The 54894-nt window shown below is 62.5% G+C and carries 56 protein-coding genes and 1 pseudogene (1 of these 57 cut by a window edge); 31 read left to right on the top strand and 26 right to left on the bottom strand.

The window, feature by feature from the left end; genetic code table 11:
- The first annotated feature begins 77 nt into the window (after window positions 1-77).
- From SSARUM_RS06520 to SSARUM_RS06535, 4 genes are read left to right on the top strand one after another with little or no spacing between them, the layout of a single operon-like run.
- Window positions 78-602: a MarR family winged helix-turn-helix transcriptional regulator gene (locus SSARUM_RS06520; RefSeq protein ID WP_049212833.1), complete on the top strand. Its 525-nt coding sequence runs from the start codon at window positions 78-80 to the stop codon at window positions 600-602.
- Window positions 599-1930, top strand: coding sequence for a c-type cytochrome (locus SSARUM_RS06525; protein ID WP_060429719.1), 1332 nt, complete (start codon window positions 599-601; stop codon window positions 1928-1930). Before SSARUM_RS06520 ends, SSARUM_RS06525 begins: the two co-directional genes overlap by 4 nt.
- A 16-nt stretch (window positions 1931-1946) precedes the next feature.
- Complete coding sequence (locus SSARUM_RS06530) at window positions 1947-2399, top strand: (2Fe-2S)-binding protein (RefSeq protein ID WP_041034004.1); 453 nt, start codon at window positions 1947-1949, stop codon at window positions 2397-2399.
- Between the two features lie 2 nt (window positions 2400-2401).
- The gene (locus SSARUM_RS06535) at window positions 2402-4645 is read left to right on the top strand and encodes a xanthine dehydrogenase family protein molybdopterin-binding subunit (RefSeq protein ID WP_060429720.1); all 2244 of its coding nucleotides are present in this window, start codon (window positions 2402-2404) and stop codon (window positions 4643-4645) included.
- Between the two features lie 22 nt (window positions 4646-4667).
- Here the strand turns inward: SSARUM_RS06535 and SSARUM_RS06540 are convergent, their stop codons facing one another.
- From SSARUM_RS06540 to lsrK, 6 genes are all read right to left on the bottom strand, one after another.
- Window positions 4668-4970 (bottom strand): hypothetical protein, encoded by a 303-nt coding sequence (locus SSARUM_RS06540; protein WP_033637563.1) that lies wholly within the window; start codon window positions 4968-4970, stop codon window positions 4668-4670.
- Window positions 4967-5602, bottom strand: coding sequence for an AAA family ATPase (locus SSARUM_RS06545; RefSeq protein ID WP_033637564.1), 636 nt, complete (start codon window positions 5600-5602; stop codon window positions 4967-4969). Before SSARUM_RS06545 ends, SSARUM_RS06540 begins: the two co-directional genes overlap by 4 nt.
- A gap of 271 nt (window positions 5603-5873) precedes the next feature.
- Window positions 5874-6215 (bottom strand): HNH nuclease YajD, encoded by a 342-nt coding sequence (gene yajD, locus SSARUM_RS06550; protein WP_060429722.1) that lies wholly within the window; start codon window positions 6213-6215, stop codon window positions 5874-5876.
- A 79-nt stretch (window positions 6216-6294) separates the two neighbouring features.
- Window positions 6295-7188 (bottom strand): LysR family transcriptional regulator, encoded by an 894-nt coding sequence (locus tag SSARUM_RS06555; RefSeq protein ID WP_033637565.1) that lies wholly within the window; start codon window positions 7186-7188, stop codon window positions 6295-6297.
- A gap of 59 nt (window positions 7189-7247) precedes the next feature.
- Window positions 7248-8432: an MFS transporter gene (locus tag SSARUM_RS06560; protein WP_033637566.1), complete on the bottom strand. Its 1185-nt coding sequence runs from the start codon at window positions 8430-8432 to the stop codon at window positions 7248-7250.
- Between the two features lie 220 nt (window positions 8433-8652).
- On the bottom strand, window positions 8653-10218 hold the full coding sequence (gene lsrK, locus SSARUM_RS06565; RefSeq protein WP_033637567.1) for an autoinducer-2 kinase: 1566 nt from the start codon (window positions 10216-10218) through the stop codon (window positions 8653-8655).
- Between the two features lie 193 nt (window positions 10219-10411).
- Between lsrK and lsrG the strand changes: the two genes are divergently transcribed.
- The 3 genes from lsrG (at window position 10412) to SSARUM_RS06580 (ending at window position 12371) form a co-directional block, all read left to right on the top strand.
- Window positions 10412-10705, top strand: a complete 294-nt coding sequence (gene lsrG / locus SSARUM_RS06570) for a (4S)-4-hydroxy-5-phosphonooxypentane-2,3-dione isomerase (protein ID WP_004939559.1) — start codon at window positions 10412-10414, stop codon at window positions 10703-10705.
- 86 nt (window positions 10706-10791) lie between these two features.
- Complete coding sequence (locus SSARUM_RS06575) at window positions 10792-11697, top strand: EamA family transporter (protein ID WP_033647025.1); 906 nt, start codon at window positions 10792-10794, stop codon at window positions 11695-11697.
- An 83-nt stretch (window positions 11698-11780) separates the two neighbouring features.
- Window positions 11781-12371, top strand: a complete 591-nt coding sequence (locus tag SSARUM_RS06580; RefSeq protein WP_033647484.1) for a LysE family translocator — start codon at window positions 11781-11783, stop codon at window positions 12369-12371.
- Here the strand turns inward: SSARUM_RS06580 and SSARUM_RS06585 are convergent.
- On the bottom strand, window positions 12347-13174 hold the full coding sequence (locus SSARUM_RS06585; protein ID WP_033647023.1) for an AraC family transcriptional regulator: 828 nt from the start codon (window positions 13172-13174) through the stop codon (window positions 12347-12349). The genes SSARUM_RS06580 and SSARUM_RS06585 overlap by 25 nt on opposite strands.
- A gap of 69 nt (window positions 13175-13243) precedes the next feature.
- On the opposite strand from SSARUM_RS06585, the gene SSARUM_RS06590 reads away from it, so the two are divergent.
- Window positions 13244-13462, top strand: a complete 219-nt coding sequence (locus SSARUM_RS06590; protein WP_033647021.1) for a DUF7661 family protein — start codon at window positions 13244-13246, stop codon at window positions 13460-13462.
- 9 nt (window positions 13463-13471) lie between these two features.
- On the opposite strand, the gene SSARUM_RS06595 is transcribed toward SSARUM_RS06590, so the two are convergent.
- The 5 genes from SSARUM_RS06595 to SSARUM_RS06615 form a co-directional block, all read right to left on the bottom strand.
- On the bottom strand, window positions 13472-14320 hold the full coding sequence (locus SSARUM_RS06595; RefSeq protein ID WP_060425522.1) for a PA4780 family RIO1-like protein kinase: 849 nt from the start codon (window positions 14318-14320) through the stop codon (window positions 13472-13474).
- A 120-nt stretch (window positions 14321-14440) separates the two neighbouring features.
- Complete coding sequence (amyA, locus tag SSARUM_RS06600) at window positions 14441-15931, bottom strand: alpha-amylase (RefSeq protein WP_060429725.1); 1491 nt, start codon at window positions 15929-15931, stop codon at window positions 14441-14443.
- 118 nt (window positions 15932-16049) lie between these two features.
- Complete coding sequence (locus SSARUM_RS06605; RefSeq protein WP_033647017.1) at window positions 16050-16706, bottom strand: DUF799 domain-containing protein; 657 nt, start codon at window positions 16704-16706, stop codon at window positions 16050-16052.
- Entirely contained in the window at window positions 16703-17059 is a 357-nt protein-coding gene (locus SSARUM_RS06610) for a DUF4810 domain-containing protein (protein WP_033637573.1), read from the bottom strand. The genes SSARUM_RS06605 and SSARUM_RS06610 overlap by 4 nt, the downstream gene beginning before the upstream one ends.
- A gap of 18 nt (window positions 17060-17077) precedes the next feature.
- Window positions 17078-17749, bottom strand: coding sequence for a CsgG/HfaB family protein (locus tag SSARUM_RS06615; RefSeq protein WP_033647014.1), 672 nt, complete (start codon window positions 17747-17749; stop codon window positions 17078-17080).
- A gap of 481 nt (window positions 17750-18230) precedes the next feature.
- On the opposite strand from SSARUM_RS06615, the gene SSARUM_RS06620 reads away from it, so the two are divergent.
- Entirely contained in the window at window positions 18231-19136 is a 906-nt protein-coding gene (locus tag SSARUM_RS06620) for a bifunctional helix-turn-helix transcriptional regulator/GNAT family N-acetyltransferase (RefSeq protein WP_080430342.1), read from the top strand.
- A gap of 84 nt (window positions 19137-19220) precedes the next feature.
- Window positions 19221-20519: an SLC13 family permease gene (locus tag SSARUM_RS06625; protein WP_060429728.1), complete on the top strand. Its 1299-nt coding sequence runs from the start codon at window positions 19221-19223 to the stop codon at window positions 20517-20519.
- On the opposite strand, the gene dapF is transcribed toward SSARUM_RS06625, so the two are convergent.
- The 3 genes from dapF to bhsA (SSARUM_RS06640) form a co-directional block, all read right to left on the bottom strand.
- Complete coding sequence (dapF, locus tag SSARUM_RS06630; protein WP_033647009.1) at window positions 20494-21369, bottom strand: diaminopimelate epimerase; 876 nt, start codon at window positions 21367-21369, stop codon at window positions 20494-20496. The genes SSARUM_RS06625 and dapF overlap by 26 nt on opposite strands.
- Before the next feature lie 113 nt (window positions 21370-21482).
- A complete protein-coding gene (gene bhsA / locus SSARUM_RS06635; protein WP_033637577.1) occupies window positions 21483-21740 on the bottom strand; it encodes a multiple stress resistance protein BhsA in 258 nt (85 codons plus the stop codon).
- 192 nt (window positions 21741-21932) lie between these two features.
- Window positions 21933-22190 carry a multiple stress resistance protein BhsA gene (gene bhsA / locus SSARUM_RS06640; RefSeq protein WP_033637578.1) on the bottom strand — a complete coding sequence of 86 codons (258 nt, stop codon included), beginning with the start codon at window positions 22188-22190 and terminating at the stop codon, window positions 21933-21935.
- A gap of 176 nt (window positions 22191-22366) precedes the next feature.
- On the opposite strand from bhsA (SSARUM_RS06640), the gene SSARUM_RS06645 reads away from it, so the two are divergent.
- Entirely contained in the window at window positions 22367-23011 is a 645-nt protein-coding gene (locus tag SSARUM_RS06645; RefSeq protein WP_033637579.1) for a TetR/AcrR family transcriptional regulator, read from the top strand.
- A gap of 35 nt (window positions 23012-23046) precedes the next feature.
- Here SSARUM_RS06645 and SSARUM_RS06650 read toward each other — a convergent pair whose 3' ends face one another.
- From SSARUM_RS06650 to SSARUM_RS06665, 4 genes are all read right to left on the bottom strand, one after another.
- Complete coding sequence (locus SSARUM_RS06650) at window positions 23047-23865, bottom strand: MetQ/NlpA family ABC transporter substrate-binding protein (RefSeq protein ID WP_060429730.1); 819 nt, start codon at window positions 23863-23865, stop codon at window positions 23047-23049.
- 19 nt (window positions 23866-23884) lie between these two features.
- Complete coding sequence (locus tag SSARUM_RS06655; RefSeq protein WP_033637581.1) at window positions 23885-24553, bottom strand: methionine ABC transporter permease; 669 nt, start codon at window positions 24551-24553, stop codon at window positions 23885-23887.
- Entirely contained in the window at window positions 24546-25571 is a 1026-nt protein-coding gene (locus SSARUM_RS06660) for a methionine ABC transporter ATP-binding protein (protein ID WP_049233819.1), read from the bottom strand. The genes SSARUM_RS06655 and SSARUM_RS06660 overlap by 8 nt, the downstream gene beginning before the upstream one ends.
- A gap of 264 nt (window positions 25572-25835) precedes the next feature.
- The gene (locus tag SSARUM_RS06665) at window positions 25836-26279 is read right to left on the bottom strand and encodes an acetyltransferase (RefSeq protein WP_015377088.1); all 444 of its coding nucleotides are present in this window, start codon (window positions 26277-26279) and stop codon (window positions 25836-25838) included.
- Between the two features lie 241 nt (window positions 26280-26520).
- Between SSARUM_RS06665 and SSARUM_RS06670 the strand changes: the two genes are divergently transcribed.
- The 3 genes from SSARUM_RS06670 to SSARUM_RS06680 all read left to right on the top strand — a co-directional run bounded on the left by SSARUM_RS06670 (window position 26521) and on the right by SSARUM_RS06680 (window position 29217).
- Window positions 26521-27393 (top strand): oxygenase MpaB family protein, encoded by an 873-nt coding sequence (locus SSARUM_RS06670; RefSeq protein ID WP_060429732.1) that lies wholly within the window; start codon window positions 26521-26523, stop codon window positions 27391-27393.
- Window positions 27394-27556: 163 nt separating this feature from the next.
- Complete coding sequence (locus tag SSARUM_RS06675; RefSeq protein WP_060428977.1) at window positions 27557-28660, top strand: suppressor of fused domain protein; 1104 nt, start codon at window positions 27557-27559, stop codon at window positions 28658-28660.
- A gap of 29 nt (window positions 28661-28689) precedes the next feature.
- Entirely contained in the window at window positions 28690-29217 is a 528-nt protein-coding gene (locus SSARUM_RS06680) for a cysteine hydrolase family protein (protein WP_033653449.1), read from the top strand.
- A 33-nt stretch (window positions 29218-29250) separates the two neighbouring features.
- Here SSARUM_RS06680 and SSARUM_RS06685 read toward each other — a convergent pair whose 3' ends face one another.
- Window positions 29251-30126, bottom strand: a complete 876-nt coding sequence (locus SSARUM_RS06685) for an NAD(P)-dependent oxidoreductase (protein ID WP_060429735.1) — start codon at window positions 30124-30126, stop codon at window positions 29251-29253.
- A gap of 278 nt (window positions 30127-30404) precedes the next feature.
- On the opposite strand from SSARUM_RS06685, the gene trpS reads away from it, so the two are divergent.
- From trpS to urtE, 15 genes are all read left to right on the top strand, one after another.
- Window positions 30405-31412 carry a tryptophan--tRNA ligase gene (trpS, locus tag SSARUM_RS06690; RefSeq protein WP_046686640.1) on the top strand — a complete coding sequence of 336 codons (1008 nt, stop codon included), beginning with the start codon at window positions 30405-30407 and terminating at the stop codon, window positions 31410-31412.
- Between the two features lie 117 nt (window positions 31413-31529).
- A complete protein-coding gene (gene phnC / locus SSARUM_RS06695) occupies window positions 31530-32363 on the top strand; it encodes a phosphonate ABC transporter ATP-binding protein (protein WP_060426471.1) in 834 nt (277 codons plus the stop codon).
- Between the two features lie 41 nt (window positions 32364-32404).
- Window positions 32405-33337 carry a phosphonate ABC transporter substrate-binding protein gene (gene phnD / locus SSARUM_RS06700; protein WP_019454696.1) on the top strand — a complete coding sequence of 311 codons (933 nt, stop codon included), beginning with the start codon at window positions 32405-32407 and terminating at the stop codon, window positions 33335-33337.
- A gap of 78 nt (window positions 33338-33415) precedes the next feature.
- Entirely contained in the window at window positions 33416-34279 is an 864-nt protein-coding gene (gene phnE, locus SSARUM_RS06705) for a phosphonate ABC transporter, permease protein PhnE (protein WP_019454695.1), read from the top strand.
- A complete protein-coding gene (gene phnE / locus SSARUM_RS06710; RefSeq protein ID WP_033637591.1) occupies window positions 34276-35175 on the top strand; it encodes a phosphonate ABC transporter, permease protein PhnE in 900 nt (299 codons plus the stop codon). The genes phnE (SSARUM_RS06705) and phnE (SSARUM_RS06710) overlap by 4 nt, the downstream gene beginning before the upstream one ends.
- A 109-nt stretch (window positions 35176-35284) precedes the next feature.
- Window positions 35285-35749 carry a YehS family protein gene (locus SSARUM_RS06715; RefSeq protein ID WP_004939471.1) on the top strand — a complete coding sequence of 155 codons (465 nt, stop codon included), beginning with the start codon at window positions 35285-35287 and terminating at the stop codon, window positions 35747-35749.
- A gap of 176 nt (window positions 35750-35925) precedes the next feature.
- Complete coding sequence (locus SSARUM_RS06720; RefSeq protein WP_060429737.1) at window positions 35926-38493, top strand: putative mucin/carbohydrate-binding domain-containing protein; 2568 nt, start codon at window positions 35926-35928, stop codon at window positions 38491-38493.
- A 223-nt stretch (window positions 38494-38716) separates the two neighbouring features.
- Entirely contained in the window at window positions 38717-40546 is a 1830-nt protein-coding gene (gene atzF / locus SSARUM_RS06725) for an allophanate hydrolase (RefSeq protein ID WP_060429739.1), read from the top strand.
- Window positions 40547-40548: 2 nt separating this feature from the next.
- Window positions 40549-44169 carry an urea carboxylase gene (gene uca / locus SSARUM_RS06730; protein WP_060430586.1) on the top strand — a complete coding sequence of 1207 codons (3621 nt, stop codon included), beginning with the start codon at window positions 40549-40551 and terminating at the stop codon, window positions 44167-44169.
- Window positions 44170-44183: 14 nt separating this feature from the next.
- Window positions 44184-44894: a GntR family transcriptional regulator gene (locus tag SSARUM_RS06735; RefSeq protein WP_033646979.1), complete on the top strand. Its 711-nt coding sequence runs from the start codon at window positions 44184-44186 to the stop codon at window positions 44892-44894.
- Between the two features lie 35 nt (window positions 44895-44929).
- Complete coding sequence (urtA, locus tag SSARUM_RS06740) at window positions 44930-46198, top strand: urea ABC transporter substrate-binding protein (RefSeq protein ID WP_033653442.1); 1269 nt, start codon at window positions 44930-44932, stop codon at window positions 46196-46198.
- 56 nt (window positions 46199-46254) lie between these two features.
- Window positions 46255-47835 carry an urea ABC transporter permease subunit UrtB gene (urtB, locus tag SSARUM_RS06745; protein WP_282494456.1) on the top strand — a complete coding sequence of 527 codons (1581 nt, stop codon included), beginning with the start codon at window positions 46255-46257 and terminating at the stop codon, window positions 47833-47835.
- A complete protein-coding gene (gene urtC / locus SSARUM_RS06750; RefSeq protein WP_016928582.1) occupies window positions 47835-48911 on the top strand; it encodes an urea ABC transporter permease subunit UrtC in 1077 nt (358 codons plus the stop codon). The genes urtB and urtC overlap by 1 nt, the downstream gene beginning before the upstream one ends.
- Window positions 48908-49714, top strand: coding sequence for an urea ABC transporter ATP-binding protein UrtD (gene urtD, locus SSARUM_RS06755; RefSeq protein WP_015377102.1), 807 nt, complete (start codon window positions 48908-48910; stop codon window positions 49712-49714). The genes urtC and urtD overlap by 4 nt, the downstream gene beginning before the upstream one ends.
- 12 nt (window positions 49715-49726) lie before the next feature.
- The gene (gene urtE / locus SSARUM_RS06760) at window positions 49727-50425 is read left to right on the top strand and encodes an urea ABC transporter ATP-binding subunit UrtE (RefSeq protein WP_060387435.1); all 699 of its coding nucleotides are present in this window, start codon (window positions 49727-49729) and stop codon (window positions 50423-50425) included.
- Between the two features lie 7 nt (window positions 50426-50432).
- Here urtE and SSARUM_RS06765 read toward each other — a convergent pair whose 3' ends face one another.
- Together SSARUM_RS06765 and SSARUM_RS06770 are read right to left on the bottom strand one after the other, a co-directional pair.
- Window positions 50433-50690, bottom strand: coding sequence for a type II toxin-antitoxin system RelE/ParE family toxin (locus SSARUM_RS06765; protein ID WP_060387436.1), 258 nt, complete (start codon window positions 50688-50690; stop codon window positions 50433-50435).
- Window positions 50691-50714: 24 nt separating this feature from the next.
- Window positions 50715-50978, bottom strand: a complete 264-nt coding sequence (locus SSARUM_RS06770; protein ID WP_033646967.1) for a type II toxin-antitoxin system ParD family antitoxin — start codon at window positions 50976-50978, stop codon at window positions 50715-50717.
- A gap of 135 nt (window positions 50979-51113) precedes the next feature.
- Between SSARUM_RS06770 and SSARUM_RS06775 the strand changes: the two genes are divergently transcribed.
- On the top strand, window positions 51114-51626 hold the full coding sequence (locus SSARUM_RS06775; RefSeq protein WP_043146937.1) for a DUF2165 family protein: 513 nt from the start codon (window positions 51114-51116) through the stop codon (window positions 51624-51626).
- 22 nt (window positions 51627-51648) lie between these two features.
- Here SSARUM_RS06775 and SSARUM_RS06780 read toward each other — a convergent pair whose 3' ends face one another.
- From SSARUM_RS06780 to SSARUM_RS24580, 3 genes and pseudogenes are all read right to left on the bottom strand, one after another.
- Complete coding sequence (locus SSARUM_RS06780) at window positions 51649-52161, bottom strand: GNAT family N-acetyltransferase (RefSeq protein ID WP_043146939.1); 513 nt, start codon at window positions 52159-52161, stop codon at window positions 51649-51651.
- 41 nt (window positions 52162-52202) lie between these two features.
- Window positions 52203-53420, bottom strand: coding sequence for an FAD-dependent oxidoreductase (locus SSARUM_RS06785; protein ID WP_060387437.1), 1218 nt, complete (start codon window positions 53418-53420; stop codon window positions 52203-52205).
- A gap of 77 nt (window positions 53421-53497) precedes the next feature.
- A pseudogene (locus SSARUM_RS24580) lies at window positions 53498-53638 on the bottom strand (DUF4865 family protein); the annotation flags it as partial.
- A 124-nt stretch (window positions 53639-53762) separates the two neighbouring features.
- On the opposite strand from SSARUM_RS24580, the gene SSARUM_RS06790 reads away from it, so the two are divergent.
- On the top strand, window positions 53763-54632 hold the full coding sequence (locus SSARUM_RS06790; protein WP_060387438.1) for a LysR substrate-binding domain-containing protein: 870 nt from the start codon (window positions 53763-53765) through the stop codon (window positions 54630-54632).
- Here the strand turns inward: SSARUM_RS06790 and sseA are convergent.
- Window positions 54629-54894, bottom strand: the 3' end of a protein-coding gene (gene sseA, locus SSARUM_RS06795; protein WP_033646953.1) for a 3-mercaptopyruvate sulfurtransferase. 580 nt of this gene lie beyond the right edge of the window; 266 of the gene's 846 nt are visible here — the last part of the coding sequence; its start codon lies beyond the right edge, outside the window — the gene reads right to left on this strand; it ends in the stop codon at window positions 54629-54631. The two genes, SSARUM_RS06790 and sseA, sit on opposite strands and share 4 nt — an antisense overlap.

Here is a 54894-nt window from a genome sequence, read left to right on the forward strand (position 1 = left end):
CATCTGCTTGATCCTGTCATAACGTCCGATCTATTATTTGTTTGCACAAGCAAATAAATAATCGAGAGCAATCCGGTATGTCACAACCACGCAAACTTCCTGCTGCGCTGGGCATCCATCTGGATGTGACCAATCGCCTGTGGCGCACGGCGATGGACCAGTCGGTAAAAATGACCAATCTGACGCGCCCGCACTGGCTGGCGCTGAGTGCGATTGCCGATTTGGGGGATGGCTGCACCCTGAAAGACGTTTCGCAGCATTTGAACGCCGAAGTCTCGACGATGTCGCGTGCGTTGCTGTTTTTGGAAAAAAATCGGCTGATCGCTCGCGATGCCCTGTCTGAGGATAAGCGCGCTAAAGGCGTGAGAATGACCGCGGCCGGGCAGGAGATGCTGGCGCAGTTGGATCACTCCAGCCAACAGGCACGGCAAAAGCTGCTCAACGGCATTTCGGCCGGCGATCTGGAGGCTTTTTACCGCGTATTGTTTGGCATCAAACATAACGCGATAGCGATGCTCGAACAGGAAAATCTATTGCCGGACGAGTTTGCGCTGTTGGCGGAGGAGCGAGCAGGTGCGATGAAGCCGGAAGGTGAAGCGTGAACGGCCGCTGGCGGAGAGCACAACAGCTGTGCGTTATCGCGTTGGGGATCTTCTCCTGCCCGGTCTTCGCCAGCCAGAATGACCAACAGGTCATCGCACGCGGAAAATACCTGGCGATCGCCGCAGATTGCGCGGCTTGTCACCGCGGCAGCGCCCAACAGGACGCCCCCTACGTCGGCGGTTATGCCATCGCTTCGCCGATGGGCGATATCATCGCCAGCAATATCACGCCCGCCAAAGGAACCGGCATTGGCGACTACAGTGAGCCAGAGTTTCGCCGCGCGTTAACGCAGGGCATCCGGCGAGACGGCCAACCCTTGTATCCCGCCATGCCCTATACCGCTTATCGGGGGCTGAGCGATGACGATCTGCACGCGCTGTATCGTTATTTCATGGCCGGCGTCGCCCCGGTCGATCGCGCGGTGCCTGAGACCCAACTGGCGTTCCCTTTTTCCTGGCGTTATGCGATCCACGGCTGGAACTGGCTGTTTCTGAAAAAAACGCCCGTCGATGAAGACGTGAAAAAAGCGCGTGGTCGCTATCTGGTGGATGTTTTGGGGCATTGCTCGGCGTGTCACAGCCCGCGCAACGCGATGATGGCCGAACGCGACGATCGCTATCTGGCGGGCGGGGAGGCCGGCGGTTGGATCGCGCCGAATATCACCTCGGATCCTGTCAGCGGCATCGGCGGCTGGAGCAGGGAAGAGTTGGTGCAGTATTTGCGTACCGGGCGCAATGATAAAGCCCAGGCGGCCGGCGGCATGGCGGAGGCGGTGGAGCACAGCCTGCGTTTCCTGAGCGACGACGATCTTGACGCCATCGCCGACTGGCTTAAACAGACGCCGCCGATCGCCACCGCGCAAGGAACGAAAGCGGCCTATGCCTATCAGGGAGGCGGTGAAGGCCGTGCCGCCGGGCAGGCGCTGTATGCCGCTGCCTGCGCCAGTTGCCACCGCCTGGGCGGCGAAGGCGCCTACGACGGCCATTTCCCTTCTTTGACACACAATTCCACCGTAGGCAGCGAGCAGGCCAATAACCTGATCATGGTGATGCTGCATGGCGTGCAGCGCCAGGGAGAGACGCTGCAAACCTGGATGCCGGGATTCGCCGACAGCCTGGATGACCGGCAACTGGCCGAGCTGGGCAATTACGTATTGCAGCAATTCGGCAATCCGGCGGTCAGGATAACGCCGGAGCAAGTGGCTCAGCTGCGGGCTGGCGGTGAGAAACCGTGGTTGATCGCGTCACTGCCTTATGTGTTTTGGGGCGGGGTATTGCTGGCATTGATCGTCATCGGGGCGTGGGTGAAACGTCGGGTGAAGCGTTGAGCGAGGAGAGAGTGGCATGAAGTTCAATCTGAACGGCCAGGCGGTCGAATTTAACGGCGAGCAGGATACGCCGCTGCTGTGGGTGATCCGGGAACATTTTAAGTTAACCGGCACCAAGTTCGGCTGCGGTATCGGCGCCTGCGGCGCCTGTACGGTGCATGTCGACGGTAAGGCAGTGCGTTCATGTTGCTATCCGCTGCAATTGGTACGCGATCGGCAGGTGACCACTATCGAAGGATTGTCCACCGATCGCAGTCATCCGGTGCAGCAGGCCTGGATAGCGGAGGATGTGCCGCAGTGCGGCTACTGCCAATCGGGCATGATCATGGCGGTCAGCGCGTTGCTGGCGGAGCACCCGAAGCCGGACGACCGGCAGATAGATACCGGCCTGACCAATCTGTGCCGCTGCGCCACTTATCACCGTATCCGCGCGGCGGTGCACCGCGCCGCCGACAAGGGAGAACCCTAAGCATGGCGATCACCCGCAGAACCTTGCTAAAAGGCAGCGCGTTGGCGGTGGCCGCCATGCTGCTGCCGATATCGACGCGCAGCCTGGCGGCCGTGGTTTCGCAGGATGCGGCGCCGCCCGACGGTCAGTATGAATTGAACGATTGGATCTGGATCGATAGCGGCGGCCGCATCGTCATCGGCGTGTCGCAATGTGAGGTCGGGCAGGGGATTTACACCGGCCTGGCCGAAGTGGTGGCGGCGGAAATGGATGCCGATTGGGCGCAGGTGACGGTGAAGTTCGTCACCGGCCGCGATGCCTACCGTCAGGTTGCCGGGGGCGAGGCTTTCGCGCAGTTTGTCGCCGCCTCAACCTCAATGACCAAATTTTATCAGCGTACCCGGCTGGCCGGCGCGCAGGCGAGAGACTTTTTTCTGCGGGCCGGTGCGCGACATCTTGCACTTTCACCGCGGCAGTGCCGTACGGAGAAAGGTTGGGTGATTGAGGAGGACGGGCAGCGTAAGGTCGCCTATGGCGATTTGGTGCGCTATGCCGCCGAGCTGCCGTTGGATCCGCAGCCTGCTTTAAAGAGCGAAGCGCAAGAGCAAGAGAGTTTCATCGGCAAGCCGCTGTTGCGGGTCGATACGCCGGAGAAAGTGGACGGCAGCGCGATTTACGGTATCGATATTGACCTGCCGGAGATGCTGATCGGCGTCCCCTGGATGGTGCCCGATCTCAGCGGAAAGCTGGTCGCCGTGCGTAATGAACGGCAGATCCGGGCCATGCCGGGCGTAGTGGATCTGGTGCTGACCCGGCAGTGGTCGATGAACAACATGGTCGGATTGGATCACGATATGTCGCTCAATACGGTGATCGTGGTGGCGGCGAGCTACTGGCAGGCCAAAAAGGCGGCGGATTTGCTGGAGGTTGACTGGCTGCCGGGCGCTGGACAAGCGCTGTCCGGTAGCGCGATTGCGGCGGAGAATCTGGCGATGCTGGATGGCGATACCTTGGTGTCGGCGGTCGATCGCGGCGAGGCGCCGGCGTTGATTCGTGGCGCTGAACAAGATTCGCGCTTGCATGAGGCGCGTTACGGCGCGCCTTATGTGGCGCATGCCACCCTGGAGCCATGCAACGCCACCAGCCATTATGAAGAGGGCCGTATCGAAACCTGGGGCCCCTTCCAGGGGCAGGACATGGTGCGCAACGTTCTGGCGAAAATGTTCGGGCTGAAGCCGACGGATGTGGTGGTGAATACGACCTACCTGGGGGGCAGCTTTGGGCGCAAATATCTGCCGGATGCCGTAATGCATGCTACCGCCGCCTCCCGGGCGGTGGGGAAACCGGTCAAGGTGATCTATCCGCGTGAGATCGACATTCGGCATGAATATTATCGTCCGGGCTGCATCAGCCATTATCGGGCGTTGCTGGATGAAAACGGCTACCCGCAGGCGCTGTGGGCGCGCTATGCCGGGCAGTCGCTATTCTGGCAAATGCGGCGCGAAACGGTACACGAGGCCGGGGGATGGGATGAAAGTATGGTGGAGTGCGTTTACAGCACGCCGTATCGCATCCCTCATCTGAAGGTGGAGGCCGGCATCGTCGAACAGCCGATTTCCCTGAGCTATCTGCGTGGCGTCGGCAGCGTCGCCAGCCTGTTCTTTTTGGAAAGCTTTATCAGCGAACTCAGCCATAAGGCCAAGCGGGACGAGTATCAGTATCGGCGGTATCTGCTGCAGGGCAACCCAGAGGCGTTGCGCGTACTGGAGGCTACCGCGGCGGCGGCGGGTTGGCAGCGCGAACCGCCGCCGGGCGTTTATCGCGGGATGTCGTGCAATATTTGGCTCGGCCGCAATAACGCTTTCACCACTTACGTCGGTTTGGTGGTTGAAATCGCCATTCAGGAAGGGCGGCTGCGGGTGCTCCGCGCGGTATGTGCGATTGACTGCGGCAAGGTGATAAACCCGAACCTGGTGCGCGCCAACGTAGAGGGCGGCATCGGCTTTGCGCTGACCACCTGTCTGCACAGCGAACTGCACTTTGAACGGGGCGGCGTGGTGGAAGGGAATTTCGATCGTTATCCGCTGCTGGTGATCGCCGAAATGCCCAAAGTGGAAGTGGTGGTGCTCGACAGCGCGCGTGCGCCGCAGGGATGCGGAGAAGTGTCGACTGCGGTGGTCGCTCCGGCGATAGCCAGCGCGCTGCATAAGGCCACCGGCAAAACCTATCGTACGATGCCGTTCCCACGCGAGTTCTCCTCGGTGTAACGGCCCGCCGGCTGCCGCGCGCTCAGAGCTTCTTCAGCAGCGCCAGCAGCTGCGCTTCGCTTTTCTCCGCCAAACCGTCGATGGCCAGCTTGATGATGTCGGAGCGGGTAATGCGCACGATGCCGCTGCGCGCCGCCTGCACGATCACTTCATCGATGGCTTCAATGTGGCTGTCCGTCAGGCTGACGGAAATCGCCTTATAGGTGCGCTTGCGGCCGGCCGGTTTGGCTTCCGGCGCGGGCGCCGCGACCGGCAGCGTGTGCGAGGTGGCGCTGTTGATGAATTCGTCTTCCGACATGCGGTGGGTGGGGGTGCGCTTCTTCACAGGATCACCTCTTTCACCAGGCATTCAATTTCGCTCTGCGCCTTTTCGTTGTTCGCCTCATGCACGGTGATAGCTTCGCCCCAGGCGTCGCGGTAAATCTTGCGGTCGCACAGGCGGTGGCTCACCAGGGTGAACTCCGGGTATTCGCTCAGCACCTGCGCCGCTTCGTTGGCTTCATTGATGAAGATGTTGGTCGGGCACATGTTCAGCACGATGTAGCCTTTGACCTTCTCGTTGTATTCCTGCGCGGTGGAGAACATCTCCGACAGATAGCCGATGGTGTCGAGATCCATCTGCGAAGGGCGCAGTGGCGAGAGGAACAGATCGGCGGCCAGCAGCCCGGAGCGCAGTTCGGCGCTGTCGCGGCCGGCGGTGTCGACGATCACGTAGTCGTAATGGCGATCCAGTTCCAGCAGCGTTTCCTTGATTTTGCCCGACGCGGCCACCACCGGAATGTGCGGCAGCCCCTCGACGTTCTGACGGTCGTTGTACCAGGTCATGATCGATTTCTGGTCGTCGGCATCGACGATGATCGCCGTCTTGCCTTGCTTAAGAATCAGATACCCGGCGATATTCACCGCTTTCGTCGATTTGCCGACGCCGCCTTTTTGCGAGCCAATCAGAACAATCATGCTGCCATCTCTCAAGTTATTAAGCTGATAACTTATTAAGTTAATGTGCTTATTAGGTTGATAATCAAACAGGTTAACAAGAACAACTCGCGAACAATATGCACCAACTGCGGCGGCTTGCCAAGCCAGTATGTCGTTAACTGCGCAGCTTATTTTGCGCTGGATGGCCCGGATGGGTAAGTAGGAATTCTCTGGGAAGTGGCGGAACGGAAGAGGGAGTTGTTAATTTAACAGCTTAATAAGTTAGTGGCTCATTAAGCTGTCGGTGGCGTTACTTCTTCATCATCACCTTCAGGTTGGCGAACGGGTTATGGGTGGCGACGCCGACATCTTTCTGCGCGTCTTCACCGGCCACCACCGTCGAACCGTATTGATCGGCCTCGGTGTATTTCGAGTGCTCGTGGTCGTGGCAGTACAGGCACAGCATTTCCCAATTGCTGCCGTCTTCGGGGTTGTTGCTGTGATCGTGATCGATGTGGTGCACCGTCAGTTCGCGCAGGTTGGAATAAACGAACTCGCGCGAGCAGCGCCCGCATACCCAGGGGAACAGTTTCAGCGCTTTTTCGCGATAGCCGGTTTCCAGCTTCGCATAGTTTTTGGGGATATAGGCCATGGTGGTCGTCCGTCGTGAATCACTATGCGGCAAATAATACCACACTGCGTACGGCGACAACGTGCGGCTCATCCTGTTGCTAGCGAAATGTCTCCACTGCCCAGTCGATAAACGCCCGCAGCTTGCCGCTGAGGTGGCGATTGGACGGGTACACCACGTACATCTGCTCCGGCGGCGGCTGCCAGTCGTGCAGCAGGCTGACCAGCTCGCCGCGCTCGAGGTGCGGCTGCGCCATAAACCGATAGATCTGGATGATGCCCAATCCGGCCAGGCTCGCCGCCAGCAGCGCGTTGCCTTCGTTAATGCTGACCGGGTAGCGCTGTTGAATGGCGATCTCTTTGCCGCGTTCGACATAGCGTTGCGGATGGATGCGGTCGTTGACCGGATGGCGGTAGTGCACCATCGGAAAACCCTGTTCCAGATCGCACGGGTGGCGTGGGGCGCCGTGGCGCGCCAGATAAGCCGGGGTGGCGCAGCTGACCCAGTCCAGATCGAACAGACGCCGGGCGATCAGGCTGGAGTCGGCCAACGGGCCGCTGCGAATCACGCAGTCCGCGCTGTCGCTGATCAGATCGATAACGCGATCGCCGATGCTGAGATCGATCTGGATTTGCGGGTAGCGTTCCAAAAAGCCTGGCAGTGCCGGCAACAGCAGCTGGCGGGCGGTGCCGCTGCCGGTATCGATGCGCAGCACGCCCTGCGGAGAATTCTGTGACTCGGTCAGACAGCCCTCCATCTGCTCCAAATCCGCCAGCCATTTCACCGTATTCTGGTAATAGCATTCGCCTTCGCGGGTGACCGACACGCTGCGGGTGGTGCGCTGGAACAGCTTGGTCTGCAGGTGATCCTCCAGATTCTGGATCAGCTTGGTGACCGTCGCTTTCGGCATGCCCAGCGAATCGGCGGCGCGGGTAAAACCGCCGGTTTCCACCACGCGGTTAAATACCCGGATAGCGAGCAAATGATGGTCCATAGGTTCCCAACGTCATGCCCCGGCAGTGGCCGGGGCATGTTTCTGCAGATAGATAATGATTAACACTGTTTAGCGCCAATTGCGCCGGAGCGCAAGCTGAGGCCGAACACCAGCGTGGCGGAGAGGATCAGCGCGCCGCCGAACAGCATGGCGCTGCTGACGCCCTGCCAGTCCACCACCTCGCCGCCCAGCAGTGCGCCGGAGGCCAGTGCGATCTGGATGACGCACACCAGCAGCGCCTGGCCGGCTTCCGGCGCCTGCGGCACCGCGGCGAACATCCAGTTGGTGGCGCATACCGGCACGGCGCCGAACGCCAACCCCCAGACCAACACCATCAGCGTGGCGCCGGCGAGGCCGCTGAGCAGCGGCGAAACGATCAGAATACCCGCCAGCATGGCGGCGATCAGGATAAAGGTGGCGCGCAGGCTGTGTTCCGCCAGGCGCTCGCCGAGGAAGGTGCCCAGCAGGCCGATGGCGCCATAGGCCAGCAGCTGCAGCGAGATCGCCGATGGGCTGAGCACGAACACCTGTTGCAGCAGAGGGCGCAGATAGGTATAGGCGGCGAAGTGGCCGATGAACAGCAGCACGATGGCGATCAGGCCGATGCGCGCCATCGGCAGGCGCAGCGGCAGCACCAGATCGCGCGGCGTAACCGGCCGGGAAGGCGGTACCGACGTGAGTAAACGCAGCTGCGCCAACAGTACGCCGACCGCCAGCGCCGCACCGCCGAAGAAGGCGGCGCGCCAACCGAACAGATCGCCGATCAGCGCCCCCGCCGGCACGCCGCACACCGCGCCGACCGAGATGCCGCTGAGGATCAGCGCGGTGGCGCGGCCCTGGCTGGCTTCCGGCACCAGATGGCGGCCGTAGTTGGCGGCGAACGACCAGAAGCCGCCGACGCAGACGCCCAGCAGCACGCGGCCCAGCAGCATCATCGGGAAGTTGACGGCCAGCGCCGCCACCAGGTTGGACACCATCAGCAGCAACGACAGTCCCAGCATCAGCAGGCGTCTGTCCAGCCGGCCGGAAGCCAGGCTCAACACCGGTGCGGCCACCGCCGCCACGATGCCGGGCATGGTGACCATCAGCCCGGCGGTGCCGGTGCTGACGCCGAGCGAAGGGGCGATGTTGGTCAGCAGGCCGATCGGCAGAAACTCGGTGGTGACCATGACAAAACAGGCGACCGTCAGCGAGAAGATCGCCGGCCACGGGGATGATGCAGGTTTATCTTTATTATTCAGCATAATGCCGCTCGTCTTGGGTGAATGCGCAGGCCGCGCTCGGGGCGCGGTGTGACCGAAGTCACAATCTACGGCAGGCCGAAGCCGCGGATAAATCCGTTTGCGGTGGTTACACTGTTTCTGAGGGGAAACAATCGCCGGCGGCGAGTGAAAACGCGGCTTGCGCCGCGCTGCGGGGTAAGGAATAAAACGGCATAAGGTTATGACCGAATGCCGCTTGCGTTTAAAGCCCCGGCGCTTTCCACAGCGAGGTGGTCAGGCCGTTATCCACCAGCGTCAGCTGATCGGCGTAAACCTGCCGCCAGGTTTCTTTCTGTTCCTGATACAGCGCATGGTGGGTCATGTCGGGTTGATGCTCGCGCTCCCAGCGCACCAGGCGTTCGCCGGTTTCGGCCAGCGACTCGAACAGCCCGGCGCCGACGCCGGCGGCGATCGCGCAGCCCAGCGCGGTGGCTTCTTTCACCACCGGCACCCGCACCGTCAACCCGGTGACGTCGCTGAGGATCTGGCTCCACAGCTTGCCCTTGGCGCCGCCGCCGGCGAACACCAGCGAGCGCGCCTGCACGCCGGAGAAGGCGGCGATCTGCTCCAGGTTGCAGGCGGAGACGATGGCGGCGTTCTCCTCCAGCGCGCGGAACAGCGTCTGTTTATTGCAGCGCTCCGGGTCGATCGACATATTGATGAACGACGGCGCCGCGTGATACCAGGTTTTGAAATGCATGGCGTCGGAGAAAATCGGCATCACGCCGTAGGCGCCCGGCGGTACCCTGGCCGCCATCTCTTCCAGCAGGCTGTAGGCATCGACCCCCAGCCGCTCCGCCAGCAATTTTTCCTCCGCGCAGAAGGCGTCGCGGAACCAGCGCATGGTCAGGCCGGTAAAGAAGCTGATGGATTCCGCCTGCGCCATGCCGGGAATGACGTGGGGATTGATGCGGATGTTCATCTCCGGATCGATGGCCGGCTCCGGCAGGTTGACGATCTGCTGCCAGAAGGTGCCGCCGAGCACCGCCGTCTGCCCGGCGCGCACGATGCCAAGCCCCAGGCTGCCGAGCTGCACGTCGCCGCCGCCCATCACCACCGGGGTGCCGCGCAGCAGCCCGCTCTCCTGCGCCGCCTGTTCGGTGACGCGCCCCAGCACGCTGCCGGTCTCTTTCACCGGCGACAGAATATCGGCGCGCAGCCCGGCCATGTCGAGCAGCGCCGGCCGCCAGTCGCGGCTGGTCAGATCCAGCATGCCGGTGGTGCCGGCGTTGGAAGGATCGACCGCCAGCTCGCCGCTGAGCATGTTGGCCAGCCAGTCGCTGATCATGGTCAGCGTCGCCGCCTGGCGGTAGATGTCCGGCCGATGGTGCGCCAGCCACAGCAGACGCGGCATGGCACTCAGCGCCAGCGTCTGGCCGGAGTATTGATACACCTCGCGTTCGAAGCCGTGGTTATGCAACTCTTTCAGCTCGCTGACTTCGTGGCTGGCGCGCGCGTCGACGTTGGCGCAGGCCCAGATCGGCACGCCGTTGCGGTCGTACAGAACGATGCCTTCACGCATCGAGCAGCAGGCCACCGCGCGTATCGCCTGCGCCGTCAGCCCGGCGCGCTGCAAGGCCTGGCGAATGCACTGGCAGGCCAGCTGCCAGTTGCGGCTGAGGTCAAACTCCATCGAGCCGGGCACGCCCGGCACCGCCAGGTGTTGCCACTCCGCCTGGCCGTGCGCGATCTGATTGCCCGCCAGATCGAAGATCACCGCGCGAATACTGCCCGTTCCTGCGTCCAGCGCCATCAAGTAGTTATCCATAGCCTATGCTCTCAGGGGGAGGAGTGTTAACTATAGATGCCGCCGCCATACCCCGCCGGGGGAGGAGTGGGCGTCGCCGGTGCGATTTGTGAGCCAGGCGGCAAAATTGCCGTTGCGGCAGGGCAATCGACGGGAATAAACCTATGGTTGGAAAGCGCCATGCTACGGCGCGCCGTTCAAACAAGGAGCTGTCATGCACGTCACATTGGTTGAGATCAACGTTAAACAAGACAAAATAGACGAATTTATCGATGTTTTCCGCGCCAATCACCTGGGTGCAATCGAAGAGCCGGGCAACCTGCGCTTCGACGTGCTGCAGGACGAACAGATTCCGACGCGGTTTTACATCTACGAAGCCTATCGCGACGAGCAGGCGGTGGCGGCGCACAAGCAGACCCCGCACTACCTGCAGTGCGTGGAGAAGCTGGAAGCGCTGATGACCGGCCCGCGCAAGAAGACCACCTTTATCGGCCTGATGCCGGAATAATCGCCGGCGTTTGCCGGTGTCCATACGCCCGGTTTGGTTGTAACCTGCAAGCTAAAGCGATTTTCAATGGGATAAGCGGGGCGAGGATGACATTGCGCGATCGGCTGTTGGCGCTGTTGGTGGTGGTGATCTGGGGCGTGAATTTCGTCGTGATCAAGTTCGGTTTACAGGGCATGCCGCCGTTTCTGCTGGCCGGGATGCGTTTTTTGCTGGTGGCGTTGCCGGCGATCTTCTTTATCCCGCGCCCGACGATCCCGTGGAAATGGCTGCTGCTGTACGGCATGACCATGAGCTTCGCGCAGTTTGCCTTCCTGTTTGTCGCCATCAAGGTGGGCATGCCGGCGGGGCTGGCTTCGCTGGTGCTGCAGGCGCAGGTGTTCTTCACCCTGCTGTTGGGTGTCGTGCTGATGGGCGAAAAGCTGCGCGTCAACCATTTCGTCGGCATCGCTATCGCCAGCGGTGGCATGCTGGTGCTGGCGCAGGCCAGCCTGCATAAGCCGGGCAGCGGCGCGGTCCCCCTGGCGGGCCTGCTGCTGACGCTGGCGGCGGCGTTTTCCTGGGCGCTGGGCAACCTGACCAACAAGAAGATCCTGGCCGGTTTCCCGCAGCGCAACATTTTGTCGCTGGTGGTGTGGAGCGCGCCGATCCCGGTCGTGCCGTTCCTGGCCTGCAGCTGGCTGTTCGACGGCCCGCAGGCGGTGCTGAGCAGCCTGGGCCATGTGCAGGTCGGCACCTGGCTGGCGGTTGCCTACCTGGCGTTTGCCGCCACGCTGTTCGGTTATTCGGTGTGGGGCAGCCTGCTGGGGCGCTATGAAACCTGGCGCGTTGCGCCGCTGACGCTGCTGGTGCCGCTGGTCGGGCTGTTCGCCGCCTGGCTGCTGCTGGACGAAGCGCTGTCGCCGGCGCAGTTCGGCGGCGCATTGCTGGTGCTGGGCGGCATGGCGGTCAACACCTTCGGCCTGCCGCGCCGCCGGGCGGCGATCGCGCGTTAAACCGAACAGGGCAATTCTGTTCAATACCTTGTCGACGGCGGTCGGCATTCTGGCGCCTGTGAATACTTTCTCAGGTGACCATCATGAATATCTACCTTTCCATGGCCGCGTTTGCGCTGGCGGCCTCCATCACCCCCGGCCCGGTCAACATCGTCGCATTGAGCGCCGGGGCGCAATTCGGCTTTGGCGCGGCCCAGCGCCACGTGTTCGGCGCCACGCTGGGGTTTACCCTGTTGCTGGTGCTGTTGGGATTGGGCATGCACCAGCTGCTGATCCTGTGGCCGGCGCTGACCCGCTTGATTCAGTGGGCCGGCGTGGCTTTCCTGCTGTTTATGGCCTATCGGTTGGCGTTTGACGACGGCAGGTTGGGCAGCGGCGCGGCGCGGGCGCCTTCCTGCCGCTACGGCGCGCTGATGCAATGGCTGAACCCCAAGGCGTGGCTGGCGTCGGTGGCCAGCCTCGGCGCCTTTGTCGGCGACGGCGACATCCGGCTGCTGTGGCAGTTCGCCGGGCTCTACTTCGTGATTTGCTATGCCTCGGTGGCCTGCTGGGCCTATGTCGGCGCGATGCTGCGCGGCCTGCTCAGGCAGGCGCGCAACGTGCGGCGTTTCAACCGCGTAATGGCGCTGCTGTTGGCGGCCAGCGCCTGCTATCTGCTGGCGGAGGGTTTTTGATACTGCCCCGGCGTGGCGGCCAGCAGCTGCTTGAAGGTGCGCTGGAAGTGCGCCTGATCGGCAAAGCCGCTTTCGCTGGCGGCTGCGGCGATCGGCAGGCCGCTTTTCAACAGCCGATGGCCGTGCTGCACGCGGCGGTTAACCAGATAGGCGTGCGGCGTCATGCCGTAACGCTGGCGGAAGGCGCGGATCAGGTAAGAAGGGGACAGCGCGGCGGCGCGGCAAATGTCGTCCAGCGTCAGCGGCCGGGTGCAGTGCGCGTCAATAAACGCCGCCGCCGCTTCCAGTCGGGTATGCGGCGGTGTCTCCGGTTGGCGGGCATCGCCCAGCCCGAGCTGCAGGGCGCTGAAATACTCCACCATGGCGATCTGTTTTTCCAGCGCGCTGCACAGCGGATCCGTCAGCAGCGCATAAAGCCGGTTCAGGCCGTGGAACAGCACCGGATCGCGGCTCAGCGGCTGGCTGAACGGAACAAAACGGTCGCCGTCGCCGCCGAGCAGCTCCTGCTGCAGCGCGCCGAGCCAGGCGAGATCGAGATAGAACATGATGTACGACCAACGCCGATCGGCGATGGGGTTGCAGGCATGCGCCTGCTGCGGGTTGATGACAACCAAATCGCCGGCGCTGACCTGCATGCGCCGCTCGCCGTTGACATAGGTGCTGACGCCGCCGGTGATGGCGCCGATGGAAAAGAATTCGTGGCTGTGCAGGCTGTAGCACACCTGGCGGCCATCCGCGATGGCGCGGGCTTCGACGAACGGCAACTGCGGATCGCGCCAGAACTGCGGCGTTTTTTCACTCATACGCTTTCCTTTTCACTGCGGCGGCATCACAGTGTTATAGCCTGAAAGCGACGAGCGGGGGAATGGCGGATGATGATTTTTAACGTATTCGGCCGTCTGCTGGGCGTGAAGCGCATCGGGGACGAATGGCGGCTGTTCCGCGTGACGCTGCCGGAGCGCAAGTATGCCCCCAGCTACGATATCGTGCTGCCGGCCGACCTGCGCGAAGAGGAGATCGCCGGCTATCTGGGGGATATTTATCACGAGGCGGCGACGCTGCAGCGGCCGGAGGTGTTTCGCGTCGAATAGCGCGGCGCGTTACTCTTCCGCGTTGCGCGCCATCATGCGGCGTTGATGCTCCTCGCCGGCGGCCTGGATCTCTTCCAGCACCGAGCCGACGTCGGCGCGTTTCAGGGTTTCGCTGAACCGGCCGCTGAGGACGCTGTCCGGCGTCAGGTTGCCTTCCTGATACAGCGCCCAAATCTCTTTGGCGTATTGGCTATCGCGCAGCTCCGGCGCGAACTGGCCATAATATTCCGCCAGATTGCCGATATCGCGCTCGAACATGCTTTTGGCGTGGTTGTTGGCGGCGGCGTCCACCACCTGCGGTAGATCGATGATCACCGGCCCGTCTTTATCCATCAGCACGTTGAATTCCGACAGGTCGCCGTGGATCAGGCCGGCGCACAGCATGCGCACCGCGTAGTTCATCATCAGGGCGTGATCGGCGCGCGCCTGTTCCGGCGTCAGGATGACATCGCTCAGGCGCGGCGCCACCAGGCCTTCTTCGTCGGTGATCAGCTCCATCAGCAGCACGCCGTCCAGGCAGATATCCGGCTGCGGCACCCGCACCCCGGCCTTGGCCAGCAGATACAGCGCGTCCACTTCGGTGTTTTGCCAGGCTTCTTCCTGCTGCTGGCGGCCGAACTTGGAGCCTTTGCTCATGGCGCGCGCGTCGCGGCTGTTGCGCACCTTGCGCCCTTCCTGATAGTGAACGGCCTGCTTGAAGTTGCGCTTCTCGGCCTCTTTGTACACTTTGGCGCAGCGGATCTCATCGCCGCAGCGCACGATAAACACGTCGGCTTCTTTGCCGCTTTTCAACCGGCGGATGACGTCGTCGATTAATCCGTCATCAACCAGCGGCTGGAGTCGTTTTGGAATTTTCATGCAGCCTTGTACCCTATTTAGGCTCCGGTGTGAATGGCTTGCGCAGTTGATAGCGTAAGTTAGACCCGAAAGGCAAACATTAGTTTTGCCGCCGCTGCATCATTGCGCGGCGGCGGGCGCTTACAGGCTGGCGGCCGGCACCCAGACGCTGACGCTGCCGGCGTTGACCGGGAAATGGGCGCTGCCCTGGTCGTCGGTGGTGATTTCCTCCTGACGGTTGCCGAGGAAATCGCGCCAGGCGGTGTGCGCCAGATCGGCGCCCAGCGCGACCGTCTTGCCGCTTTCGCCGCCGTTGGTCAGCACCACCACGCAGCCGGGGGCCTCGGCGGTGCCGGCGCGGCTGAAGGCCACGCAGTGGCTGTCGTCGAAGTAGTCGGTTTGCGGGCCGTTGGCGAAACGCTGGCGGGCGGCGATCAGCTTCTCCAGCTCCGGGATCGCCGGCATATCAATCTGGTACTCGCCGCCGTCGCGCCCCTTGTCGCGGTAGCTGGCGCCATACAGGTCGGGATAAAACACGCAGGGCACGCCCTGTTCGCGCAGCAGGATCAGCGCGTAGGCCAGCGGTTTGAACCAGGGTTCCACCGGCGCTTCCAGCGACTGCAGCGGCTGGGTGTCGTGGTTGGCGACCAGCGTCACCGCGTGGGCCGGATCGGCGGCGGTCAGGGTATCGGTGAAGATTTGCGCCATGTCGAAGCCGTCGCCCTGTTTCGACGCCTGATGAAACTTCAGGTGCAGCGCCACGTCGAACAGCATCACCTTGCCGTCCACCAACTCGATGTATTGTTGCAGCGCGTTCAGATCGTGCGACCAGTATTCGGCAACGATCAGCAGGTCGCGCTGCGCGCTGTCGCGCACGTGATCCGCCCACTCTTTGAAGAACCAGGCGGGAATGTGTTTGGCGGCGTCCAGGCGGAAGCCGTCGCACGGCAGGCTTTCCAACAGCCAGCGCGCCCAGTATTTGAGCTCCTCCGTCACGGCGGTATTGCGGAACTCCACGTCGGCGCCCATCAGATAGTCGTAGTTGCCCTTTTCGTCGTCGACCTGATCGTTCCAGCCGTCGTCGCCATAGTCGTTGGCGATTTTGAACACCCCTTTGTCGTCCGGCTGCTCAACGTAGTCGACGCCGCTGAAGCATTTGTAATCCCAGATAAACTCGGAATGCACGCCCTGGCGGCCGGGGAAGGTGAAGCGGGTGTAGGCCAGCGCGTCGAAGCCCTGGTCGTCGATGTCGTTGCGGTTGTTGGCGTCCACCTTGAACACGTGTACCTGTTCTTTCTCGTCCGCGCCGAGCTTGTGGTTGAACACCACGTCGTAGAGCACCCCCACGCCGTGTTCGCGCAGCGTATTGGCGGCGTGTTCGAGCGCCGCCTTGTCGCCGTATTTGGTGGCCACGCTGCCTTTCTGGTCAAACTCGCCGAGATCGAACAGATCGTAAGTATCGTAGCCGACGGAGTAGCCGCCGGAAGCGCCCTTGCAGGCGGGCGGCAGCCACAGATCGGTGATGCCCAGTTCGGCGAGGTGCGGCGCGCGCTCGGCGGCCTCCTGCCACAGTTTGCCGCCGTCGGGGTAGTACCAGTGGAAGAATTGCAGCAGGGTGGTTTTTTTCGTCATGAGCCAGCGTCCCGGTTAGCCAGAAGGAGAGGAGCAGTTGCCGTTAAAGCATGGGCTACTTTTGGCAAAAGGGACAAGTTTGGCATAGGCGGCCCGAGAAGGCCGCCCGAGAGACGGCTTAACGTTGGCTGGCGTAATGAGGTGAGCGTGGGCCATAAAGAATGGCGCCGTTCTGACCTGTCGCCGATAGCAGGCGGGTGTTGGCGATGGCGCCAACATCAAATCCTTTGTCGCTGATGGTATCGGCGATTTGCGAAATCGCGGCGCTGATCACCATGCCCAGCAGGCCACCGGAGTTGTTGTTGCCTTCGTTGCTGGATGCGGTGGCGGTGCCGGCCCACAGCTGTTTGCCGTTGCGCAGATCGACCAGGCGAGCGGCTACGGTAACGCGGGTTTCGCTGCTGATCACCATGTAGCTGGTGCCGTATTGCGTGACATCCAGGTACAGCACGGTGTCGGCGCCGAAAATCTGGTGCAGTTTTTTCGGACTGACGGCGCGGATGTCGTTGGCGTTGGTTAGGCCGTTTTGCAGGAAGGTTTCCTCCACTACAGCGACCGGCAACACATAGTAACCGGCCTCGGCCAGCGGCAAGGTGGCGCTGGCGAGCACGCTGTGGCTGGCTTTGACGTCCGGCGACTGGTTAACCGGCGGCAAGACCAGGATCGACTTCGGCTTGCTCTCATGGAACGCCGCATAGTCATAAGGCGTCTGCTTGGCACAGCCGCTTAGCAACAGGGTGGCGGCAACGGCGAGGAAAGTGAGTACACGTTTCATTTAAAGCTCCCTTTATCCCTGGCCATCAGGAAATTCATAAACGGCGCCGACTCCGGGAACAGCGTTTTTTCCGTGTTGAATTCATTCATGGCTTGTCCGTCGTTGCCGATTTTGCTGTACAGCAGCCCCAGCTGCGCATGCAGACCTGGCGGTACGGCTTTATCCTTGGCGCGGGATTTCTCGACGATCTCTTTCAGCGTGGCGATCTGCTGCTCAGGGCTTTGCCCCTCCTGCTGGTAGTATTGATAGAGAGAAGTCTGGTAGCCATCCCAATTGTAAAGCGTTTTCGGCGCGGCGCAGCCGGCCAGCAGGGTCGCTGCAAACAGCGCCCCGCCCATTTTTTTAGTTATCATCTTTCTGCTTCTATTCCGTTAGTTAGCAGGGCGCCATGCGCCGTTTTCGATACCGGTGACCAGGTTATTGACGGCTTCACGCACGGCCAGATCCAGCACCTTGCCGTTGAGGGTGGAGTCGTAGCTGGCGGTGCCCCCGAAACCGATGATTTCGCGATTGGACAGTTCGTATTCACCGGCACCCTGAGCGGAATAGACGACTTCTGAGGTCTGTACGTTTACGACGTTCAGATTGACTTTGGCGTAAGCGACCTGTGATTTACCACGGCCCAAAATCCCCCACAGCTGATGATCGCCGACTTCTTTACGGCCGAATTCGGTGACATCGCCGGTAATCACATAGTTGGCGCCTTTCAGCGTTTGCGCCTTCCCTTTAATGCCGGCTTCAGTTTTCAACTCTTCCATGTTGGCGCGATCCAGCACGTTGAAACGGCCAGTCTGCTGCAAATGCGTGATCAGGATAGTCTTGGACTGATTGCCCAGCCGATCGACGCCATCGGAGAAGATGCCGTTCATGTAGCTGGATCGGTTGTCGAATTTGCCGACGGCGATAGGGCTGCGTGGGCCCTGATAAGTGGTGTTGTAGGAAGCCACTTTCGGCACTTCCAAAGAGCGGGAGGATTCGGTCGCGCAGCCCGCCAGCAAAGTGACGGAAAGGGCAACGGAACAGACGGCGAGTGATTTTTTCATTGGCATGCGATCTCTCCATGAGCATAAAACAGCGCGGGAGCAACCCGCGCCCGACGTTGACATAACTAACGTTGCCGCCGTTATGGAAACGCCGCGATCCTGCCATGAATATGTAACAAATTACAACAAGATATCGGCATTAATGTCGTTATTAACATTGTTGTAACCTATTGGAATGCAATGAATTAGTATCGATTTTCTCTTGTCATCACAGCGTTTTCCACGATTGTGCATTTTTTGTCTGGGTTATTGTCTTTTTAATCGCAAACATATGGCCATTAATCCTGAAATATTTTAACTAATCAGTTTGTTGTATTGAGTAATGTTACGTTTTGCATCAACTCCTGTGTTATGCCGGGGTTCATGGCGGCTTGATGATCCGTTAAGGTAGTGAAAATTAGGTAACACTATCAACCAAGTGTCATTTTTCATCGGTAGCTAATCGGGGATATCAATTGTGAACATCAGGGATTTCAGAGCATTGGCGCGTAGTTTGGTCAGAGAGTTCGGCATGTTGAACAAGCAGAGCAACGGCTCGCGCTTTTCGCCGCTGCAGATCCATCTGATGATCGAAGTCAGCGAGCAGCCGCTGGGCGTCACCGAGCTGGCGGCCCGGCTTTGCATCGACAAGGCCAGCGCCAGCCGGGCGCTGCGCAGCCTGGTGGCCGCCGGCGTGATAGAAACGGTGGATCATCCGGATGACAGGCGGCACAACCTGCATCGGCTGAGTAAAAAGGGCGGCAAGGCGCTGGCCGGCATCGAGAGCGACGCCGACGGTTTTATGCAGGCGGCGCTGGCGCAGTTGGACGACGATGAGCTGGCGAGCACCACGGCGGCGATGAAAAAGATGACCGCGGCGCTGCGCAGCGCGCGCAAACAGCGCGACGCCAACCTGCGGGTGCGGCCGATCGCCGCGCGCGACGATGCGGCGATGGCGGCGATCATTCGCGACGTGTTTCGCGAGTACGGCATGGACAAGATGGAAGGGGTCAGCCTGCACGATCCGGATCTCGATCGGCTGACCGGCCTGTATCGCGACAACGGCGGCCACTACTGGGTGCTGGAGCGGGACGGGCAGGTGGTGGGGGGCGTCGGCATGGCGCCGCTGGCGGGCGAAGAGCCCGGCTATTGCGAGCTGCAGAAACTGTTCTTCAAGCCCGGCGCGCGCGGGCTGGGCATGGCGCGCTATATGGTGGTGCAGGCGCTGAAGGCGGCGCGGGCGGCGGGGTATCGCTACTGCTACCTGGAAACCACCGAACAGTTGAAAGAGGCGACCGGGCTGTACTACGCGCTGGGGTTCACCCTGTTGACGGAACGGCGCGGCAACACCGGCCATCACGGCTGCAACGTGTGCATGCTGAAAAATCTGCAGAACGACGATATGTGAGCGGTTTCAAGGTTAGCGCCCGCGCCTTGTGCCACCCTGTTAACCGTTTGATAACAATCACAACGTTTTATCAGGGAGGAAACTATGTTGGGGGATCCGATGGCGCTGTCCGCGCTGGTCACGCTGGTGGTCATCGCGCTATGGGCCAGCGCCCGCTTACCGGAGTATCTGGTCGCGCTGCTGTTCTTCGCGGCGGTGATGGTGTTGCAGCTGGCGCCCGCCGCAGTGACCTTTTCCGGTTTCGCGTCTTCCGCATTCTGGCTGGTGCTCAGCGGTTTCGTGCTGGGCACCGCCATCCGCAGCACCGGCTTGGCGGATCGCCTGGCCAACCGACTCTTGCCGCACCTGGCCAGCTCCTGGCCGCGCCTGGTGGGCGGCGTGGTGGCGATAAGCTACGCGCTGGCGTTTGTCATGCCTTCCAACATGGGGCGCATTACGCTGCTGATGCCGATCGTCATGGCGTTGGCCGATCGCGCCGGTCTGGCGGAGGGCTCGCGCGGCCGCATCGGTTTGGCGCTGGCGGTGGGGTTCGGCACCTTCCAGCTTTCCGCCAGCATCCTGCCGGCCAATGTGCCCAACCTGGTGATGAGCGGCGCGGCGGAAAGCGCCTACGGCAGCCACTTTGCTTATCTCTCTTACCTGCTGTTGCACGCCCCGGTGCTCGGGGTTGCCAAAGGCGCGCTGCTGACGCTGTGCATCTGCGGCCTGTTCCGTGCGCGGCCGCAGCCGGTGGCGGCCGAGGCGGCGCAAACCCCGCTCAGCGCCGCCGAATGGCGGCTGATCGCGCTGTTGGGCGCCACGGTGTTGCTGTGGATGACCGACAGCTGGCACGGCATCGCTCCCGCCTGGATCGGGTTGGCGGCGGCCTGCTTGTGCCTGTTGCCGCGTATCGGGTTTCTCAACGGCGAGCAGTTCGCCGCCGGGGTTAACGTGCGCACCTGCATTTACGTGGCGGGGATCCTGGGGCTGACCGCGCTGGTCAGCCACTCGGGGCTTGGCGATCGGCTGGGCGGTGCGCTGCTGGCGATGATGCCGGATCTGCACGGCAAACCGTTCACCGCGTTCGGTTCGTTGGTGGGGATCACCGCGTTGCTGAATTTCGTGGTGACAGCCAACGGCGTGCCGGCGCTGTTTACCCCGCTGGCGCAGGCGCTGTCCGCGGGCAGCGGCTTGCCGCTGCTGACGGTGCTGATGACCCAGGTGATCGGTTATGCCACGCCGCTGCTGCCGTATCAGGCCTCGCCGATCGTGGTGGCGATGGGGATGGGCAAAGTGCCGGCGCGTGAAGGACTGAAGCTGTGCCTGCTGTTGGCCGCGCTCAGCTTCGTACTGCTGGTGCCGTTGGATTATCTGTGGTTCAGGCTGCTGGGGTGGATCCCGTAAACAGCCCCGCGCCGCCGGCAAAACAATCTTCGTCCAGCGTCAGGGTGGCGATTTTATGCACCGGTCCGCGCATGCTGACCTGAAAATCGCCGCTGAAGGCGATCTGCAGTTCGCCGCCAGGCATCCGCACGCTAACCCGATCGCCGACTCGTCCCAACTTGCGCATCACGCTGGCGGCGGCGCAGCTGCTGCTGCCGGAGGCGAGGGTAAAACCGGCGCCGCGCTCCCAGATGCCGATGCGCAGCGTCTGGCGATCGACCACTTCCACCAGTTGTACATTGGTGCGTTTCGGGAACAGCGGATGGCGTTCAATCTGCGGTCCGAGCCGATGCACCTGCGCCAGATCCAGTTTCTCCACCGGCACGACGCAGTGCGGGTTGCCCATCGACACCAGCGAAACGCTTAACGTCTCCTCCCTCAGGGGCAGGGGATAGTTCAGCGCCTCCGGCAGATCGATCAAGGCCGGCAGCGCCGCCGGGCTGAAATTGGCGCGCCCCATCTCCACGGTTATCTGATGCGCGTCTTCCGCCACTTGGCAACGCACGTCGCCGCCGGCGGTGTGCACCAGAAACGGCTGATGCCCCACGCGCTCGCTGTCGAACAGATATCGCGCGTAGATACGCAGGCCGTTGCCGCTTTTCTCCGCTTCGGAGCCGTCCGGGTTGATGATGCGCAGGGTGGGATTGACGGCGTCGCCGCTGTCGATCAGCAGGCCGTCGGAACCGATGCCGTAATGCGGGTGGCACAGCAGGCGGATCTGTTCCTGGCTCAGACGATCGGCGACCGAACGGTGGCATACCAGGTAGTCGTTGCCCAGGCCGTGATATTTGTGAAACAGCAGGGGGGTCATGTCGTTGCTCGGCTCAGCAAAAAAAGGTTGCTACAGCTTACAACAGAACGTTGGCGTCAAAACAAACAAAAGGCGGCCTGAGCCGCCCTTTTGCACGATTACCTATCTGGCAATTAATTGTAGATGATCGCGGTACCGTGCAGTTTGTTGTCGCCGGTGGTGGCGATGATCTGGAAGGATTTGGCGCCGGCCGCGTCGGCTTTGGCCGCCAGTTTGTTTTCCAGGCTGCTCAGGTCGGAAGCACCGCTGACGGTAACGACGCCGGTTTTTTGCAGATCGGCCGGTTGAGCGTTGACCAGTTCGGCGGCGAAGCTGCCGAAGGAGACGGAGGCCAGTGCGATGGCGGCGATGGTCATTTTCAGGTTTTTCATGGTCTTATTTCCTATCTATGTTCTTTACGATGTTTGTTTTGTAAGGTCGTTAAATTAATTAACGATCGATAATTTAATGTTAGATGCCGGTTTGACGGATTGCAAGTATTTTTTTAATGTTCGTTAATTAATTTTTTTGATGCCCTGGCGTCGGGAGCAGAATTTCTCGCGATCCGCTGGTTTAATGTCTTGTTATTGATAGATTTCTGCGGTTCCATGCAGCTGGTTGTTACCACCGGCGCCGATGATGCGGAAGGATTTGGCACCCGCCTGATCGGCTTTGGCGGCCAGGCTGCTTTCCAGCGAGGTCAGATCGGACGCGCCGCTGACGGTGATGACGCCCACTTTCTGCTGGTCTGCCGGTTGGTTCTGGACTAAATCGGCGGCGAAGCTGCCGAAGGAAACGCTGGCCAGAGTGAGAGCTGCTAAGGTTAATTTTAAGTTTTTCATAATGTTAATTCCTTTCCGATAACGGTGAATAGAGGGTTTTAATCCGCTTCGCTAAATTATCTTAACGATCGATAACTAAATGCTAATCGGTTCTCGACGAAGGCGCAATATTTTTTTATAATGATCGTTAATTTATTTGTGCTAACCCTGCCGTGGAGCGGGATAGGAGAGGAGCGATGAGCATCAATGAAGAGGTTTGCGGCAAGAAAAGCCGCGGCAGACCGAAACAATTTGATCGCGACCGGGCGCTGGAAAGCGCGCTCGATCTGTTCTGGCGGCACGGTTATGAAGCCACCTCGCTGGCCGATCTGGTGGAAGTGACCGGCGCCAAGGCGCCGACGCTGTATGCGGAATTCGGCAACAAGGAAGGAATGTTCCGCGCGGCGGTGGAACGCTATCTGCAAAAATATACCACCTGCACCAACCAACTGTTGGAGCAGGATCTGCCGGTGGCCGAGATCGTCGAGGCCTATGTGCGCTCTTCCGTTGAAGTGTTTACCGACCCCGATACGCCGTCAGGCTGCTTTATGGTGTGCGCCTCGGCCGCGCTGTCGTCTGCGTCCGACGACGTCGCCCAGATGCTGCGCAGGAAACATCATGCGCAGGAAGCGGCGCTGAAGGCCTGCTTCGATCGCAAGGTGCAGCAGGGCGAACTGCTGGCGAAAACCGACACCACGCTGCTGGCGAAATACGTGATTTGCACCATTGAAGGCATGTCGGTGCAGGCGCGCGAAGGGGCAAGCCGGAGCGATCTGCTGCGGTTGCTGGAGGCGTTGATGCTGGTGTGGCCGCGGCTCAGCCAGATTGGCAATAAGGTGTAACAACCGGCCCGGCTTTTACCGGGCCGTGTAACCCATTACTGATTGACCGGGATCACCGCGCCCTGGTATTTCTCGCGGATAAAGTCCTGAATCGGTTTGGAGTGCAGCACCTTCACCAGCGCCACGATCTCCGGTTTGTTCACGTCGGCCTGGTGCACGGTGATGATGTTGGCGTACGGGTTGTTTTCGCCGCTTTCGACCGCGATCGGATCTTTGGTCGGGTTCAGCCCGGCGTCGATGGCGTAGTTGGCGTTGATCACCACCGCGTCGCCTTCGTCGTTGTTGTACATCTGCGGCAGCAGCGCGCCCTCAACGTTGGCCTGGAATTTCAGGTGTTTCGGGTTTTCCACCACGTCGCTGATGCGCGTGTCCACCTTGCTTACCCCCGGCTTCAGCTTGATCACGCCTTCCCGCTCAAAAATAGACAGGATGCGGCCTTCTTCCGCCACCGCGTCGCGCATGATGATTTTGCCGTTTTCCGGCAGATCTTTCAGGCTCTTGTACTTCTTCGAGTAGATGCCGATAGGCTCAATATGGATCGCGCCGGCGCTGACGAAGTCGTAGCTCTTGTCGTCGGCGTGGTCTTTCAGCACCGAGTTCAGGTAAGGCACGTGCTGGAAGTAGTTGGCGTCGATGTCGCGGCTGGCCAAGGCGGTGTTCGGCAGGATGTAGTCCTGGAAGCGCTTGATCTGCAGATCGATGCCTTCCTTCGCCAGTATCGGCTTGGCCTGTTCGAGGATCTCGGCGTGCGGCACGTTGGAGGCGCCGACCACCAGCTTGGTCGCCGCGGCGGCGCCAAAAGAGGCGAGGGTGGCGACGGAGGCGAAAGCCAACATCAGTAGGTGCTTTTTCATCATCGTTTTCCTTGGTTAATTAACGTTTATCGAGCGTTCTTGTCAGGGTGTCGCCGATGAACTGAATGACGAAAACGATCAGCAGAATCGTCAGCGTCGCCACCAGCGTCACATCACTGTGGTTGCGTTGGAACCCTTCCAGATAGGCCAGGTTGCCCAGGCCGCCGGCGCCGATCACCCCGGCCATCGCGGTGTAGCTCACCAGCGCGATCAGGGTGACGGTGATGCCGGAAACCAGCGCCGGCGAGCTCTCCGGCAGCAATACGCGGAAAATCAGGGTGCGGTTTTTGGCGCCCATCGAGCGCGCCGCTTCGATCACCCCTTTGTCGACCTCGCGCAGCGCGATCTCCACCAGCCGGGCGTAGAACGGCGCCGCGCCGACGATCAGCGCCGGCAGGGCCGCATCCGCGCCGAGAATGGTGCCGATCAGCGACTTGGTAAACGGGATCAGCAGCACGATCAGAATGATGAACGGAATGGAGCGGAAGACGTTGACCAACACGGAGATCAGCGAGTAGACCGCCCGGTTCTGCCACAGCTGGCCTTTCGAGGTTAAAAACAGCAGCACGCCGAGCACGATGCCCAGCACCAGCGTGGCCAAACCGGCGATGCCGGTCATGTACAGCGTTTCCCAGGTGGCGTCCCACAGTTGATCCAGACGCAGGTGGGGGAACAGGGACTCAATCATGTTGGATAACCTCGACGGCGATATCTCTTTCGTGCAGCAGGCTGAGCATGTCGGCGACTTGTTGTTCGTTGCCTTCGGCGTGGATGTACAGTTCGCCGAACGAACCGTTGAGGGTGTGGCTGATCTTGCCGTGCAGAATGTTGATGGTCAGGGCGTAGCGCCGGATCACTTCAGAGATCACCGCCTGATGGGTTTGCACGCCCACGAAGGTCAGCTTGAAAATCGCCCCCGGCAGATGGGCGGTGAGCAGCGGGTTGAAGCTCTCTTCGGTATCCGCATACTGCGACACCTGTTTGACGAACTGCCGGGTGATCGGTTGCTGTGGCCGGGTGAACACGTCGAGCACCGGGCCTTCTTCGACGATGCGGCCGTTTTCCATCACCGCCACGCGGTGGCAGATTTTGCGCACCACGTGCATCTCGTGGGTGATCAGCACGATGGTCAATTTCAACTGGCGGTTGATGTCCAGCAGCAGGTCGAGAATGGCGTCGGTGGTCTGCGGGTCGAGCGCCGAGGTGGCCTCGTCGCACAGCAGCACGCTCGGGTTATTGGCCAGCGCGCGGGCGATGCCGACGCGCTGTTTCTGGCCGCCGCTGAGCTGCGAAGGATAGGCGTCTTCGCGTCCCAGCAGACCGACCAGCGCGATCAGTTCCGCCACGCGCGGCGCAATCTGCGCCTTGGGCACGCCGGCGATCTGCATGGAAAAAGCGATGTTTTGGCTGACGGTGCGCGACCACAGCAGGTTGAAGTGCTGAAACACCATGCTGATTTTCAGGCGCGCCTGGCGCAGATGGCTGCCTTTGGCGCGGGCGATATCGAAGCCGCCTACGTCAATGCGGCCGCTGGTGGGCGTTTCCAGGCCGTTAAGCAGGCGGATGAGCGTACTTTTGCCGGCGCCGCTGTAGCCGATGATGCCGTAAATTTGCCCGGCCTCTACCGCCAGACTGACGTTGTCTACCGCCACGACGCGGCCCTGTGTGCTGTCAAAAGTTTTGCAAACGTTCGAAAGAACGATCATAGCGAAGCGGATCCTTATCGATACATCACAGCATTCCGTCCAGAGCGCGGTGCGCCGGACAGGGATCGTTCGGCTTTTCGGCGGGCACAACCCGGCGGGGAGTGGCGGACGGAACCTCTGTTGCGGGTGAATACCGGGCAATCCTACCGAGGGTTTATAGTGACAGGAAGAATGTAAATTCTATTACTTATTCTGATTTGATATATAAAACGGCGGGTGAAACAGGGGGGGAGAAAACCGGCCGCAGGGCGGCCGGCGGGAGGGCTAGCGTTTGTCCAGCTTCATGTGCAGCAGCGGGAACGGGTTGCCCTGGCCGTCGAGCGGCGAGCGGCCGGTGATGACAAACCCGTAGTGGCGATAGAAACCGCTGGCCTGCGGATTTTGCTCGTTCACGTCCAGCTGCAGCTCATCGTGCAGCGTTTCCGCGTGGGTCAGCAGCGCTTTGCCCACCCCTTTGCCGCGCTGATCGGCGTCGATAAACAGCATCTCCACCTTGTTGCCGTTCAGGCCGATAAAGCCGCAGGGGTGCCCCGGCCGCTCTTCGGCCACCCAGACGTTAACCGCCGGCAGGTAGTCGTTCAGCACCAGCGGGAACAGCTGCGCGATGTTGTCTTCGGTTAAAAAATGGTGAGTGGCGCGCACCGAACGCAGCCAGATATCTGCCAATTGCGCGTTGTCTTCCGCCGCGCGTGCTCTGATGGTAATCATCGAACTCTCTGCTATCTAAGTTGGAGGAAAAAAACTAGATAGAGGTTTTGTGGGGTTAGTGCCGAATTAACGTGGGTTAACGCCCTGCAAAGCGCCTCTGCAGTGGATCGAATAGGCCCGCCTTTCTGCCGGCGGTATAATAAATGTAATTCAGTAAGTTAATGCTTTCAACCGCCGCAGGGCGCAATGGGGCGCCCGCCGCGTGATACACTGGCCGCTGAATGAGCGAGAGGGCAGCAGGATGGAAGCGGTACGCGCAGCGATAGAAAAACAGGTGCTCAGCCTGACCGGGCTGGCGCTCGGCGGCGTCGATTTTGAGAACCCGCCGGGCGATCCGGGCTTGTTCGGCCCGCAGTCGGTCATCTGGCAGGTACACCGCGATTTCACCCCGATGCTGTGCGGCGGCGTCAGCGCCTTGCTGCTGCAGATGCTGCACCCGCTGGCGCTGGCCGGGGTGTGGGATCACTCCAACTTCCGCGACGATATGATTGGCCGCCTGCGCCGCACCAGCCAGTTCGTGTCGGTCACCACCTTCGGCCCGACCGCCGAGGCGGAGCGGCTGATCGCCAAAGTCAAAGCCATCCATCTGCGGGTGACCGGCGTCGGCAGCGACGGCACGTCTTATGCCGCCAGCGAACCGGCGCTGCTGACCTGGGTGCACGTCGCGGAGAGCAGCCGTTTTCTGGCCAGCCACCTGCGCTACCGCAACCCCCATCTTTCCCGCGATTTGCAGGATCAATACTACCGCGAAGCGGCGCGCGTGGCCGCCGCGCTGGGGGCGACCGCAATTCCTCAGTCCTGCGCGGAGGTCGAAGAGTACCTGCAGGCGATGCGGCCGCAGCTGATCTGCGATGAACGCACGCAAGAGGTGGCGCGCATTCTGCTGAAGGCGCCGGCACCGAGCGCATTGGCGCGCCCGCTTGGCGGGGTGGTGATGCAGGCGGGCATCGATCTGTTGCCCGATTGGGCGCAGCGGCAGTTCGGTTTTCATCCGGGCGCGCTGCGGCGGAGGCTGGTGCGAACGGGCGCCGCAGGCCTCGGCAAGGTGCTGGGCGCGTCGATGCGCAACGGCTCCTATCAGCGCGCGGTGCGGCGCATCACTCAGCCGTCATGAGCCACAGCCGCTATAATTAGTCTTTGTTTATCTTCGTTTACGGCCGCTTTTGAGACTTTTACGGGTGATCCGGCCAGTAATGCGTTTTACACTTGGGGGCAAAACCACATTCCATTTTTAGCGCGCAGCCGATTCTGCCGCGCCCTGACCCTATTGAGGTGATATGAACGAGTCATACGTACTTGCTGAAGTCAGCAATGAGAACCAGACGCTGGTTGCGGTGGTTCAGCAAGGGAGCAGGGCAGCCTATTTTTATATCTATCCCGCCGAAGCCTACAGCGATCGCTATCAGGTGCGCGCCTGCTGGCTGCGCAACCTGGCCGCCGCGCCGCTGCAGGAAGATCGCGCCGCGCTGGAACAAGGGCAGCCGCCGATGCTGGCGGCGGAGTATTGCCGCAACCTGGAAGGCGAAGCGCCGCTGAACCCGGAAGGGCTGATGGTGGTGTGGAGCGAAAGCGACGACGGCGCGGCCCTGTGGTATTACGGCCAACTGCTGGCGGTGATCCCCGGCTGGAGCCTGTATATCGACCATTCGGTGTGCTATTCCGCCAGCTGCATCAAGGAGAGCCCGCTGGCCTATCCGCTCGGCTCGGCCTCGACCAACACCCAGTATGCGCAGGCGGAGAGCACCCGCCAGTTCTGGCGCAGCTGGCAGCGTGAAGAGGGCAACCCGTGGCCGAAGATGCAGCGCGATTTTCAGGCGCGCTATGAGTCGCATTTCGGCCCTTCGGTGAAGTACTACGCCATCGATCAGGGCAAGTGGCCGCCGATGGCCATCACCCAGCACGAGCGCGACGGCATCTATTACTTCCTCACCATGGGGGTCAGCATCCGGCCGATGCCGTGGGTGGAGATCCTGTTCAACGACGAGGCTTCGCGCTATCGCCGCATGGAGATGGCGATCGCCATCGACAGCCAATACATGACCGAAGACAACGCGGTGCAGATGGCCAGCGCGCTGGCCGGTTTCGCGCATGCGCCGTGGGCGCGGCTGACCTGGATCGGCGAAGGGCATACGCTGGAGTCGGACGTGGCGCCGCTGGGCTACGAAGGCTATATTTTATCGTCGTCCTTCTACCCGCATAACGCGCACCTGACTCTGCCGCAGCAGTACGGCGATCCGGTGAACCTGTTCTGGGCCAGCCCGGTGTTTACCGCCGAGCGGCAGCTGGCGCACGCCACGCCGAACGGCGGGCACGATCTGGTGCACAGGTTGCGGGAGCAGGGCGTCGACCATATTTTCCGCCCGCGCCAGCCGGTGTGCTGACGCCACTTATCTTCTCTTCGGGAGCCGCCATGACCAGCGCGCTGTTGATTATCGATGTGCAGGAAGGATTGTTTACGCCGCCGCCGGCGGATGCCGCGGGCACCGTTGCGCGCATCAATCAGCTGAGCGAGCGCGCCCGCCGGGCGGGCGTGCCGGTTGTCGTGATTCAGCACCATACGCCGGACGACGAGCTGCCGCACGGCAGCGCCGCCTGGCAAGTGCTCGCGGCGCTGAAGGTGGCGCCGGGCGATCATCGGGTGGATAAAACCACGCCGGACTCGTTCCTGCGCACTTCGCTCGGCGCGTTACTGATTGCCAACGGCGTATCGCAGCTGGTGGTTTGCGGCTATTCCACGCCGTTTTGCATCGATACCACGGTGCGCAGCGCGGCGGCGCACGGTTATCCGGTGACGCTGGCGGCGGATGCGCATACCTGCCACGACAAACCCTATGCCGACGGTCTGCTGATCCGCACCCACCATAACGAGACGCTGTCGAATATCGAAAGCTTCGGCGTGCCGATCCGCGCCGTGCCCGCGGCGGACATCGTGTTCTGAGAACAGAAAAACGGGGGCCTCAGCCCCCGTTCGTTATTTCAGGCCCGCCCGCCGCGCCGCCACCTTGGCCAGCGCCGCCCAGTCCAGATCCGCATCCCCCTGCGCCATCGCGTCGAGGAAGTTGTCTTTCAGCACCCCGGCGAACGGCATCGGCGTATGGCTGTCGGCGCCGGCGGCCAGCGCCAGCCCGACGTCCTTCAGCCCCAGCGCCAGCCGGAACCCGGCGGGGGAATACTTCTCGGCGGCGATCAGCGCGCCATAGCCCTGATAGGCCGGGGCGGCGAAGACGGTGCCGCCCAGCATCTGCAGGTAGTCGGCGCCGGACACGCCGTAGTTGCGCACCAGCGCGCTGCCTTCCGCCATCGCTTCAATGGCGCTGGCCAGCGTAAAGTTGGTGGCGATTTTGACCACGTAGGCCTGCGCCGGATCGGCGCCGAAGTGCCAGGTTTTCTGGCCGAGGGCATCGAACAGCGGCTGCGCTTGCTTCAGCCGCTCGCTATCGCCGGCCGCCAGAATATTCAGCTTGCCGGCGGCGGCCACGTCGACCCGCCCCAGCACCGGCGCGGCGAGATAGCCGATGCCGTGTTCCGCATGCAGCGCCGTCAAACGCTTGGCGAGTTCGACCGAGATGGTCGCCATATTGATATGCAGCGCGCCCGGTTTCATCCGTTGCAGCAACCCGCTGTCGACCACCACCTGTTGCGTGGCGGCATCGTCTGCCAGCATGGTGATCAGCACGTCGGCATCGGCCAGCTGTTCCGGCCGTTCTGCCTGCTGCGCGCCGGCGCTCACCAGCGGCTGCGCCGCCTGCGGCGAGCGGTTCCATACCGTTAAGGTGAAGCCCGCCTGCAACAGGTTGGCCGCCATGGCGCTGCCCATCCCACCCAGTCCGGCAAATCCGATCTTCATCATGCGCTCCTTTTTCAGGTTGAAGGTTTTACCCTAGCGCGCCAGGGCAGGAACGCAAATGCCGGAGTGTAACGCCGTCTTACGCGCTATTGACGCGTTGCCGCTGCGGGTATACCTTGATGCCATGAATATATCGATGCACTCCACCCACAATCAGTCATGGTGGCGCCTCTTCTGAGGCGGCACGAGTATTCACATCTCTTATTAATGCCGCCGGTTTGGCGGCATTATTTTTTGTGGCGTTGATCCGGCGGTCCAAGGACTTCAGGAGCACTGTCATGAGCTACACCATTCTTACCGGCGATCGCGCCACCGGCCCACTGCATTTAGGCCACTTCGTCGGCTCGCTGCGCCAGCGCGTGGAACTGCAGCACCAGCATAACCAAACGGTGATGGTGGCGGATCTGCAAGGTCTGACCGACAACGGTAACAACCCGCAAAAAATCAGCGCCAACGTGCTCAACGTGGTGGCCGACTATCTGGCGGTGGGCATCGATCCGCATAAGACCACGATCTGCCTGCAGTCGGCGCTGCCGGCGTTGGCCGAGCTGACGATGTACTACCTTAATCTGGTCAGCGTGGCGCGGCTGGAGCGCAACCCGACGGTGAAAAACGAAATCGCCGAGAAGGATTTCGCCCGCAGTTTGCCGGCCGGTTTTTTGATCTATCCGGTCAGCCAGGCGGCGGACATCACCGCCTTTGGCGCCACCCACGTGCCGGTCGGTGAGGATCAGCTGCCGATGCTGGAGCAAACTAATGAGATCGTGCGGCGTTTCAACCACATCGTCGGCCAACCGATATTAACGGAGTGCCAGCCGCTGTTGAGCAACGTCGGGCGTCTGCCGGGGCTGGACGGGCAGGGCAAGATGTCGAAATCGCGCGGCAACGCCATCCAGCTTGGCGCCGGCGCCGACGAGGTGCACAAGGCGGTGATGAGCATGTTCACCGACCCCGGCCATCTCAACGTCAGCGATCCCGGCCGGGTGGAGGGCAACATGGTGTTCACCTACCTGGACGCCTTCTGCGAAGACGCCGCGCTGGTGGCGGATCTGAAGGCGCACTATCGGCGCGGCGGGTTGGGGGACGTGAAAATCAAACGGCTGCTGGAGGATTGCCTGCAGAGCCTGCTCGAGCCGATCCGCACCCGCCGCGCCGAATTCATCGCCGATAAAGGCGAGCTGACGCGCATCCTGCAGCACGGCACCCGCCGCGCGCATCAGGTCAGCCAGCAGACGCTGCAACAGGTCAAGACGGCGCTGGGGCTGGACTTCTTCACCCTGGCGTGAGGCGAACGCCGGGGCGGCACGCGTCACGCTCCGGCCATAAAACCATCATCCCACTGTCATAAACTTATCCGTTAATAGGTGCCCATAATGATTAGCCACTGAAACCAGAGAAATCATATGGCTCAGGCACTGTTAAAATTGGCACAGCACGACTTTCCAGGGCAGCACGCCGCCGCATCCCGCAAAGTATTGTCGGTAAAGGGACTCGGCAAGGCCTACAAAGCGCAGCAGCGCGTGCTGGATGACATCAATTTCGATCTGCACGCCGGCGAATTCGTGGCGGTGATCGGCCGCTCCGGCGCGGGCAAGTCCACGCTGCTGCACACCCTGAACGGCACCATTCCTTCCAGCTGCGGCGAGATGCTGCACTTCGAAGACGACGGCATCGCGCAGGATATCGCCCAGCTGGCCGGCCGCCAGATGCGCCAGTGGCGCGCGCGCTGCGGCATGATCTTCCAGGACTTCTGCCTGGTGCCGCGGCTGGACGTGATGACCAACGTGCTGCTGGGCCGTCTGAGCCACACTTCCACTCTGAAATCCTTCTTCAAACTGTTCGATGATACCGACCGCGCTCGCGCCATCGAGCTGTTGCAGTGGCTCAACATGCTGCCGCACGCGCTGCAGCGCGCCGAGCACCTCTCCGGCGGCCAGATGCAGCGCGTCGCCATCTGCCGCGCGCTGATGCAAAACCCGCAAATCCTGCTGGCCGATGAACCGGTGGCGTCGCTCGATCCGAAAAACACCCGCCGCATCATGGACGCGCTGCAGAAAATCAGCGAAGACGGCATCGCGGTGATGGTGAACCTGCACTCGGTCGAACTGGTGAAAGAGTATTGCTCGCGGGTGATCGGCATCGCCCACGGGAAGATCGTGTTTGACGGGCATCCTTCGCAACTGAACGAACGGATCCTGCACCAGCTGTATGGCGAAGAAGCCAATCAGATCCATTGAAGCACTTTTGACCTTTACCCTTTACACACAAGGCACACCTGATGAAAAAAGTATTGAGTCTGACCACCCTGATGGCCGGCGCGATGATGGTATTTAATGCTGCCGCAGCGGATGCGCCGAAAGAGCTGAACCTGGGCATTCTCGGCGGCCAGAACGCCACCCAGCAGATCGGCGATAACCAGTGCGTGAAGCAGTTCCTGGACAAAGAGCTGAACGTCGATACCAAGCTGCGCAACTCGTCCGACTATTCCGGCGTGATCCAGGGCCTGCTGGGCGGCAAGATTGACCTGGTGCTGAGCATGTCGCCGTCGTCGTTCGCTTCGGTCTACATCAAGGATCCGAAAGCGGTGGACATCGTCGGCATCGCGGTCGACGACGTCGACCAGTCGCGCGGCTACCACTCGGTGGTGGTGGTGAAGGCCGGCAGCCCGTACCAGAAACTGGAAGACCTGAAAGGCAAGGCCATCGGCTTCGCCGATCCGGATTCCACCTCCGGCTTCCTGATCCCGAACCAGGCGTTTAAAAAGCTGTTCGGCGGCACGGTCGACAACAAATACAACAACACCTTCTCCAGCGTCACCTTCTCCGGCGGCCACGAGCAGGACATTCTCGGCGTGTTGAACGGCCAGTTCGAAGGCGCGGTGACCTGGGCGTCGATGATCGGCGACTACAACACCGGCTACACCAGCGGCGCGTTCACCCGCATGATCCGCATGGATCACCCTGACCTGATGAAACAGATCCGCATCATCTGGCAGTCGCCGCTGATCCCGAACGGCCCGATCCTGGTGAGCAACTCGCTGCCGGCCGACTTCAAGGCCAAAGTGGTCACCGCGATCAAGAAGCTGGATAAAGACGATCACCAGTGCTTTATCAAAGCGATGGGCGGCAAACAGCACATCGGCGACACCACCCTGGCGGAATACCAGAACATCATCGATATGAAGCGCGAGCTGACCAAAGGCGACCGTTAATTCCCGGCTGCCTCGGCCGTCCGAATGAAGGGGTTCAGCGTGCTGAACCCCTTGTTCCATAAAGATGGAAGACCTCTTTTGAATACCGATTTCGCACACTATTACCAACGGATCCGCAGCAAGCAAAAGCGCGAAGCGCTGCTGTGGTCGCTCGGGCTGGTGGTGCTGTACCTGGGCGCCGGCAACCTCGCCGAGTTCAACCTGCACACCGTCTGGGTGTCTATTCCGCACTTCTTCGACTACCTGGCCGAAACCATTCCGACGCTGCATTGGCATTTACTGTTCGCCGACGGGCGCACCGAAGGCTCACTGGCCTACTGGGGTTACCGCCTGAATATCCAGCTGCCGCTGATCTGGGAGACCCTGCAGCTGGCGCTGGCGGCGACCATTTTCTCTGTGCTGGTGGCGACCGTGCTGGCGTTTCTGGCGGCCGGCAACACCTATACCCCGGCCTCGGTGCGGCTGGCGATCCGCACGCTGGTGGCGTTTTTGCGCACCATGCCGGAGCTGGCGTGGGCGGTGATGTTCGTGATGGCGTTCGGCATCGGCGCCATTCCCGGCTTCCTGGCACTGGCGCTGCACACCATCGGCAGCCTGACCAAGCTGTTCTACGAATCGATCGAAACCGCCTCCAACAAACCGGTGCGCGGGCTGGCGGCCTGCGGCGCCACGCCGCTGCAGCGCATGCGCTTCGGCCTGTGGCCGCAGGTGAAGCCGGTGTTTCTCTCCTACAGCTTCATGCGGCTGGAGATCAACTTCCGTCAGTCGACCATTTTGGGGCTGGTGGGCGCGGGCGGCATCGGCCAGGAGCTGATGACCAACATTAAACTCGACCGCTACGATCAGGTCAGCATGACGCTGCTGTTGATCATCGTGGTGGTTTCCGTGCTCGACTACGTGTCGGGCGAGCTGCGTAAGCGCGTGGTGGAGGGGGCAAAATGATAGCGGGCACTCCGGCGTCGGCGGAAACGCTGCGCCAGTTGAAACAACAGCATCCGGCGATCTTCGCGCAGCAGGGGCGCTACCTGCGCACCGTCGGCCTGATCGCGCTGGCGATCGTGCTGTACTATGTGTTCTTCTTCCTGGTCTTCGGCATTACCTGGCCGCAGTTTATCAACGGCTGCCAGCAGCTGGGGCGCTATTTCCTGCGCATGTTCGTCTGGCACGACTTCGTCAACTGGCCGTTCATGTACTACTTCCAGCAGATCGGCATCACCATCGCCATCGTGTTCGCCGGCACCATCACCGCGTCGCTGATCGCGCTGCCGCTGTCGTTCTTCGCCGCGCGCAACGTGATGTCGACGCCGCTGCTGCGGCCGATCTCCGTGCTGGTGCGCCGCTTGCTGGACGTGCTGCGCGGTATCGACATGGCGATCTGGGGGCTGATCTTCGTGCGCGCTGTCGGCATGGGGCCGCTGGCCGGGGTGTTGGCGATCGTGATGCAGGACGTCGGGCTGCTGGGCAAACTGTACGCCGAAGGGCACGAGGCGGTGGACAAGTCCCCCAGCCGCGGCCTGACGGCGGTGGGCGCCAACGGGTTGCAGAAGCACCGCTACGGCATCTTCACCCAATCGTTCCCCACCTTCCTGGCGCTCAGCCTGTACCAGATCGAGTCTAACACCCGGTCTGCGGCGGTGCTGGGCTTCGTCGGCGCCGGCGGCATCGGCCTGGTGTACGCGGAAAACATGCGGCTGTGGAACTGGGACGTGGTGATGTTCATCACCCTGATTCTGGTGGTGGTGGTGATGATCATGGATAAGGTCTCGTCGATGCTGCGCAACAAGTACATCATCGGCGAAGACATCCCGCTGTATCAGCAAAAAAGCCAAATCGATTGAGAAACCCCTTGCCGATCCCTATACTGCCGCACATTCAAGGTGTGTGGCAGTCATTTCGTTTCGCAATGTGCGCACGTCCCCGTTAGACAAGTAAAGGCAATGCAATCCCATGATGAACAACGACGTGCTGCGCAGCGTGCGCTATATGCTGAGCATTAACAACGCCAAAATGGTCGAGATTATCAAACTGGACGATTTCGAGGTGGCGGTGTCGGCGATGGACGCTTACGTGATCAAAGAAGGCGAGCCGGGCTACGAGAAGTGCCCGGACGAAGTGATGGCGCACTTCCTCAACGGCCTGGTGTTCTTCAAGCGCGGCAAGGACGACAAGTTCCCGGCGCCGGCGGTTGAGCTGCCGATCACCAATAACCTGGTGCTGAAAAAGCTGCGCGTGGCGTTCGAGCTGAAAGACACCGACATGCACCAGATCTTCACCGCGGTGGACTTCCGCATCTCCAAGCCGGAGCTGAGCGCGCTGTTCCGCAAAGAAGGCACCAAGAACTACCGCCCATGTGGCGATCAGATGCTGCGCTACTTCCTCAAAGGGTTGGCGCAGCGCGTTCGCGGCGAGTAACGCGCAGCGTTCACTGAGCCTCAGGCGCAATCGCAAGATTGCGCCTTTTTTATTGCCGCTCTCCCGCCCGCCGTTGTTGTACAGGCCCTCAGCCATCCGCCATCGATGGTGGGCGGGCCGCCCCCCGGTTACTTTCTCATGGTCAATTCAATCACCCAAACCATGAGGAAAGCAGGATGCCAACCATCACGAAAACCCAATCACTTTACACGTTGACCCGGCCGGTCTGGCTGGATGTGGCAGGCATGAGCAAAGGTATCGATCACGATCGCCAGCACCTGGGCATCATTCTCGCCGCTGGGCAGGTGCTGCGAGTGCGGCAGACCAACGCGGCGTTTACCGGCAAGCTCACGCTGCGCTTGCTGAATGACGACAGCAAAACGGAGGCTGAATTCAGCGTCGGCGCGAGCTGGGTCGAGGCCCAGGTCAATGCCGTCTCGGTGCCGTTTATCGATACGCCGTACGGGCAGGGCGAACCGGCGCTGGAGTTCGAGTATCCGGACACGGCGAAAGCGCTGCCGGTTTATCGCCGCGGTGAAAACGAAGCCGCATTCTTCGCCCGCTGGGACGATCGGGACGCCGAGTTTGCGCTGGTCGATGCGGAATACGCGGTATTGCTGGTGCCGAAAATCAGTAAACCGGCGCTGAAGTCGCTGGGCGAAGCGAAAAACATCGACGGACTGATCGCCTACTATGACCGCATTTTCACCTTCTACAATGCGCTGACTGGCGTCTCGTTCGAGGCTGAACACGAATCCGATCGCAATATTCGCAACCGCTATTTTATGAAGGCCGATAAACACGGCGCCGGCGCCGCGTATTACGGCGGGCGCTGGACGGCGGAAACCAGCAACTCGGTCAGCAGCTTCTGGCTGACGCCGAAAGACAGCAACTGGGGTAGCCTGCATGAGATCGCGCACGGCTATCAGGGGCACTTTATGGGCGACAAATATTTCTCCACCGGTGAGATGTGGAACAATATTTACGCCGCTTGCTATCAGGACGTGATGCTGGGAGAGCGCAAATACCAGGAAGGGTGGCTGTATAACTACGGCAACGCGGCCGGCGTCGAGAAGAAAATCGTCGATCTGATCGCTCAGGGCACGCCGCTCAACCAGTGGGATCTGCGCTCCAAGCTGTTCTTCGCGATGCTGATGGTCGACAAGGCAGGCAAGAACGCCTTCACGCACTTTAACCAGCAGTATCGCCAAAGCTGCAATACGCCGGGCTTCGTGCCGTCCGAACATGCCTTGCTGGATCTGCTGTCGGCAAGCTTCGCCGCGGCCGGCGAGCAAATCGACGTGACGCCGTTCGTCGAGTTGACCGGCGGCGTGATCACCCAAGCGCAGCGCGATCTCAACGCGTTCAGCCACGCCAAGGCGGTGTACCCGCTCTATCAACTGGTGGATGCGCAGAGTTTGCCGGCGGTGCAGGCACAGCTGAAGCTGGATTCCTCCCTGCGGCTGGTCGATTCCTGTCAGCTCAAGGCGAGCGGCCTGAAAGGCGATGTCGCCCTGAGTCTGGATATCGATGACTTTGCGCAGATCTACGGTGCGGATCTGGTGCTGATGGAAGGGGCGCGCTATGCCTACAAGGTTCGTATCGACGCGCCGACCCTGGCCCTGAATGCGTTGCCGATCGGCGTGTACACCCTGCGTTTACCGACCGGCAAGGATCGCAAATATCGGCCGACGGCGGGTTACCTGACGGTGAAGCAGGGGAAAAACGCGGTAACGCTTCGCTTCGAACGCAAAGCCGCTTCGCCGATCGTTTCACAGGAGATCGCTCTGTTGGGCCTGAGCGATGCGGTCTTCGCCACCGTGGTCGTCGATCGCGCCAAGGGCGCAGTGGTGGTTGACGTGACCAGTACCACGCCGCATTCCTACTTCCCCGGTGAAACCTATGCCCGGGTGACGCTGCGCGATCGGCAGGGCGCGGTGCGCTTCACTAAGGAGATTCAGGGCACTCAGGCTACGTTGAGTCACGACGAACTGCCGTTTGCCGAGGGTGATGACATCGAGATTTACCATGTGGAGCCGAGCCGGGTGCGCTTGAATCCGGCGGCGGCCGGCGTCATCGACAACAAAAACAAAACCAACGTGCTGCGTATCGAAAAAAGCGGGCTGAAAAATCCGGCGTTGCCCGGCGATCCCGAACAAGCGCTGCTGGCGCGCCTGGAACAGGCGGCGCAGCGTTTGCGCCGCCTGCTGCCGGCCTACTACGCGCCGTCGTCGTCGTTCAAGGACGATATTTATCTGGCGATCGGCGCCTTCGCCGAGCCGCAGCGCGAGTCGCTGTTGGCGACCTATCGGGATTGCCTGCCCGCCGACAATACGCCGCCGGACGCTAACGTCGGCAATGCGTTTACCGTGGTTTGCAAAGGGATCGGCGATCGCCAGTTTCTGACCGGCGCCGTCGATCTGGTGAAGAAAACCGTGACCGTGACGCTGTCGGCGGGGATTGCTCACCACTACTTTGCCGATAGCTACGCCTTCCTCAGCGTGACGGATGCGGACGGTAACACCTTGCTCAGCTACGACGTCATCGGCAGCCAAAATCAGCCGGCTAAAACCTGGGTGCTGCCGCTGTCGGGTTATGGCGGTGAGGTGATCCATCTGCGGCATGAAGAGCCGGACAACCGTCTGGCGATCGTCAACGAGATGCAGCACGTGCGGTTGGCGGAGAAGGGCAAGCAACAGACCTACTGCATTACCTCGATCGGTTTGAAACGTATCAACGACTGATCCACATCCCCCTCCCGGGGCGGCGAGCGTCGTCGCCCCGGTTTTCCTCTGCATCATCCCCTTATTGCACTCTTTTTGTTCTGCCGCTGCGCGCCGCTGGTGCAGCCCATTCGCCGCCGTCGTCATAAGTTTTAATTATAATTTATTGAAATCATGAGATTAAAAATTGGCACGCCGGTTGCTCTGTTGAATCCCATCTTGTGTACCAGATGGAATTCAGCCGATGAGCGACCCTGTTGAAACGTGCGGTTTTACCCTCAGTGAATGGCAGCACCATTATCAAACCCGTCCGGCGGGCGAGCGCCTCGCCTGCGTCAGCGCCACGATCGAAGCGCTGGTCGCCGATTTGGATTCAGACGACAACGCCTGGCTGTATCTCGCCACCCCGGCGCAGCGCGAGCGGCAGTATCGGCAACTGGCACAGAGGCTCGAAGCAGTCGCCGGCGATCTCAGCCGCCTGCCGCTGTTCGGCGTGCCGTTCGCCATCAAAGACAATATCGACGTCGGCGGCTGGCCGACCAGCGCCGCCTGCCCGGCGTTCACCTATCAGGCCGCGGCGGACGCCACCGTGGTCGCCAACCTGCGCGCCGCCGGGGCGATCGCCCTCGGTAAAACCAACCTCGACCAGTTCGCTACCGGGTTGGTGGGCACCCGCTCACCCTATGGCGCAGTGGTCAACAGCTTCGACAGCCGCTACGTCAGCGGCGGCTCCAGCTCCGGCTCCGCCTCGGTGGTGGCGCGCGGCCTGGTGCCGTTCGCGCTGGGCACCGACACCGCCGGTTCGGGCCGCGTGCCCGCCGGGTTCAATAACATCGTCGGGCTGAAGCCGACCAAAGGGCGGTTGTCCAACCGCGGCGTGGTGCCGGCCTGCCGGTTGAACGATACGGTATCGGTCTTCGCGCTGACGGTGGCCGATGCCGCGCAGATGGCGGAACTGGCGAGCGGCTTTGACGAAGCAGATCCGTATTCCCGCCCCGATCCGCATACCGCGCCGGCGGATATCCCCGCCGCGCCGCGTTTTGCCGTTCCCGCCCAGCTGGAGTTTTTCGGTGACGTGCAGGCCGAGCGGGCGTTTCACCGCGCGCTGGCGCAGCTGCAGGCGGGCGGCGCCACGTTGGAACCCCTCGATTTCGCGCCGTTTCGCACCCTGGCGGAGCAGCTGTATTACGGCCCCTGGGTGGCGGAGCGCACCGTGGCGATTGAGCAGATGCTGGAAGCGAACCCGCAGGCTATCGATCCGGTGGTGCGCGGCATCGTCGGCAACGGCCTGGGCTACAGCGCCTGCGACGCCTACAAGGCGGAATACCTGCGCGCCGAGCTGGCGCGGCAGATCGCCCAGCGGCTGGCGCCGTTCGACGCGCTGGTGGTGCCGACCGCGCCCACTATTCGCACCCTGGCGGAGATGGCGCAGGAGCCGGTGCTGTTCAATTCGCAGTTTGGCACTTACACCAATTTCACCAACCTGGCCGATCTGAGCGCACTGGCGCTGCCGGGGCCGCTGCGCGAAGACGGGCTGCCGGCGGGCATCACCCTGATTGCGCCCGCCTGGCATGACCGGGCGCTGGCGGCGTTTGGCCTGCGCTGGCAACGGCAAAGCGCCTTACCGCTCGGGGCTACCGGCCGGGCATTGCCGCCGCAGCCCACACCGGCCCCGTCTGCGGGACATGTGCGTCTGGCGGTAGTGGGCGCTCACCTCAGCGGTATGCCGCTCAACGTCCAGCTGACGCAGCGCGACGCGGTGCGGGTGGAGCAAACCGTCACCGCCCCCTGTTACCGCCTCTACGCGCTGGCTGATACCGAGCCGCCGAAGCCGGGGCTGGCGCGCGTGGCGCAGGGAGCGGCGATCCGTCTTGAGCTATGGGACATCCCGCTGGCCCGTTTCGGCGAGTTTGTGGCGGAAATTCCGGCGCCCTTGGGTATCGGCACGCTGCTGCTGGCGGACGGCCGGCGGGTGAAGGGGTTTATCTGCGAAGCCTGGGCGCTGGAAGGCGCCACGGATATTACCGAGTTTGGCGGCTGGCGCGACTATCTCGCCGGCGTTAAGGGGGCATGAACATGTTTACTACCGTACTGATCGCTAACCGCGGCGAAATCGCCTGCCGCGCCATTCGCACCCTGAAACGCCTGGGCGTCACCAGCGTGGCGGTTTATTCCGACGCCGACCGCAATGCGCCGCACGTCACCGAAGCCGACAGGGCGGTGGCGCTCGGCGGCGACAAGGCCGCCGACAGCTACCTGAGCATCGACAAGATCCTTGCGGCGGCGGCAGCCACCGGCGCGCAGGCGATCTACCCCGGCTACGGCTTTTTGTCCGAGAGCGCCGAGTTTGCCGACGCCTGCGAGGCGGCGGGCATCGCCTTTATCGGCCCGACGGCGGCGCAGATGCGCGAGTTCGGTCTCAAGCACCGGGCGCGCGAGCTGGCGGCGTTGGCCGGGGTGCCGATGACGCCGGGCACCGGCTTGCTGGAGAGCGTGGAGCAGGCGGTTGCCGCCGCCGCGCGCATCGGCTACCCGGTGATGCTGAAAAGCACCGCCGGCGGCGGCGGCATCGGCCTGACGCGCTGTGACGACGAGGCGGCGCTGCGCGAGGCTTACGACAGCGTCAAACGGCTGGGAGAGCAGTTCTTCCGCGACGCCGGCGCCTTTATCGAACGCTTCGTCGATCGGGCGCGTCACGTCGAGGTGCAGATTTTCGGCGACGGCCAGGGGCGGGTGGCGGCGCTCGGCGAGCGCGACTGCTCGCTGCAGCGCCGCAACCAAAAAGTGGTGGAGGAAACCCCGGCGCCACACCTGCCGGCGGCGACCCGCCAGGCGCTGCAGCGGGCGGCGGTGGCGCTGGGCGAGTCGGTGAACTATCGCAGCGCCGGCACCGTGGAATTTATTTACGACGCCGCGCGTGACGAGTTTTACTTCCTCGAAGTGAACACCCGCTTACAGGTCGAGCACCCGGTCACCGAGATGGTCACTGGCCTGGATCTGATCGCATGCATGCTGCAGGTGGCGGCGGGCGATGCGCTGGATTGGGCGGCGTTGCAACGCGCGCCGCAGGGCGCGGCGATCGAAGTGCGCCTCTATGCCGAAGATCCGCTGAAGAACTTCCAGCCCAGCCCCGGCGTGCTGACCGAGGTGCATTTCCCCGCCGACGTGCGCCTCGACGGTTGGGTGGCGACCGGCAGCGAAGTCTCGGCGTTTTACGACCCGATGATCGCCAAGCTGATCGTACACGGCGCTGACCGCGCGCAGGCGCTGGAAAAACTGCGCGTGGCGCTGGCGGCGACCCGTTTGCACGGCATCGCCACCAACCTCGATTATCTGCGGCAGGTGATCGCCACGCCGCAATTTCAGCGCGGCGACGTTTGGACGCGCCTGCTGGACGATTTGCATTACCAGCCGCACTGCCTCGAAGTGCTGCAACCCGGCACCTACAGCAGCGTGCAGGACTATCCCGGCCGCCTCGGCTATTGGGACATCGGCGTGCCGCCGTCCGGCCCGATGGACGACTTCGCGTTCCGGCTGGCCAACCGCATCGTCGGCAACCACCCGGCGGCCGCCGGGCTGGAGTTCACCCTGCAGGGGCCGACGCTGCGCTTTCACTGCGACGCCACCATCGCGCTGACGGGTGCCAGCTGCCCGGCCGATCTGGACGGCGAAGCGGTCGCCTACTGGCGCCCGATCGCGGTGCGGGCCGGGCAGGTGCTGACGCTGGGGCGCGCCACGCACGGTTGCCGCACCTATCTGGCGGTACGCAACGGCTTCGACGTGCCGGTGTATCTCGGCAGCCGTTCCACCTTCGCGCTCGGCCAGTTCGGCGGCCACGCCGGGCGCACCTTGCGCGTGGCGGACATGCTGGCGATCGCTCAACCGGAATTGGCCGCCAGCACCACGCCGGCGCCGATCGCCGCGCCGCAGGCGATGGACGACAGCCTGATCCCGCACTACGGCGACCAGTGGCACATCGGCGTGCTGTACGGGCCGCACGGCGCGCCGGACTTTTTCACCGCCGAATCGATAGACGCCTTCTTCGCCACCGACTGGCAGGTGCATTACAACTCCAATCGCCTCGGCGTGCGCCTGTCGGGTCCGAAGCCCGAGTGGGCGAGAGAGGACGGCGGCGAAGCCGGTTTGCATCCTTCCAATGTGCACGACTGCGAGTACGCCATCGGCGCGATCAATTTCACCGGCGACTTCCCGGTGATCCTGACCCGCGACGGGCCGAGCCTCGGCGGCTTCGTCTGCCCGGTGACCATCGCCAAGGCCGAGCTGTGGAAAGTGGGGCAGGTGAAGCCGGGCGACCGCATCCGGTTCCATCCGATCGGTTTTCGCCAGGCGCAGTCGCTGGAACAGGCGCAGCTCGGCAGCATCGAAGCGCTGGCGGCGGTGAAGGCCATCACCCTGCCGCCGCCGGATCTGGCCCCGGCGGATACCGTTTCCGCCGCGGTGCTGGCGGCGCTGCCAGCGGCGGAAGGGCGCCCGGCGGTGGCGTATCGCCAGGCGGGAGACGGCTACATCCTGATGGAGTATGGCGACAACGTGCTCGATCTGGCGCTGCGGCTGCGCATTCATCTGCTGATGCAGTCGCTGCGGCAGGAGGCGATACCGGGCGTGGCGGAGCTGGCGCCGGGCGTGCGTTCGCTGCAGATCCGCTACGACAGCCGGCTGATAAGTCAGGCCGATCTGCTGCAGCGCCTGCTGGCGCGCGAACGGGCGCTGGGGGACGTCAGCCGCCTGAAGGTGCCGACGCGCACCGTCTGGCTGCCGATGGCGTTCGAGGATTCGGCCACGCTGGGGGCGGTCGATCGCTATCAGCAGACGGTGCGCGCTTCGGCGCCCTGGCTGCCGAACAACGTCGATTTCATTCAGCGTATCAACGGCCTGAGCCGACGCGAGCAGGTGCGCGACATCCTGTTCGACGCCAGCTACCTGATCCTAGGGCTGGGAGACGTCTACCTCGGCGCACCCTGCGCGGTGCCGCTCGATCCGCGCCATCGCCTGCTGAGCTCCAAATACAACCCGGCGCGCACCCACACCGCCGAAGGGACGGTCGGCATCGGCGGCATGTACATGTGCATCTACGGCATGGATTCGCCGGGCGGTTACCAGCTGGTGGGGCGCACGCTGCCGATCTGGAACAAATTCCTCAAAAACCCGCAGTTCACCGCCGGTGAACCCTGGCTGCTGCGCTTCTTCGATCAGGTGCGCTTCTACCCGGTCAGCGAGCAAGAACTGGACGAGCAGCGCGAAGCGTTCCGCGAAGGGCGCATGCAGGTGCGCATCGAAGAGAGCGAATTCGACTTCGCCGCCTACACCGATTTCCTGGCCGACAACGCCGGGGCGATCGCCGACTTCCAGCATCGCCAGCAGCAGGCGTTCAGCGCCGAAGTGGCGCGCTGGCGCAGCGATGACGACGAGGCCGAGGCGCAGCTGTTGCCGCCGGTTGAAGAAGACGTGATCGACGGCGATCTGGTCAGCGCCGATCTGAACGGCAGCGTGTGGAAGATCCTGGTGGAGCCGGGGCAGGCGGTGGCGGCCGGGCAGCCGCTGATCGTGGTCGAGGCGATGAAGATGGAATTGGCGGTCACCGCGCCGCGCGCCGGGATCGTCAAACGCATCAGCTGCCGGCAGGGGCGGCCGGTCGGGCCGGGCGACGCCCTGCTGTGGCTGGAAAAAGCGATCTGAACGGAGGGGCGAGGATGCAAATCACCAACGGAGAGCACAAGGCGCGGCCGGAGGGGCTGGCGGAGCGCATTTATCTGCAGCTCAAGGCCGACATCTTCGAGTTTCGCCTGCTGCCGGGCGATCGCTTCAGCGAAAGCGACGTGGCGCAGCGCATGGCGGCCAGCCGCACGCCGGTGCGTCAGGCGCTGTTTCGACTCGAGCGCGAAGGCTATGTCGAGGTGCTGTTTCGCAGCGGCTGGCAGGTGCGGCCGTTCGATTTTGCCTACTTCGAAGAGCTGTACGACCTGCGCATCGTGCTGGAACAAGAGGCGGTGAAACGGCTGTGCGAATGGCCGGCCGGGGAAACGCCGGCCGCGCTGGCGGCGCTGAACCGTTTTTGGACCGAAGCGCCGCGTCTGGCGGACGGCCAGGTGGTGTCGCAGCACGACGAGCAGTTTCATCAGGCGTTGGTAGCCGCGGCGGGCAACGGCGAAATGGCGCGCATCCACCGCGAGCTGACCGAAAAGATCCGCATCATTCGCCGATTGGATTTCACCCAGCAGGCGCGGGTGGACGCCACCTACCGCGAACACGCCGCCATTTTGCAGGCGATCCTGCAGCGGCAAAGCGGGGTGGCGCAAGCGCTGCTCGGCGAGCATATCGCCGTCAGCAAGGCAGAGGTACGAAAAATAACGCTGCACATGTTGCACCAGGCGCGGGCCCAGCAGCCGGCGCGCTCGGCGTAACGATTTTGATTTCACACACATCAGGAGTTTGAACTATGCAACGTCGTCGTTTTATCAAAGCTTTTGCGCTGTCCGCCGCCGCGCTCGGCCTGGGCCTGGCCTGGAGCGCGCAGGCCGCCGACACCATCAAGGTCGGCATTCTGAGTTCGCTCTCCGGCACCATGGCGATTTCCGAGACGCCGCTGAAGGATGTGGCGCTGATGACCATCGACGAGATCAACGCCAAAGGCGGGGTGCTCGGCAAAAAGCTGGAGCCGGTGGTGGTGGATCCGGCCTCCAACTGGCCGCTGTTCGCCGAAAAGGCGCGCCAGCTGCTGAGCCAGGACAAGGTGGCGGCGGTGTTCGGCTGCTGGACCTCGGTGTCGCGCAAGTCGGTGCTGCCGGTGTTTGAGGAGCTGAACGGACTGCTGTTCTACCCGGTGCAATACGAAGGCGAAGAGATGTCGCCGAACGTCTTCTACACCGGCGCGGCGCCGAACCAGCAGGCGATCCCGGCGGTGGAATACCTGCTGAGCGAGGACGGCGGCGGCGCCAAGCGCTTCTTCCTGCTGGGCACCGATTACGTCTATCCGCGCACCACCAACAAGATCCTGCGCGCCTTCCTGCACAGCAAAGGCGTGCAGGACAAGGATATCGAAGAGGTCTATACGCCGTTCGGCTACAGCGATTACCAGACCATCGTCGCCAACATCAAGAAGTTCGCCGCCGGCGGCAACACCGCGGTGATCTCCACCATCAACGGCGATTCCAACGTGCCGTTCTACAAAGAACTCGCCAACCAGGGCGTCAAGGCCACCGACGTGCCGGTGATCGCCTTCTCGGTCGGCGAGGAGGAGCTGCGCGGCATCGACACCAAACCGCTGGTGGGCAACCTGGCGGCCTGGAACTACTTCGAATCGCTGGATAACCCGACCAACAAACAGTTTGTCAGCCAGTGGAAAGCCTACGCCAAGGCGCACAATCTGCCGAATTACGCCACCGCGGTGACCAACGATCCGATGGAGGCCACCTACGTCGGCCTCCACATGTGGGCGCAGGCGGTGGAAAAGGCCGGTACCACCGACGTCGATAAGGTGCGCGCCGCGATGGCCGGGCAAACCTTCGCCGCGCCGTCGGGCTTCACGCTGACCATGGACAAGACCAATCACCACCTGCACAAACCGGTGATGATTGGCGAAATCGAGGGCAACGGGCAGTTCAACGTGGTGTGGCAAACCGAAGCGCCGGTGCGCGCGCAGCCGTGGAGTCCCTATATCGCCGGTAACGACAAAAAACCGGATTACCCGGTGAAAGGCGGCAAGTAACGTCACTCAGCGCCGGCGCGGCTCGACGCGCGCCGGCCCAACAGAAGAGGCAGCTGATGCAATCTCCGTTTTTATCCTTTTTGCGCGTCGGGCTGTGGCTGTTGTGCGCCTGGCCCCTGCTGGCGCAGGCCGGGCCGGCCGATGAGTTCGCGGCGGCCAATCGCGCGCAGCAGGCCAAACTGCTGCAGGCGTGGGCGGCCGAGCCGGACGCCGCTCGCCTGCCGTTGCTGCAGGGGCTGCAGCAGGAAACCGTGGCGATCGACGAGGCGAAGCGCGCCTTTATCCGCCAGGGCGACCGCTATCTGCCGCTTGAAGCTGAGGCGGCCCCGGTTGGCGAACCGAAGAAGGTGTGGCTGAACAACCGGCTGCGCATTCTGATCGCCAACGCGTTGTCGGCGCAGCGGCTGGTCAGCGCGGACGCGGCGGTGCGGCTGCAGGCGGCGACCGCGCTGCAGCGCGAAGCGCAGGGCGAGCAGTTGCCGCTGTTGACCCGGCGGCTGGCGCAGGAGAAAGACCTGCAGGTACGCGACGCGCTGAGCATTGCGCTGGCGAACCTGCAATTGACCGACGCCAGCCCGCAGGTGCGCTTCAATGCGGTGCGGCTGCTGGGGGAATCGGGCGAGCCGGAAACCCGCGCGCGGCTGCAGGCGTTGACCGACGCCGCTCACGAGCCGGACGCCGCGGTGCGCGCCGAGGCGCAACGCAGCCTGCAGCGGGTGCAGCATCGCCTGATGATCGGCGATCTGCTCGGCCAGGCGTTCAGCGGCCTGTCGCTCGGCTCGATCCTGCTGCTGGCGGCGCTCGGGCTGGCGATCACCTACGGCCTGCTCGGCGTCATCAATATGGCGCACGGCGAAATGCTGATGCTCGGCGCCTATTCCGCTTACCTGGTGCAGGGGCTGTTTCAGCAGTTTGCGCCGCAGTGGCTGGCGCTCTACCCGCTGGCGGCGCTGCCGGTGGCGTTCGCCATCACCGCCGGGATCGGCATGCTGCTGGAGCGCACGGTGATCCGCCACCTGTATGGCCGGCCGCTGGAAACCCTGCTGGCCACCTGGGGCATCAGCCTGGTGCTGATCCAACTGGTGCGGGTGCTGTTCGGGGCGCAGAACGTCGAGGTCGCCAACCCGGCGTGGCTGTCGGGCGGCGTGCAGCTGCTGCCGAACCTGGTGCTGCCGTGGAACCGCATCGCGGTGATCGCATTCGTGCTGTTGGTGCTGGCGCTGACCTGGCTGCTGCTGAACAAGACCCGGCTCGGCATGAACGTGCGCGCGGTGACGCAAAACCGCGCGATGGCGGCCTGCTGCGGCGTGCCCACCGGTCGGGTGGACATGCTGGCCTTCGGGCTGGGATCCGGCATCGCCGGGCTCGGCGGGGTGGCGCTGTCGCAGTTGGGCAACGTCGGGCCGGAGCTGGGGCAAGGTTACATCATCGATTCGTTCCTGGTGGTGGTGCTCGGCGGCGTCGGCCAGCTGGCGGGGACGGTGGCGGCGGCTTTCGGCCTCGGCATCGTCAACAAGATCCTCGAGCCGCAGATCGGCGCCGTGTTGGGCAAGATCCTGATCCTGGTGCTGATCGTTCTGTTTATTCAAAAGCGCCCGCAGGGGCTGTTCGCCCTCAAGGGCAGGGTGATTGACTGATGAGCCAACCATTGACCGTAACCGGCGTGCAGAAAGCGCCCCGGCTGGCGTTGAGCATCGGCGGGCTGGCGTTGCTGGCGCTGCTGGTGATGCCGTTCATGACGCTGTTGCCGGCGGATCATCCGCTGGCGGTGTCCACCTATACCCTGACGCTGGCGGGCAAGATCCTGTGCTATGCGGTGGTGGCGGTGGCGCTCGATCTGGTGTGGGGCTATGCCGGGCTGCTGTCGCTCGGCCACGGGCTGTTCTTCGCGCTCGGCGGCTACGCTATGGGCATGTACCTGATGCGGCAGGCGGCGGGCGACGGGCTGCCGGCGTTTATGGCGTTCCTCTCCTGGAATGAGCTGCCGTGGTTCTGGAGCGGCACCCAGCATTTCGCCTGGGCGCTGTGCCTGATCGTACTGGTGCCGGGCCTGCTGGCCTTCCTGTTCGGCTACTTCGCCTTTCGCTCGAAAATTAAAGGGGTGTATTTCTCGATCATGACCCAGGCGCTGACCTATGCCGGCATGCTGCTGTTCTTTCGCAACGAGACCGGCTTCGGCGGCAATAACGGCTTTACCGGTTTCACCACGCTGCTCGGCTTTCCCATCACCGCCGCCGGCACGCGGGTGGCGCTGTTCCTGGCGACGGTGCTGCTGCTGGCCGCCAGCCTGGCCATCGGCTTTGCGCTGGCGCGCAGCAAGTTCGGTCGGGTGCTGACCGCAGTGCGCGATGCGGAAAACCGCCTGACCTTCTGCGGCTACGATCCGAAGGGCTTCAAGCTGTTCGTCTGGACGCTGTCGGCGGTGCTGTGCGGGCTGGCCGGCGCGCTCTATGTGCCGCAGGTCGGCATCATCAACCCCGGCGAAATGTCGCCGACCAACTCGATCGAGGCCGCGATCTGGGTAGCCCTCGGCGGGCGCGGCACGCTGGTGGGGCCGCTGCTCGGCGCCGGCATCGTCAACGGCGCCAAGAGCTGGTTCACCATGGCCATTCCCGAATACTGGCAGTTTTTCCTCGGCCTGATGTTTATCGTCGTCACACTATTTCTCCCGAAAGGCGTGATTGGCCTGCTGCGTCGGAGGAAAACCTCATGAAGGCGATGCAAGTGACCGACGAACTGTTTACCCATCCGCTGCCGGCGGACAAATACCGGCAGCAAACCGATCCGGTGCTGCAGCTCGACAACGTCAACGTCAGCTTCGACGGTTTTCGCGCGCTGACCGATCTGTCGCTGCGCATTGGCGTCGGCGAACTGCGCTGCGTGATCGGCCCCAACGGCGCCGGCAAGACCACGCTGATGGATGTGATCACCGGCAAGACCCGGCCGGACAGCGGCAGGGTGTTTTACGATCAGACCGTCGATCTGACCCGGCTGGCGCCGATGCAGATCGCCCACGCCGGCATCGGCCGCAAGTTTCAAAAACCGACGGTGTTCGAGGCGCTGACGGTGTTCGAAAATCTGGAGATCGCGCAGAAAACCCGCAAGTCGGTGTGGGCCTGCCTGCGCGCCCGCCTGAGCAGCGAACAGCGCGACCGCATCGACGAGATGCTGAAGACCCTGCGGCTGGGGCATGAACGCCACCGGCCCGCCGGGCTGCTGTCACACGGGCAGAAACAGTTTCTCGAGATCGGCATGCTGCTGGTGCAGGAGCCGCACCTGCTGCTGCTCGACGAGCCGGCGGCCGGCATGACCGACGCCGAAACCGACTACACCGCCGAACTGTTCCGCGAGCTGGCGGGCAAGCATTCGCTGATGGTGGTGGAGCACGATATGGGGTTTGTGGAAACCATCGCCGATCGCGTGACGGTGCTGCACCAGGGGCAGGTGCTGGCGGAAGGATCGCTGGCGCAGGTGCAGGCCGATGAACGGGTGATTGAGGTATATCTGGGGCGCTGAGGAGGCGTAACGATGCTGCAGGTAGAGGAATTGAATCAATATTACGGCGGCAGCCACATTCTGCGCGGCCTGTCGTTCGAGGCGCGCATTGGCGAGGTGACCTGCCTGCTGGGGCGCAACGGCGTGGGCAAAACCACGCTGCTGAAATGCCTGATGGGGCTGGTCCCGGCGCGCAGCGGCAGCGTCCGTTGGCAGGGCGAAACCATCACCGGTAAAAAGCCGCATCAGCGGGTGCGGGCGGGCATCGCCTATGTGCCGCAGGGGCGGGAGATTTTCCCGCGCCTGACGGTCGAGGAAAATCTGCTGATGGGGCTGGCGCGCTTTTCCGGCGCCGCCGCGCGCACGGTGCCGGATCCGATCTATGACTTGTTTCCGGTGCTGCGGCAAATGAAGGATCGGCGCGGCGGCGATCTCTCCGGCGGGCAGCAGCAGCAGTTGGCGATCGGCCGGGCGCTGGCCTGCCGGCCGCAGCTGCTGATCCTCGACGAGCCGACGGAAGGGATCCAGCCTTCGGTGATCAAGGAGATCGGCGCGGTGATCAAACAGCTGGCGGCGCGCGGCGATATGGCGATCCTGCTGGTGGAGCAGTTCTATGACTTTGCCGCCGACCTGGCGGACAGCTATCTGGTGATGTCGCGCGGCAGCATCGTGCAGCGCGGCGCCGGCAGCAATATGGAACAGGACGGCGTACGTGGGCTGGTGGCGATTTGACGTTGGATCAGCTGAAAAAGGATCGGCTGAGCGGATCGTGGGAGTGATGCAGCACTCTGATGATATTCACCTCTCGCCTGTGCTGACGAAAATAAATCAGGTGGTTGGCGACGGGCAATACCCATAGGCCGGGGCCGATTGCATCGATGTTTCTGCCGAGTTGGGGGTGGCTAAGGTTATCGAAAGCCTGATGCAGGTGGCGCAGATAATCTTCGGCCACCTGTAAGCCAAAGTGCGCCAATCCGCAAAAATAGATCTCTTCCATATCGCCAGGCTTTTGGGCGGACGGTTACTTTCCTGCGCATCCTTTTGCTTTGCTCCGTATTCTTTCCATGAACACATCACGATCCCATTCGACGGCTTCGCCGCTGTGCTCTCCTTCGGCAATCAGGCGCCTAAGCTCTTCCAGTTTTGAGGCGGCGGTACGTTCGCGCAAAGTGCGCACGGATTCGCGGATGACTTCGCTGGGCGTGCGGTAATCGCCGCTGGCCACCAGGTCTTCGACGAAACTACGCAGTTCGTCACCCAGATCTACCGTTAATGTTCTGCCCATTGTTCCCCCTCACTTTCGGCTATGCTGCGTCATTGTAAGATTAGTTCTTACATTGTGCACGTCAAACTCTCAGGATCTCGACTGCGGCACCGCCATGAGGGCGGAAGCCGCAAGTTTATTAATTAAGGATAACCCATGAACGAAATCACTGTGTCACGCCTCGGTTGCATCGTCCTGTCCCTGTTTCCGGCCCTGTGGGGGCTGTTCAGCCTGTTGAACAATACGGCGGATTTCGCCGGCACCGCGCGCAACGCGGTGGGTCCGCTGCTCGCCATGCAGGATACCTATCAGACGCCGGGGTTGATGTGGCGCGCGATCGGCGCCGACTGGGCCTGCATGTTGGGGTTGGCTGTCATCACCACGCTGGAAACGCTGGCCGGCCTATTCGCGGCCGTAGGCGTGGTGCTGATGATCGGGCGATTTAAAGGCCCTTACGCCGCCTTCGCCAAGGGCAAAATCTGGGCGATGCTGGGGGCGCTTTGCGCGATCGCGGTGTGGGGCGTCGGCTTTATGGTGGTCGCCGGCGACTGGTTTATGGCCTGGCAGGCCAAGCAGGATCCGCTGGCGGTGCAGCTGGGGGCGCTGATCTACCTGGCGCCCAATGCGTTTGCTTTGCTGTTCCTGATGCTGCAGCGGGAGCCGCGCTAAACGAAGGCGGAGCGGGGCGCGGTTACAGCGCCTTGCTCATATACCAGATGCCTATCGAGCCCTGGGCGCTGGTGTAGCAGGTCTCGCCACAAATGCTCAATCCCTGGCGCTGATAAAAGCGTTGGGCGCCGGTGTTGCGTTGCAGCACCTCCAGCCACAGCGTCTTCTGCCGGCGCTCGATGGCCCGCTGCTGCACCTGTTCGAACAGGCGCTGGCCATAGCCGTTTCCGGCATGGCCCGGCAGGAAATAGATTTTCTGCAGCTCTGCGCCGCGGGTTTGCGTTGGCGCCAGCAAGCTGTCGACGTTGAGCCGCGCATAGCCGACCAGGGCGTCATCCTCATAGGCCAACAGCCAGCACACGTCGGGATCGCGCAGCGTCCGTTCCAGCGCGGAGACGGCAAAATCCTCGGCCAGAAAGGCCTCCAGCTCGTGCGGGTAGCGCCACAGCTCACCGAAGTGCGCGCGATAGGTGCGGATGCCGATATCGCGCACCTGGGTTAAATCTTCCAGCAATGCCTGACGGACGGTGAACATGAATGAACCTCATCGAAGCGGGAACCGATGAGTATAGCGGGTTAACTTTCAAGATGCCGCGGCGTTTCGCGGCGAAAACCCAGGCCGATGATGCGGCCGAACAGGCGCGGCAGCCAGCGGCTGTTGCCGACGCGGGCGATCAGGCGCGAACCGCCCGCTGCGCGGCGTTCGCCCGGCTTGCGCTGGCTCATTTTGATCTGCAAAAACTGGATGGCCCGGGTGGGGAATTCGCGCCGGCGCTGCACGCTCAGCAGATGCTTCAGCTGCAGCCGATGCTGGCGCAGCGGTGGGATCAGGGCGTTGGCGGCGGCCACCGCGTCCTGAATCGCCAGGTTGACGCCCACGCCGCCGATCGGCGACATGGCGTGCGCGGCGTCGCCGATGCACAGCACTCCCGGTTTGGCCCAGCGATCCAGACGATCGATGCGGATGCTCAGTAGCTTCACCTGATCCCACTCGACGATCTCCTGCAGGCGATCGTCCTGGAATGGCGCCACCTCGGCGAGGTGCAGCAAAAATTTCTCCAGGCCGCTGCGGCGGATCGCGTCGAAGCTGCCTTTATCGATCGAGTAGCCGCACTGCCAGTAGTCGCCGCGATCGATCATGATGAAGTTCTGCTTCGGCCCGGTATGGCCCATCGACCAGGCCGGATCGCCCGGCTGCTTGCTGAGCTTCATCCACAAGACGTCGCGCGGGGCGCCGAAGGAGCGGCTGCTGAGCGCCGCCTGCTCGCGCACCACCGAGTTGCGGCCGTCGGTGCCGATCACCAGCTGGCTGCGCACGCGGATCGGGCCTTCCGGCGTGTCGGCCAGCACGCCGCATACCTGGCCGCGGTCGTAGAGCAGCTTATGAACCTGCGTCGAGGTGAGCAGCCTGAAATGGGGGAATGCGGTGGCCTGCTGTGCCAAAAAGTTGAGGAACTCCCACTGCGGCATAAAGGCGATAAATTTGCAGCGCGTCGGCAGGCGGGTGAAATCCGCCAGCTTGATGTCGCGCCCGGCGACTTCGGCGTGCAGGGATTCGGCGCGCTGGTGCGGCAGCGCCAGCAGTTCGTCGAGCAGGCCCAGCTGGTGCATGACTTCCAGCGTCGACGGGTGAATGGTGTCACCGCGAAAATCGCGCAGGAAGTCGGCGTGCTTCTCCAGCACCGTCACGTCGATCCCCGCCCGCGCCAGCAGATAGCCGAGCATCAGCCCGGCGGGGCCGCCTCCCACGATGCAGCAGGTGGTGGCGTAAGGTGTGATCGGTGATGACGGCATGGCGGTTGACCCCGGAGAGCGGCCCGCATCCCGCGAGCCGCAAGTGAATGGTTTAATGTTGATAATGATTATCAATATCAAGTTTGGCTGTCAACCCGCGGCGCAGTGTGGTCAAAGGGGGCGGACAGATGGCCGACGCGGAACAGCTGGCCGTTTTGCGGCTGTGCCTGCGGCGGTTCACGCCATAAATCCAGCCGCACTAACCGCCACTTGGCGGGCTGCGTGCATCGCGAGCATAAGGATTCTCCGCAAAGACGTTGACCGGGAGAGCGTGACACGCCATCTTTATCAGTAAAATCGGTATTATTTTTATCGATGGTTCAGAAAATCAGGATGGTCAGCATGAGGCGAATAACGTTCGATCTCGAGGATTTGCGCAGCTTCGTCACCGGCGTCGAGCTGGGCAGCTTCGCCAAGGCGGCTGAACGGCTGGGGCGTTCGACGTCGGCGGTCAGCGCTCACCTGAAAAAGCTGGAACAGCAGGTCGGCGCGCCGATCCTGCGCAAGGCCGGGCGCGGCATGGTGATGACCGAGGCGGGGGAAACGCTGCTCGGTTACGCGCGCCGCCTGCTGGAGCTCAATGACGAAGCCGCCGCCGCGGTGCGCGGGTTGGATTTGCAGGGCACGGTGCGGCTGGGGCTGCAGGAGGATTTCGGCGAGACGTTTCTGCCGCAGGTGTTGGGCAGCTTCGCGCGCGCCAATCCAAAGGTGCGCATCGAGGCGCGCATCGCGCGCAATGCCGAGCTGATCGACTGGGTGCTGAAAGGTCAACTGGATCTGTCGCTGGCGTGGGATGGCGGTTTGAGCACGCCGTTTAATCTGGCGCTGGGGCAGCGGCAGCTGCACTGGATCGCCTCGCCCGGCTTCGCGCTGGCGCCCTGGCGAGAAGGGGATGAGCCGTTGCCGTTGGTGATGTTTGACGCGCCTTGCCTGATGCGCAGCGCGGCGACGCAGGCGCTGGATCGCGTCGGCATACCCTGGCGCATCGCCTTTACCAGCCGCAGCCTGAACGGCGTGTGGGCGGCGGTGAGCGCCGGATTGGGCGTCACGGTGCGCACGGCGGCGGGTTTGCCGCCCGGCCTGGCGCCGCTGGCCCCCGATCTGCTGCCCGCTCTCGGCCAGCTCGGCGTGGTGCTGCACCGCGCCGAGGATCAGCCTTCGGCCGCCGTGCAGCGGCTGGCGCAGATCGTGGTCGAGCGGATCGAAACTTAATCTTGGGCGATCGGCTGCTTGCCGCTCAGCTGGCCCCATTCGCTCCAGGCGCCGTCATACAGCTTGACCTGCGGCGCGCCGAGCGACAGCAGGCCGAACGCCAGCACCGCCGCCGTCACGCCGGAGCCGCAGCTGGTGATGATCGGGCCGTTGATATCCACCCCCTTGTCGTTGAATGTTTGGCGCAGCGCCTCCAGCGATTTGAAGCGGCCGTTTTCCAGCAGCTCGCCGTACGGAATGTTGATGCTGCCGGGAATATGGC

Source organism: Serratia sarumanii, assembly GCF_029962605.1.
Classification (GTDB): Bacteria; Pseudomonadota; Gammaproteobacteria; order Enterobacterales; family Enterobacteriaceae; genus Serratia; species Serratia sarumanii.

What these genes read in the sequence shown, in the direction of transcription:
- dapF (WP_033647009.1), bottom strand. Translation starts at nt 21,369, where the DNA reads ATGACCCCCCTGCTGTTTCACAAATATCACGGCCTGGGCAACGACTAC.
- phnE (WP_033637591.1), top strand. Translation starts at nt 34,276, where the DNA reads ATGATAGCGGGCACTCCGGCGTCGGCGGAAACGCTGCGCCAGTTGAAA.
- SSARUM_RS06650 (WP_060429730.1), bottom strand. Translation starts at nt 23,865, where the DNA reads ATGAAAAAGCACCTACTGATGTTGGCTTTCGCCTCCGTCGCCACCCTC.
- SSARUM_RS06610 (WP_033637573.1), bottom strand. Translation starts at nt 17,059, where the DNA reads ATGATAACTAAAAAAATGGGCGGGGCGCTGTTTGCAGCGACCCTGCTG.
- SSARUM_RS06545 (WP_033637564.1), bottom strand. Translation starts at nt 5,602, where the DNA reads ATGATTGTTCTGATTGGCTCGCAAAAAGGCGGCGTCGGCAAATCGACG.
- SSARUM_RS06785 (WP_060387437.1), bottom strand. Translation starts at nt 53,420, where the DNA reads ATGCCGTCATCACCGATCACACCTTACGCCACCACCTGCTGCATCGTG.
- SSARUM_RS06585 (WP_033647023.1), bottom strand. Translation starts at nt 13,174, where the DNA reads ATGAGTGAAAAAACGCCGCAGTTCTGGCGCGATCCGCAGTTGCCGTTC.
- phnD (WP_019454696.1), top strand. Translation starts at nt 32,405, where the DNA reads ATGAAAAAAGTATTGAGTCTGACCACCCTGATGGCCGGCGCGATGATG.
- phnC (WP_060426471.1), top strand. Translation starts at nt 31,530, where the DNA reads ATGGCTCAGGCACTGTTAAAATTGGCACAGCACGACTTTCCAGGGCAG.
- SSARUM_RS06615 (WP_033647014.1), bottom strand. Translation starts at nt 17,749, where the DNA reads ATGAAAAAATCACTCGCCGTCTGTTCCGTTGCCCTTTCCGTCACTTTG.
- SSARUM_RS06780 (WP_043146939.1), bottom strand. Translation starts at nt 52,161, where the DNA reads ATGTTCACCGTCCGTCAGGCATTGCTGGAAGATTTAACCCAGGTGCGC.
- SSARUM_RS06590 (WP_033647021.1), top strand. Translation starts at nt 13,244, where the DNA reads ATGATGATTTTTAACGTATTCGGCCGTCTGCTGGGCGTGAAGCGCATC.
- yajD (WP_060429722.1), bottom strand. Translation starts at nt 6,215, where the DNA reads ATGGCCTATATCCCCAAAAACTATGCGAAGCTGGAAACCGGCTATCGC.
- urtA (WP_033653442.1), top strand. Translation starts at nt 44,930, where the DNA reads ATGCAACGTCGTCGTTTTATCAAAGCTTTTGCGCTGTCCGCCGCCGCG.
- SSARUM_RS06645 (WP_033637579.1), top strand. Translation starts at nt 22,367, where the DNA reads ATGAGCATCAATGAAGAGGTTTGCGGCAAGAAAAGCCGCGGCAGACCG.
- urtB (WP_282494456.1), top strand. Translation starts at nt 46,255, where the DNA reads ATGCAATCTCCGTTTTTATCCTTTTTGCGCGTCGGGCTGTGGCTGTTG.
- lsrK (WP_033637567.1), bottom strand. Translation starts at nt 10,218, where the DNA reads ATGGATAACTACTTGATGGCGCTGGACGCAGGAACGGGCAGTATTCGC.
- amyA (WP_060429725.1), bottom strand. Translation starts at nt 15,931, where the DNA reads ATGACGAAAAAAACCACCCTGCTGCAATTCTTCCACTGGTACTACCCC.
- SSARUM_RS06720 (WP_060429737.1), top strand. Translation starts at nt 35,926, where the DNA reads ATGCCAACCATCACGAAAACCCAATCACTTTACACGTTGACCCGGCCG.
- SSARUM_RS06625 (WP_060429728.1), top strand. Translation starts at nt 19,221, where the DNA reads ATGTTGGGGGATCCGATGGCGCTGTCCGCGCTGGTCACGCTGGTGGTC.
- SSARUM_RS06770 (WP_033646967.1), bottom strand. Translation starts at nt 50,978, where the DNA reads ATGGGCAGAACATTAACGGTAGATCTGGGTGACGAACTGCGTAGTTTC.
- SSARUM_RS06575 (WP_033647025.1), top strand. Translation starts at nt 10,792, where the DNA reads ATGACATTGCGCGATCGGCTGTTGGCGCTGTTGGTGGTGGTGATCTGG.
- SSARUM_RS06670 (WP_060429732.1), top strand. Translation starts at nt 26,521, where the DNA reads ATGGAAGCGGTACGCGCAGCGATAGAAAAACAGGTGCTCAGCCTGACC.
- lsrG (WP_004939559.1), top strand. Translation starts at nt 10,412, where the DNA reads ATGCACGTCACATTGGTTGAGATCAACGTTAAACAAGACAAAATAGAC.
- bhsA (WP_033637578.1), bottom strand. Translation starts at nt 22,190, where the DNA reads ATGAAAAACTTAAAATTAACCTTAGCAGCTCTCACTCTGGCCAGCGTT.
- SSARUM_RS06675 (WP_060428977.1), top strand. Translation starts at nt 27,557, where the DNA reads ATGAACGAGTCATACGTACTTGCTGAAGTCAGCAATGAGAACCAGACG.
- SSARUM_RS06535 (WP_060429720.1), top strand. Translation starts at nt 2,402, where the DNA reads ATGGCGATCACCCGCAGAACCTTGCTAAAAGGCAGCGCGTTGGCGGTG.
- SSARUM_RS06655 (WP_033637581.1), bottom strand. Translation starts at nt 24,553, where the DNA reads ATGATTGAGTCCCTGTTCCCCCACCTGCGTCTGGATCAACTGTGGGAC.
- SSARUM_RS06580 (WP_033647484.1), top strand. Translation starts at nt 11,781, where the DNA reads ATGAATATCTACCTTTCCATGGCCGCGTTTGCGCTGGCGGCCTCCATC.
- SSARUM_RS06735 (WP_033646979.1), top strand. Translation starts at nt 44,184, where the DNA reads ATGCAAATCACCAACGGAGAGCACAAGGCGCGGCCGGAGGGGCTGGCG.
- SSARUM_RS06605 (WP_033647017.1), bottom strand. Translation starts at nt 16,706, where the DNA reads ATGAAACGTGTACTCACTTTCCTCGCCGTTGCCGCCACCCTGTTGCTA.
- SSARUM_RS06790 (WP_060387438.1), top strand. Translation starts at nt 53,763, where the DNA reads ATGAGGCGAATAACGTTCGATCTCGAGGATTTGCGCAGCTTCGTCACC.
- atzF (WP_060429739.1), top strand. Translation starts at nt 38,717, where the DNA reads ATGAGCGACCCTGTTGAAACGTGCGGTTTTACCCTCAGTGAATGGCAG.
- SSARUM_RS06560 (WP_033637566.1), bottom strand. Translation starts at nt 8,432, where the DNA reads ATGCTGAATAATAAAGATAAACCTGCATCATCCCCGTGGCCGGCGATC.
- bhsA (WP_033637577.1), bottom strand. Translation starts at nt 21,740, where the DNA reads ATGAAAAACCTGAAAATGACCATCGCCGCCATCGCACTGGCCTCCGTC.
- SSARUM_RS06530 (WP_041034004.1), top strand. Translation starts at nt 1,947, where the DNA reads ATGAAGTTCAATCTGAACGGCCAGGCGGTCGAATTTAACGGCGAGCAG.
- SSARUM_RS06595 (WP_060425522.1), bottom strand. Translation starts at nt 14,320, where the DNA reads ATGAAAATTCCAAAACGACTCCAGCCGCTGGTTGATGACGGATTAATC.
- urtE (WP_060387435.1), top strand. Translation starts at nt 49,727, where the DNA reads ATGCTGCAGGTAGAGGAATTGAATCAATATTACGGCGGCAGCCACATT.
- SSARUM_RS06665 (WP_015377088.1), bottom strand. Translation starts at nt 26,279, where the DNA reads ATGATTACCATCAGAGCACGCGCGGCGGAAGACAACGCGCAATTGGCA.
- trpS (WP_046686640.1), top strand. Translation starts at nt 30,405, where the DNA reads ATGAGCTACACCATTCTTACCGGCGATCGCGCCACCGGCCCACTGCAT.
- urtC (WP_016928582.1), top strand. Translation starts at nt 47,835, where the DNA reads ATGAGCCAACCATTGACCGTAACCGGCGTGCAGAAAGCGCCCCGGCTG.
- urtD (WP_015377102.1), top strand. Translation starts at nt 48,908, where the DNA reads ATGAAGGCGATGCAAGTGACCGACGAACTGTTTACCCATCCGCTGCCG.
- SSARUM_RS06680 (WP_033653449.1), top strand. Translation starts at nt 28,690, where the DNA reads ATGACCAGCGCGCTGTTGATTATCGATGTGCAGGAAGGATTGTTTACG.
- SSARUM_RS06775 (WP_043146937.1), top strand. Translation starts at nt 51,114, where the DNA reads ATGAACGAAATCACTGTGTCACGCCTCGGTTGCATCGTCCTGTCCCTG.
- SSARUM_RS06685 (WP_060429735.1), bottom strand. Translation starts at nt 30,126, where the DNA reads ATGAAGATCGGATTTGCCGGACTGGGTGGGATGGGCAGCGCCATGGCG.
- SSARUM_RS06520 (WP_049212833.1), top strand. Translation starts at nt 78, where the DNA reads ATGTCACAACCACGCAAACTTCCTGCTGCGCTGGGCATCCATCTGGAT.
- SSARUM_RS06765 (WP_060387436.1), bottom strand. Translation starts at nt 50,690, where the DNA reads ATGGAAGAGATCTATTTTTGCGGATTGGCGCACTTTGGCTTACAGGTG.
- SSARUM_RS06715 (WP_004939471.1), top strand. Translation starts at nt 35,285, where the DNA reads ATGATGAACAACGACGTGCTGCGCAGCGTGCGCTATATGCTGAGCATT.
- uca (WP_060430586.1), top strand. Translation starts at nt 40,549, where the DNA reads ATGTTTACTACCGTACTGATCGCTAACCGCGGCGAAATCGCCTGCCGC.
- SSARUM_RS06555 (WP_033637565.1), bottom strand. Translation starts at nt 7,188, where the DNA reads ATGGACCATCATTTGCTCGCTATCCGGGTATTTAACCGCGTGGTGGAA.
- SSARUM_RS06660 (WP_049233819.1), bottom strand. Translation starts at nt 25,571, where the DNA reads ATGATCGTTCTTTCGAACGTTTGCAAAACTTTTGACAGCACACAGGGC.